The sequence below is a fragment of the Pseudomonas sp. NPDC089918 genome (assembly GCF_050280605.1).
GTDB lineage: Bacteria > Pseudomonadota > Gammaproteobacteria > Pseudomonadales > Pseudomonadaceae > Aquipseudomonas.
On the sequence record NZ_JBNNVP010000004.1, the window covers coordinates 171,424 to 225,219 of the forward strand.

At 58.6% G+C, this 53,796-nt stretch carries 40 protein-coding genes, 1 tRNA gene and 1 pseudogene (1 of these 42 only partly in view); 22 read left to right on the plus strand and 20 right to left on the minus strand.

Translation table 11 applies throughout. The features are described from left to right. Positions 1-118 carry the beginning of an ATP-binding protein gene (locus ACQKPC_RS04935; protein WP_007901384.1) on the minus strand. It extends 1,145 nt beyond the left edge of the window, so the window shows 118 of its 1,263 coding nt (coding positions 1-118); its start codon is at positions 116-118; the stop codon falls past the left edge of the window. Positions 119-505: 387 nt separating this feature from the next. Here ACQKPC_RS04935 and ACQKPC_RS04940 point away from each other — a divergent pair, with 387 nt between their 5' ends. Beyond that, positions 506-1,225: an SIMPL domain-containing protein gene (locus ACQKPC_RS04940; RefSeq protein WP_427623379.1), complete on the plus strand. Its 720-nt coding sequence runs from the start codon at positions 506-508 to the stop codon at positions 1,223-1,225. 207 nt (positions 1,226-1,432) lie between these two features. On the opposite strand, the gene ACQKPC_RS04945 is transcribed toward ACQKPC_RS04940, so the two are convergent. Beyond that, a complete protein-coding gene (locus ACQKPC_RS04945) occupies positions 1,433-1,801 on the minus strand; it encodes a DUF6124 family protein (protein WP_427623381.1) in 369 nt (122 codons plus the stop codon). A 479-nt stretch (positions 1,802-2,280) separates the two neighbouring features. On the opposite strand from ACQKPC_RS04945, the gene ACQKPC_RS04950 reads away from it, so the two are divergent. The 9 genes from ACQKPC_RS04950 (at position 2,281) to ACQKPC_RS04990 (ending at position 14,909) form a co-directional block, all read left to right on the plus strand. Then, positions 2,281-3,891 carry an ABC transporter substrate-binding protein gene (locus ACQKPC_RS04950; RefSeq protein ID WP_008067279.1) on the plus strand — a complete coding sequence of 537 codons (1,611 nt, stop codon included), beginning with the start codon at positions 2,281-2,283 and terminating at the stop codon, positions 3,889-3,891. A 258-nt stretch (positions 3,892-4,149) separates the two neighbouring features. Continuing rightward, positions 4,150-5,775 carry an ABC transporter substrate-binding protein gene (locus ACQKPC_RS04955; RefSeq protein WP_008067278.1) on the plus strand — a complete coding sequence of 542 codons (1,626 nt, stop codon included), beginning with the start codon at positions 4,150-4,152 and terminating at the stop codon, positions 5,773-5,775. A 295-nt stretch (positions 5,776-6,070) separates the two neighbouring features. Next, positions 6,071-7,672, plus strand: coding sequence for an ABC transporter substrate-binding protein (locus ACQKPC_RS04960; RefSeq protein WP_427623383.1), 1,602 nt, complete (start codon positions 6,071-6,073; stop codon positions 7,670-7,672). Between the two features lie 168 nt (positions 7,673-7,840). Beyond that, entirely contained in the window at positions 7,841-9,274 is a 1,434-nt protein-coding gene (locus tag ACQKPC_RS04965; RefSeq protein WP_218398665.1) for an OprD family porin, read from the plus strand. 74 nt (positions 9,275-9,348) lie between these two features. Further along, positions 9,349-10,944 carry an ABC transporter substrate-binding protein gene (locus ACQKPC_RS04970; protein ID WP_427623385.1) on the plus strand — a complete coding sequence of 532 codons (1,596 nt, stop codon included), beginning with the start codon at positions 9,349-9,351 and terminating at the stop codon, positions 10,942-10,944. A gap of 73 nt (positions 10,945-11,017) precedes the next feature. Continuing rightward, on the plus strand, positions 11,018-12,028 hold the full coding sequence (locus tag ACQKPC_RS04975; RefSeq protein WP_063341564.1) for an ABC transporter permease subunit: 1,011 nt from the start codon (positions 11,018-11,020) through the stop codon (positions 12,026-12,028). A gap of 10 nt (positions 12,029-12,038) precedes the next feature. Continuing rightward, positions 12,039-12,950: an ABC transporter permease subunit gene (locus tag ACQKPC_RS04980; protein WP_427623388.1), complete on the plus strand. Its 912-nt coding sequence runs from the start codon at positions 12,039-12,041 to the stop codon at positions 12,948-12,950. A 10-nt stretch (positions 12,951-12,960) separates the two neighbouring features. Beyond that, entirely contained in the window at positions 12,961-13,929 is a 969-nt protein-coding gene (locus tag ACQKPC_RS04985) for an ABC transporter ATP-binding protein (RefSeq protein ID WP_218398663.1), read from the plus strand. After that, on the plus strand, positions 13,929-14,909 hold the full coding sequence (locus tag ACQKPC_RS04990; RefSeq protein ID WP_427623390.1) for a peptide ABC transporter ATP-binding protein: 981 nt from the start codon (positions 13,929-13,931) through the stop codon (positions 14,907-14,909). Before ACQKPC_RS04985 ends, ACQKPC_RS04990 begins: the two co-directional genes overlap by 1 nt. A gap of 178 nt (positions 14,910-15,087) precedes the next feature. Here the strand turns inward: ACQKPC_RS04990 and ACQKPC_RS04995 are convergent, their stop codons facing one another. After that, entirely contained in the window at positions 15,088-15,303 is a 216-nt protein-coding gene (locus ACQKPC_RS04995; protein WP_123498924.1) for a hypothetical protein, read from the minus strand. A 351-nt stretch (positions 15,304-15,654) separates the two neighbouring features. Continuing rightward, on the minus strand, positions 15,655-17,238 hold the full coding sequence (locus ACQKPC_RS05000; protein WP_007900384.1) for a peptide chain release factor 3: 1,584 nt from the start codon (positions 17,236-17,238) through the stop codon (positions 15,655-15,657). A 443-nt stretch (positions 17,239-17,681) separates the two neighbouring features. Between ACQKPC_RS05000 and ACQKPC_RS05005 the strand changes: the two genes are divergently transcribed. The 5 genes from ACQKPC_RS05005 (at position 17,682) to ACQKPC_RS05025 (ending at position 22,770) form a co-directional block, all read left to right on the plus strand. After that, positions 17,682-18,398, plus strand: a complete 717-nt coding sequence (locus ACQKPC_RS05005) for an ABC transporter permease (RefSeq protein ID WP_007900385.1) — start codon at positions 17,682-17,684, stop codon at positions 18,396-18,398. Positions 18,399-18,418: 20 nt separating this feature from the next. Further along, on the plus strand, positions 18,419-19,312 hold the full coding sequence (locus ACQKPC_RS05010) for a glycine betaine ABC transporter substrate-binding protein (protein WP_427623392.1): 894 nt from the start codon (positions 18,419-18,421) through the stop codon (positions 19,310-19,312). Between the two features lie 12 nt (positions 19,313-19,324). Further along, positions 19,325-19,978 (plus strand): ABC transporter permease, encoded by a 654-nt coding sequence (locus tag ACQKPC_RS05015; protein WP_063341568.1) that lies wholly within the window; start codon positions 19,325-19,327, stop codon positions 19,976-19,978. Further along, positions 19,975-21,132 (plus strand): betaine/proline/choline family ABC transporter ATP-binding protein, encoded by a 1,158-nt coding sequence (locus ACQKPC_RS05020; RefSeq protein ID WP_427623394.1) that lies wholly within the window; start codon positions 19,975-19,977, stop codon positions 21,130-21,132. The genes ACQKPC_RS05015 and ACQKPC_RS05020 overlap by 4 nt, the downstream gene beginning before the upstream one ends. Before the next feature lie 474 nt (positions 21,133-21,606). Next, a complete protein-coding gene (locus tag ACQKPC_RS05025) occupies positions 21,607-22,770 on the plus strand; it encodes a type III PLP-dependent enzyme (RefSeq protein WP_008067252.1) in 1,164 nt (387 codons plus the stop codon). 44 nt (positions 22,771-22,814) lie between these two features. Here ACQKPC_RS05025 and ACQKPC_RS05030 read toward each other — a convergent pair whose 3' ends face one another. Next, positions 22,815-23,693, minus strand: coding sequence for a hypothetical protein (locus ACQKPC_RS05030; protein WP_427623395.1), 879 nt, complete (start codon positions 23,691-23,693; stop codon positions 22,815-22,817). Between the two features lie 49 nt (positions 23,694-23,742). Then, entirely contained in the window at positions 23,743-25,959 is a 2,217-nt protein-coding gene (locus ACQKPC_RS05035; protein ID WP_427623396.1) for an alpha-xenorhabdolysin family binary toxin subunit A, read from the minus strand. Positions 25,960-26,306: 347 nt separating this feature from the next. Between ACQKPC_RS05035 and ACQKPC_RS05040 the strand changes: the two genes are divergently transcribed. Next, positions 26,307-27,160 (plus strand): IS5 family transposase gene (locus ACQKPC_RS05040; RefSeq protein ID WP_123498784.1). Its coding sequence is split into 2 segments (ribosomal slippage): positions 26,307-26,648 and positions 26,651-27,160, totalling 852 coding nucleotides; the frame shifts between segments, so codons are not numbered across the junction. 28 nt (positions 27,161-27,188) lie between these two features. Here ACQKPC_RS05040 and ACQKPC_RS05045 read toward each other — a convergent pair. Then, positions 27,189-27,890, minus strand: a complete 702-nt coding sequence (locus ACQKPC_RS05045; RefSeq protein WP_427623423.1) for a tetratricopeptide repeat protein — start codon at positions 27,888-27,890, stop codon at positions 27,189-27,191. 57 nt (positions 27,891-27,947) lie between these two features. Beyond that, complete coding sequence (locus tag ACQKPC_RS05050; RefSeq protein ID WP_123721297.1) at positions 27,948-28,628, minus strand: Fe2+-dependent dioxygenase; 681 nt, start codon at positions 28,626-28,628, stop codon at positions 27,948-27,950. Between the two features lie 206 nt (positions 28,629-28,834). Here ACQKPC_RS05050 and ACQKPC_RS05055 point away from each other — a divergent pair, with 206 nt between their 5' ends. Both ACQKPC_RS05055 and ACQKPC_RS05060 read left to right on the plus strand, forming a co-directional pair. Continuing rightward, on the plus strand, positions 28,835-31,099 hold the full coding sequence (locus tag ACQKPC_RS05055; RefSeq protein WP_427623398.1) for a TonB-dependent receptor: 2,265 nt from the start codon (positions 28,835-28,837) through the stop codon (positions 31,097-31,099). A 307-nt stretch (positions 31,100-31,406) separates the two neighbouring features. Beyond that, on the plus strand, positions 31,407-33,935 hold the full coding sequence (locus tag ACQKPC_RS05060) for a PepSY domain-containing protein (RefSeq protein WP_427623400.1): 2,529 nt from the start codon (positions 31,407-31,409) through the stop codon (positions 33,933-33,935). Positions 33,936-34,114: 179 nt separating this feature from the next. Here the strand turns inward: ACQKPC_RS05060 and ACQKPC_RS05065 are convergent, their stop codons facing one another. The 4 genes from ACQKPC_RS05065 to ptsP all read right to left on the minus strand — a co-directional run bounded on the left by ACQKPC_RS05065 (position 34,115) and on the right by ptsP (position 41,402). Continuing rightward, entirely contained in the window at positions 34,115-35,656 is a 1,542-nt protein-coding gene (locus ACQKPC_RS05065) for an alkaline phosphatase D family protein (protein WP_427623402.1), read from the minus strand. Between the two features lie 192 nt (positions 35,657-35,848). Continuing rightward, positions 35,849-37,588: a PTS fructose-like transporter subunit IIB gene (locus ACQKPC_RS05070; RefSeq protein ID WP_427623403.1), complete on the minus strand. Its 1,740-nt coding sequence runs from the start codon at positions 37,586-37,588 to the stop codon at positions 35,849-35,851. 11 nt (positions 37,589-37,599) lie between these two features. Then, the gene (pfkB, locus tag ACQKPC_RS05075) at positions 37,600-38,541 is read right to left on the minus strand and encodes a 1-phosphofructokinase (protein ID WP_427623405.1); all 942 of its coding nucleotides are present in this window, start codon (positions 38,539-38,541) and stop codon (positions 37,600-37,602) included. Next, the gene (ptsP, locus tag ACQKPC_RS05080; protein WP_427623406.1) at positions 38,541-41,402 is read right to left on the minus strand and encodes a phosphoenolpyruvate--protein phosphotransferase; all 2,862 of its coding nucleotides are present in this window, start codon (positions 41,400-41,402) and stop codon (positions 38,541-38,543) included. Before ptsP ends, pfkB begins: the two co-directional genes overlap by 1 nt. A gap of 301 nt (positions 41,403-41,703) precedes the next feature. On the opposite strand from ptsP, the gene cra reads away from it, so the two are divergent. Both cra and ACQKPC_RS05090 read left to right on the plus strand, forming a co-directional pair. Then, positions 41,704-42,699 carry a catabolite repressor/activator gene (cra, locus tag ACQKPC_RS05085; protein WP_007900424.1) on the plus strand — a complete coding sequence of 332 codons (996 nt, stop codon included), beginning with the start codon at positions 41,704-41,706 and terminating at the stop codon, positions 42,697-42,699. Between the two features lie 3 nt (positions 42,700-42,702). Continuing rightward, positions 42,703-43,479, plus strand: coding sequence for a TatD family hydrolase (locus ACQKPC_RS05090; protein WP_427623407.1), 777 nt, complete (start codon positions 42,703-42,705; stop codon positions 43,477-43,479). Positions 43,480-43,667: 188 nt separating this feature from the next. Here ACQKPC_RS05090 and ACQKPC_RS05095 read toward each other — a convergent pair whose 3' ends face one another. The 5 genes and pseudogenes from ACQKPC_RS05095 to ACQKPC_RS05115 form a co-directional block, all read right to left on the minus strand. Further along, complete coding sequence (locus tag ACQKPC_RS05095) at positions 43,668-44,381, minus strand: methyl-accepting chemotaxis protein (protein WP_370694719.1); 714 nt, start codon at positions 44,379-44,381, stop codon at positions 43,668-43,670. 144 nt (positions 44,382-44,525) lie between these two features. Continuing rightward, positions 44,526-45,665 (minus strand): annotated as a pseudogene (locus ACQKPC_RS05100) (HAMP domain-containing protein); the annotation flags it as partial. A 375-nt stretch (positions 45,666-46,040) separates the two neighbouring features. Beyond that, positions 46,041-46,877 (minus strand): regulatory signaling modulator protein AmpE, encoded by an 837-nt coding sequence (gene ampE, locus ACQKPC_RS05105; RefSeq protein ID WP_427623409.1) that lies wholly within the window; start codon positions 46,875-46,877, stop codon positions 46,041-46,043. Between the two features lie 2 nt (positions 46,878-46,879). Next, entirely contained in the window at positions 46,880-47,449 is a 570-nt protein-coding gene (gene ampD, locus ACQKPC_RS05110) for a 1,6-anhydro-N-acetylmuramyl-L-alanine amidase AmpD (RefSeq protein WP_427623410.1), read from the minus strand. Between the two features lie 64 nt (positions 47,450-47,513). After that, entirely contained in the window at positions 47,514-49,721 is a 2,208-nt protein-coding gene (locus tag ACQKPC_RS05115) for a DUF1631 domain-containing protein (RefSeq protein WP_427623412.1), read from the minus strand. Between the two features lie 363 nt (positions 49,722-50,084). On the opposite strand from ACQKPC_RS05115, the gene nadC reads away from it, so the two are divergent. Beyond that, on the plus strand, positions 50,085-50,933 hold the full coding sequence (nadC, locus tag ACQKPC_RS05120) for a carboxylating nicotinate-nucleotide diphosphorylase (protein WP_427623414.1): 849 nt from the start codon (positions 50,085-50,087) through the stop codon (positions 50,931-50,933). Positions 50,934-50,983: 50 nt separating this feature from the next. Here the strand turns inward: nadC and ACQKPC_RS05125 are convergent, their stop codons facing one another. Beyond that, positions 50,984-51,289, minus strand: coding sequence for a DUF6388 family protein (locus ACQKPC_RS05125; RefSeq protein WP_008009657.1), 306 nt, complete (start codon positions 51,287-51,289; stop codon positions 50,984-50,986). 302 nt (positions 51,290-51,591) lie between these two features. On the opposite strand from ACQKPC_RS05125, the gene ACQKPC_RS05130 reads away from it, so the two are divergent. Further along, positions 51,592-52,137 carry a hypothetical protein gene (locus tag ACQKPC_RS05130; RefSeq protein WP_427623416.1) on the plus strand — a complete coding sequence of 182 codons (546 nt, stop codon included), beginning with the start codon at positions 51,592-51,594 and terminating at the stop codon, positions 52,135-52,137. An 8-nt stretch (positions 52,138-52,145) separates the two neighbouring features. On the opposite strand, the gene ACQKPC_RS05135 is transcribed toward ACQKPC_RS05130, so the two are convergent. Together ACQKPC_RS05135 and pnp are read right to left on the minus strand one after the other, a co-directional pair. Beyond that, positions 52,146-52,221: transfer RNA gene (locus ACQKPC_RS05135), tRNA-Thr, on the minus strand. Positions 52,222-52,460: 239 nt separating this feature from the next. Further along, positions 52,461-53,796, minus strand: a 1,336-nt coding sequence (gene pnp / locus ACQKPC_RS05140) for a polyribonucleotide nucleotidyltransferase (protein WP_427623417.1), incomplete at its 5' end; no start/stop codon positions are given.

A 53,796-nucleotide genomic window follows, 5' to 3' on the forward strand; every position in this document is an offset into this window, starting at 1 on the left:
CGAACCAGTAAGCCAGGCCTACGGAACCGGCCTGAGCGGCCAGCACCAACGTACGGATGAACGTAAGCCGCCAGAGGTTCTGACGAGTGGCGGAAGTAATTTGAACGGGGGCGAGCATGAGCTCTCCTGATGAGCGCTCCAGGCGGATCGCACGGAGTATAACCAAGCCGCGGGCCTGAGAGGCAAAAGTGCGGCAAACGACCACAGTGACCAGCGATCTATCTGCGACGAATCCCCCTGTGGCGAGGGAGCTTGCTCCCGCTGGACTGCGAAGCAGGCCCAAACCAGTCAGCCGGGGCATCCGGCAAACGGTGCACTCAGGTTTTACGACTGCTGCGCAGCCGAGCGGGAGCAAGCTCCCTCGCCACAAAAGCCCTTCAGCAACTCACCAGCATTCCATCTGTATAGAAGTTGTAACTGTGCGAACCGGACCATTGAAGCTAGAGTCTGATGGTTTCACGCAGGTTCGGACCTTAACCCCTGCGCATCGTCCAAGGAGCTTTTCATGCACACATTGCGCCGCAGCGCCGCCCTTCTTGCCTTAAGCGTTGGCACCGTCGCCAGCCTTCCGGCCCTGGCCGTCGACGAACTGCATTACAACCAGATCTCCCTGCGCGCCGAAGTCAGCCAGGAAGTGGCCCGCGACCTGATGATCGTGACCCTCTACACCGAAGAGCAAAACAGCGACCCGGCCAAACTCGCCGCCGACGTCAGCACCACCATGAACAAGGCGCTGGCACAGGCTAAAGAAGTCAAAGACATCACCCTGCGCCAGGGCAGCCGCAACAGCTACCCGATCTACGACACCAAAGGCCAGAAAATCATCGGTTGGCGTGAACGCGCCGAACTGCGCCTGGAAAGCTCGGATTTCGCCGCCCTCTCCAAACTCACCGGTGAACTGCTCACCGACCTGAAAATGGGCGGCATGGACTTCGCCATCGCCACCCCGACCCGCAAAGCCAGCGAAGATGCCCTGCTCAAGGAAGCCGTGACCGCCTTCAAGTCCCGCGCCCAACTGGCCACCGACGCCCTGGGCGGCAAGAGCTACAAAATCGTCAACCTGAACCTCAACAGCAACGGTTATCCACAACCGTACATGCGTGGGCCGATGATGATGAAAGCCGCGGCCGGCATGGATTCGGCACCGGTGACGCCAGAAGTTGAAGCCGGGACCAGCCAGGTCAGCATGACGGCGGATGGGGCGATTGAAGTGTTGATGCCTTGATTCGATAACACGTACAAAAAAACGGCGACCACCGAAGTGATCGCCGTTTTTTATTGCCCGTCGTGGGCCAGTCGGCTTTTTTGGCGAACAATCTGCCGCCATCGCGAGCAGGCTCGCTCCCACATTTGATCTGTGTCGTACATAAAATCCATGTACACCCTCAATCCCTGTGGGAGCGAGCCTGCTCGCGATGAACGATAACGCGGTCTACGCCGGATCGACGTTATCCAACGCCCGGTTCACCGCCAGCTCCGCCAGCATGATGATCTGTTGAATCGCCAACACTGTATTGCGCTGCGGGCCGATCAGGTGGGTGGCGAAATCACTGGCCAGGACACTGGCCGAGGCCAATGACTCGCAGGCTTGTGCCAACAGGCTTTCGGTATCCATGTTGGGGGCGATCATATACATCGTGCTGGGACGACGGGGTGTCGGGGCGTATGGGGCGGGTGGATCGAGGTAGTAATCGAGGGCGCGTTTTATGGCTTCGCGGTCTTTGAGTAATTCTTCGGTGCGCAAGGCTTCGGCGTTGGGGGTGGTGGTGTTGAAGGGTGGGTCCGGGATTAACTTATCCATATAAAAACTCCTACTTGCGAGTGGGAGCCATCCATTTATCGTTTCCACACGACAAAAAGTGGCAGCTGTACGCAGGGTGGAAAACCGGTAAGTAGGCACCCGGCCAGACCGAAGTCTGCCCACGCACAGCTGCCATGACGCAGTTTGCAGACGAAAGAAGACGTCGGCAATGATTACGATGGTCCAGCTATGCGGCTACTAAGAGTTCCAGGTTTCCACGCCTGGCCGCTGAAATCGCAGCGACAGCCAAAGATTAGAGGCACTGCTTCCTACCCGACAACCTGAAAAATGCGTGGGAAAGCTCTGTGTTTCTTACACATCGTTCAACAAAAAAATGGAATGCAGAGCAGGCCGCCAAGCCAACAACCCGCTTGAATATGCCGAGATAGAGGGGTTCCCCTTACAAACGGATATTTCCGCCAATCTCACCAACAACGCTACCCTCAGGAAAACACCGCCGCCAAACCCACGGGGACTCCATGGAAAGAACCACCGTCAAACCACTTCTGCTTGCTCTCGCCCTCGCTACAACCGCATCACTCGCACAAACCGCCCAAGCCGCCACCACCCTGGTCTACTGCTCCGAAGCCAGCCCCGCCGGCTTCGACCCCAGCCAATACACCAGCGGCACCGACTTCGACGCCTCAGCCGAAACCGTCTTCAACCGCCTCACCCAATTCAAACGCGGTGGCACCGAAGTCGAACCCGGCCTGGCCACAAGCTGGGATGTCTCCCAGGACGGCCTCAGCTACACCTTCCACCTGCGCGACGGCGTGAAATTCCACACCACCGACTACTTCACCCCGACCCGCGACTTCAACGCCGATGACGTCCTGTTCACCTTCCAGCGCCTGCTCGACCCGCAGAATGCCTTCCGTAAAGCCTACCCCGCCGAGTCGCCGTACTTCACCGACATGGGCCTGAACACCACGATCAAAAGCATCGACAAGATCGACGACCACACCGTGCGCTTCAGCCTGAACAACATCGACGCCGCATTCGTGCAGAACCTCGCCATGAGCTTCGCCTCGGTGCAGTCCGCCGAATACGCCGCCCAACTGTTAAAGGAAGGCAAAGCCGCCGACCTCAACCAGAAACCGGTCGGCACCGGCCCGTTCGTGTTCAAGCGCTATCAAAAGGACTCGCAGATCCGCTACGCCGCCAACAAGGCCTACTGGAAACCCGAGGACGTGAAACTCGATAACCTGATTTTCTCGATCACACCCGATGCCGCCGTGCGCTTGCAGAAGCTCAAGGCCGGCGAGTGTCAGGTCAGCGGCTACCCGCGCCCGGCAGACATCGAAGTCATGGAGAAAGACCCGAACCTGACCGTGCTCAAACAGGCCGGTTTCAACCTCGGCTTCCTCGCCTACAACGTAACCCATCCGCCGCTGGACCAGCTCAAGGTCCGTCAGGCGCTGGACATGGCTATCGATAAACCGGCGATCATCAAAGCGGTCTACCAGAGTGCCGGGCAGCTGGCGCAGAACGCCCTGCCCCCGGCGCAATGGTCCTATGACCCGACCATCAAGGATGCACCGCACGACCCGATCAAAGCCCGCGCGCTACTAAAAGAAGCAGGGGTTGCGCCCGGTACGACTATTAATTTGTGGGCCATGACGGTGCAGCGTGCCTCCAACCCGAATGCGCGGATGTCGGCGCAGATGATCCAGCAGGATTGGGAGAAAGTCGGGATCAAGGCCAACATCGTCAGCTATGAGTGGGGCGAGTACATCAAGCGCGCCAAGAACGGCGAGCACGACGCGATGATCTACGGCTGGACCGGCGATAACGGTGACCCGGACAACTGGCTCGGCGTGCTCTACAGCTGCGCTGCGGTGAAAGGTAGCAATTACGCCAAATGGTGCGACCCGGCCTACGACAAGCTGGTGCAGCAAGCGAAGGTGTCCACGGACAAACAGCAGCGGGTCAAACTGTACCAACAGGCACAGCAAATCCTTAAGCAACAAGTACCTATCACACCTGTTGCCAACTCGACCGTGTTCCAGCCACTGCGCAAGGAAGTCACCGACTTCAAGATCAGCCCTTTCGGCCTTACACCCTTCTATGGCGTGAGTATAAATAAGTAACACCAGGCGCCAACCGGGTGCACCAGACGCCCCGGTTGCCCCTTGTCGGTGCGCGTTTTGCACCGTAAAAAACCTGCGCAAACGGTCAAATGTGCGGGAATTTATACATATGCGACATTAAGGTACGTTCGTGCCACTGTTTAAGGTTTGGAGCCATTCAGGATCTTGCATTGGGTATGGCCCCTGCATAAGTATCCGCAGGTCGACTCACGAGGTCGTCCTCTAATTCCAAAAATGACAACAAATCATGAGGCCACCATGCTTAAACACGCGGTCATTCCGTTTTTAGTCGGCGCAAGCTTATTAGCCAGCGCACCTTTCGCCCAAGCGGCGACTAACCTGGTGTTTTGCTCCGAAGGGAGCCCGGCCGGTTTCGATCCTGGTCAGTACACCACCGGAACCGACTTCGACGCCTCTGCAGAAACCATGTTCAACCGCCTGACCCAGTTCGAGCGCGGCGGCACCGCCGTTATTCCTGGCCTGGCGACCAAGTGGGACATTTCCGATGACGGCCTGACTTACACCTTCCACCTGCGCGAAGGCGTCAAGTTCCACACCACCCCGTACTTCAAGCCAACTCGTGAGTTCAACGCCGACGACGTGCTGTTCACCTTTAATCGCATGATTAACAAGGATGATCCGTTCCGTAAGGCGTACCCGACTGAATTCCCGTACTTCACCGACATGGGGATGGACACCAACATCACCAAGATCGATAAAGTCGACGACCACACCGTCAAGTTCACGCTCAAAGAAGTGGATGCCGCGTTCATTCAGAACATGGCCATGAGTTTCGCCTCGGTCCAGTCCGCCGAGTACGCTGCCCAGCTGCTCAAGGAAGGCAAAGCCGCCGACATCAACCAGAAGCCGGTCGGTACTGGCCCGTTCGTGTTCAAGAGCTACCAGAAAGACTCCAACATCCGCTACACCGGGAACAAGGACTACTGGAAGCCTGACGACGTGAAGATCGATAACCTGATCTTCGCCATCACCACCGACCCGTCTGTACGCATCCAGAAGCTGAAAAAGAACGAGTGTCAGATCACCCTGTTCCCTCGTCCGGCCGATCTGAAAGCGTTGAAGGAAGACAAAACCCTGAAGGTGCCTGACCAGGCCGGTTTCAACCTGGGTTATATCGCCTACAACGTGATGGACAAGATCAAGGGCAGCGATCAGCCAAACCCGATGGCTCAGTTGAAAGTGCGTCAGGCATTGGACATGGCCGTCAACAAGCAGCAGATCATCGATTCGGTTTACCAGGGCGCCGGCCAACTGGCCGTCAACGCCATGCCTCCGACCCAATGGTCTTATGACACCACCATCAAGGACGCGCCATACAACCCTGAGAAAGCCAAAGAGCTGCTCAAGGAAGCCGGCATCAAGGAAGGCACCGAGATCAACCTGTGGGCGATGCCGGTGCAACGTCCCTATAACCCCAACGCCAAGCTGATGGCCGAAATGCTCCAGTCCGACTGGGCCAAGATCGGTATCAAGGCCAAGATCGTCACCTACGAATGGGGCGAGTACATCAAGCGCTCCAAGGGCGGCGAAAACGGCGCGATGCTGATTGGCTGGAGCGGCGACAACGGTGACCCGGACAACTGGCTGAACGTGCTGTTCGGCTGCGATTCGCTGCAAGGCAACAACTTCTCCAAGTGGTGCGACAAGAAGTTCGACGGCATCGTCAAAGAAGCCAAGCGCACCACCGATCAAGCCAAGCGCACCGAACTGTACAAACAGGCGCAACACGTCCTCAAAGATGCTGTTCCAATGACACCTATCGCTCACTCGACGGTGTTCCAACCCATGCGCGACAACGTGCAGGACTTCAAGATCAGCCCGTTTGGCTTGAACTCCTTCTACGGCGTTAGCGTCAGCAAATAAGAAAAGGCAGCGGCGACGTTTTCAGCGACGCCGCTGCTTTTTTCTGCCGAGAAGATAGGAATTTGCCTACATCCTAATCCGCTGTCTGACGCAGCCAGGGGTTAGGACGCGTTGCCTTTTCCTACGAGTCTTTAGGACTCAGCGCATTTACTGCCAGACCCACGGCACCTACCGTCGGGATCTGACCAGCGATTGCGTGGCTATCGGTTTGCTGCCCGTATTGGTTTGAGCTCAATGCAGCCCCCCACTCGGGGTCGCGGCGCATTGAATAAACACTACAAAAAGAGGGAGCGTCATGCGCCATACCTTGGTTTTATCCGCATTGCTGGGCACCGGCCTGCTGGCCGTCACTTCCGTTAGCCAGGCCGCCAATAACAGCCTGGTGTTCTGCTCCGAAGGCAGCCCGGCGGGCTTCGACACCGCGCAATACACCACGGCGACCGATAACGACGCCGCCGAGCCGCTGTACAACCGATTGGCAGAGTTTGAAAAAGGCGCCACCAACGTCGTACCGGGCCTGGCAACGAGCTGGGATATTTCCGAGGACGGCCTCAAGTACTCCTTTCATCTGCGCGAAGGGGTGAAATTTCACACCACCAAATACTTCACACCGACCCGCGATTTCAACGCCGATGACGTGCTGTTTACCTTTAATCGCATGCTCGATCCGCAGCAACCCTTCCGTAAGGCTTATCCAACCGAATTCCCGTATTTCAACGGGATGAGCCTGAACAAGAACATCGCCAAGGTCGAGAAGACCGGGCCGCTGACCGTGGTGATGACGCTCAACAGTGTCGACGCCGCGTTCATCCAGAACATCGCCATGAGCTTCGCCGCGATCCTGTCCGCCGAATACGCCGATCAGCTGCTGGCCTCCGGCAAGCCGAGCGACATCAACCAGAAGCCGATCGGCACTGGCCCGTTCGTGTTCAAGAGCTACCAGAAAGATTCCAACATCCGTTACAGCGGCAACAAGCAGTACTGGGACCCGAGCCGGGTCAAGCTCGACAACCTGATTTTCGCCATCAACACCGACGCCTCGGTGCGCGTGCAGAAGCTCAAGGCCAACGAATGCCAGATCACCCTGCACCCACGCCCCGCCGACGTGACCGCGCTGAAAAACGATCCGAAACTGCAATTGATCGAAAAGCCCGGGTTCAACCTTGGTTACATCGCCTATAACGTGCGGCACAAACCGTTCGATCAGCTCGAAGTGCGCCAGGCGCTGGACATGGCGGTTAACAAGCAAGGCATTCTCAACGCCGTCTATCAAGGCGCCGGTCAACTGGCAATGAACGCCATGCCACCGACTCAATGGTCCTACGACGAGACGATTAAAGACGCCGCCTACAACCCGGAAAAGGCCAAGGAATTGCTCAGGGCCGCCGGCGTCAAGGAAGGCACCGAAATCACTCTCTGGGCCATGCCCGTTCAGCGTCCGTACAACCCCAACGCCAAGTTGATGGCCGAAATGCTCCAGGCGGATTGGGCGAAGATCGGCCTCAAGGTCAAGATCGTCAGCTACGAATGGGGCGAGTACATCAAGCGCACCAAGAACGGCGAGCACGACATCAGCCTGATCGGCTGGACCGGTGACAATGGCGACCCGGACAACTGGCTCGGCACGCTGTACAGCTGCGATGCCATTGGCGGCAACAACTACTCCATGTGGTGTGATCCGGCTTACGACAAGCTGATCAAGCAGGCCAAAGTCGTCACTGACCGTGACCAGCGCACGGTGCTCTACAAGCAGGCGCAGCAGTACCTCAAGCAGCAGGTGCCCATCACGCCGGTCGCCCACTCGACGGTCAACCAGCCGTTGAGCGCCAAAGTCGAAGGATTCAAGGTGAGTCCTTTCGGTCGTAACGTGTTCTCGGGCGTCAGTATCGACCAATAACCGATTAGTCAGAACGCTGGGGGCGGATTCCGCCCTCACGCAAGCGTATTGCCGTAATTCGCCAATCAGGCCTATAGCAAACGTTTGCTTTGCGTGAAATGAGTTCAAACCAAATAGCCGTTCACCAAAAAAAGACCGGCATAAAAAAGAAAACAAGGAGCTTCACCCATGAAACTGAGCAGCACCGCGTTATTGGCCTTGGCCATCAGCAGCGTGACCGCCACGGCGTACGCAGAATCCCAGAGCCAGGCGTTCACGCCGGTTACCGTTAAAGAGAAAAGTGCCCAGAGTGAAGCCACAGGCTTTGTCGAAGGCCAATCGATCACCGGCAGCACGCGTAACTGGTATGCCAATGAGCAACTGAAGCGCGGCGCCACGTTCAGCTACAAGAAGAATGGTGTATCGACCCCGACTGATCGTCGTATCAACTGGGTTCAGGGCACTATCCTCAAGTACAACTCCGGCTTCACCGAAGGCACCGTAGGTTTCAGCACCGAAGTGGCGGCCTACAACGCTATTGCTCTGGATCGTGATCGCAAGGATCTGGCGTCCAATAATGGTGGCGCACCGGGTACCCGTTCTGGCGCGGGCAACAACCGCACACTGACCGAGGAAGGTGGCGACGCTGTCGGCCAGTGGAGCAAGCTGGGCCTGGCCAACGTCAAGGCCCGCGTGTCCAACACCACCCTCACTGCCGGCCGCCAGAACTTCAGCAGCCCGATGGTCGATGTCATCGGTAACCGTGCGTTGCCTTCGAGCTTCCAGGGTGTGAGCCTGCACAGTGAAGAGCTGGAAAACCTGAGCTTCGACGTCGGCACGTTCGATCGCAACTCTCCACGAACCGAACAAAGCCAGCGCAAGTTCCGCACCGAATACGCCAACGGCATCGTTGAAACCGATCACGTCCACACGGCCGGTATCACTTACACGCCATTTGCCAGCCTGACCACCAGTCTGTGGGGTACCCAGGCTGAAGACCTGTGGAACCAGTACTACTTCGGCGCCAGCCATGTGCTGGGCGACAGCTCGATCCTGAGCCTGACCACTGGCCTGAACTACTACAAAACCCAGGAAGAAGGTAAAGCCCTTATCGGCAAGATCGATAACGACACCTACTCCCTGTCGTTCGGCCTGACCCACCAGGCTCACAGCCTTACCTTCTCTTACCAGGAAATTAACGGTAACGAGTACTTCGACTACCTGCACGAAACCAACGGCATCTACCTGGCCAACTCCCTGCTGTCGGACTTCAACGGCCCGAACGAGAAGTCCTTCCAGATTGCCTACGGTCTGAACATGGCTGAATACGGCGTACCGGGCCTGAAGTTCAACATCTATCAGGCTCGCGGCTGGGGCATCGACGGCACTCACTACACCGGCAACGGCGGTGTGGCGGACAAGGGTTACGACGGTATCCAGAACCAGGATGGCGAACACCACTATGAATACGGCATCGGTGCTTCGTACGCCGTGCAGAGCGGTCCACTCAAGGCCACCGCTATCCGCGCGACCTACACCGCTCATCGCGCCAGCGAAAACCAGGTGGATGGCAGCATCAACGAGTTCCGTCTCGTGACCACCATCCCGTTCAATATTTTGTAAAACCCATGCCGGCGGCTGACTCATGATGAGTCGGCCGTCTGGTTTTTCTGTTCACCGATTGCAGAGGGCTCTAGATGAAAATGCTTCCCCTACGAGCGGCCATCGCTGCCGCGTTGCTGAGTGTCGCCGTCGGCGTCTCGGCCAAACCCTTGGTGGTCTGTACCGAAGCCAGCCCGGAAGGCTTCGATATGGTCCAGTACACGACTGCAGTCACAGCCGATGCGGTGGCCGAAACCATCTTCAATCGTCTGGCGGACTTCAAGCCCGGCACCACTGAAGTGATCCCGGCACTGGCCGAGTCGTGGGACATCAGCGACGACGGTCTGACCTACACGTTCCACCTGCGCAAAGGCGTCAAGTTTCACACCACCGATTACTTCAAGCCGACCCGCGACATGAATGCCGACGACGTGGTCTGGAGCTTCCAGCGTCAGCTGGACCCGAAACACCCATGGCACAAACTGTCGAGCGTGGGCTTCCCGTACTTTGAAAGCATGGGCTTCAAAGAGCTGCTCAAAAGCGTCGAGAAAGTCGACGACAACACGGTCAAATTCACCCTGACCCGCCGTGAAGCGCCGTTCCTGGCCGACATCGCCATGGCCTTCTCCTCGATTTACTCCGCCGAGTACGCCGATCAGTTGCTCAAGGCCAACAAGGCCGGCGACCTGAACAACAAGCCGATCGGCACCGGACCGTTCGTCTTCCAGCGTTACGCCAAGGATGCTCAGGTTCGCTTCAAGGCCAATCCGGACTACTTCCGTGGCAAGCCACCGGCTGAAGCGCTGGTCCTGGCGATTGCCACCGACAACAACGTGCGCCTGCAAAAGCTCAAGGCCAACGAGTGCCAGATCGCGCTGTATCCGAAACCGGATGACATCCCGAGCATCAAGAAAGACGCCAACCTGAAGGTTGATGAGCTGAACGCGATGACCGTGTCCTATGTCGCCATGAACACCGCCCGCCCGTACATCAGCGATGTGCGCGTGCGTAAAGCCATCGACATGGCCTTCGACAAGGCTGCGTACGTCAACGCGTTGTTCGGCAAGGGCAATGCGACCGTGGCGGTCAACCCGTACCCGGACACCCTGCTGGGCTACAACCACAAACTGACCAACCCGCCACGTGATCTGGACAAGGCTCGCGCCTTGCTCAAGGAAGCCGGCGTACCGGAAGGCACCACGTTTACCCTGTTCACCCGTAACGGCGGCGGCCCGACCAACCCGAACCCGATGCTCGGCGCGCAGATGATGCAGGCCGATCTGGCCAAAGTCGGGATCAAGGTCGATATTCGAGTCATGGAATGGGGCGAAATGCTCAAGCGCGCGAAAAACGGCGAGCACGACATGGTGTCTGCCGGCTGGGCGGGCGACAACGGTGACCCGGATAACTTCCTGACGCCTATGCTCAGTTGCGAAGCGGCCAAGAACGGCGAAAACTACGCTCGCTGGTGCAATGAAAAGTTCCAGGCGCTGATCGACGAAGCACGGGCCAAAGTGAACCCGGACGAACGCACGGCGCTCTACGAACAGGCCCAGGCCATTTTCAATCAGGACCAGCCGTGGATCAGCATGGCGCACACCCGTATGTTCACTGCAATGCGCACCAACGTAGAGGGCTATCACATTAGCCCCCTCACCACTAATAACTTCGCCACCACCCAGGTGAAGTAGATAAGAAACGCCCGGCATCGCTGACCCCAGCGCTGCCGGGCACGCCTAACCGGCTGATGAGGTACACCACACGATGTTTAGTTTTATTGCCCGCCGATTGGGGTTATTGATCCCCACGTTCTTCGGCATCACCTTGCTGACTTTCGCGTTGATTCGCATGATTCCAGGCGACCCCGTGGAAGTAATGATGGGCGAACGTAGAGTCGACCCCGAAATGCATGCTCAGGCAATGGAACGCCTAGGTCTGAACAAACCCCTGTATGCCCAATACCTGGATTACATCGGCAAGTTGGCCCACGGCGATCTCGGCGAATCCCTGCGTACCCGTGAAAGCGTCTGGACCGAGTTCAGCTCTCTATTCCCCGCGACCCTGGAACTGTCCATGGCCGCCCTGTTATTCGCCGGCATCCTGGGCCTTCTGGCCGGGGTGATCGCGGCACTCAAGCGAGGATCCCTGTTCGACCATGGGGTGATGGGCGTCTCCCTGGCGGGATACTCGATGCCGATCTTCTGGTGGGGCCTGATCCTGATCATGTTCTTCTCGGTGAGCCTGGGCTGGACCCCGGTGTCCGGGCGGATCGACCTGCTCTACGACATCGAGCCGCGCACCGGCTTCATGCTGATCGATACGCTGCTGGCCGACGACGTCGGGGCGTTCTTCGATGCCCTGCATCACCTGATCCTGCCGGCCATCGTGCTCGGTACTATCCCGCTGGCGGTGATCGCGCGGATGACCCGTTCGTCGATGCTCGAAGTGCTGCGTGAAGACTACATCCGTACCGCCCGCGCCAAAGGCCTGTCGCCATCGCGCGTGGTGTTCGTTCACGGCTTGCGTAACGCACTGATTCCGGTACTGACCGTGGTCGGCCTGCAAGTCGGCACTCTGTTGGCCGGTGCGGTCCTGACCGAAACCATTTTCTCCTGGCCCGGCATCGGCAAATGGCTGATCGAAGCCATTGGCGCACGGGACTATCCCGTGGTGCAGAACGGCATCCTGTTAATCGCCTGCCTGGTGATCCTGGTCAACTTCGTGGTGGACATCCTCTACGGCTTTGCCAACCCACGCATCCGTCATCAGCGCTGAGATCAAGACCATGACCACTCTCACTACACCGGTAGCAGTCGATCAAAGTCTGCTGTATCCGTCCCCGTATAAAGAATTCTGGCAAGCATTCTCGAAAAACAAAGGTGCCGTCGCCGGCCTGATGTTCATGCTGCTGGTGATTTTCTGCGCGATCTTCGCCCCATGGGTCGCACCGCATAACCCAAGCGAGCAGTACCGCGACTTCCTGCTGACCCCGCCGTCCTGGCTGGAAGGCGGGCAAATCCAGTTCCTGCTCGGCACAGATGAACTGGGTCGCGACCTGCTGTCGCGGCTGATCAACGGTTCGCGCCTGTCCTTGCTGATCGGTTTGTCGTCGGTGGTGATGTCGCTGATTCCGGGCATCCTGTTGGGTCTGTTCGCCGGGTTCTTCCCGCGCGTGCTCGGCCCGACCATCATGCGTCTGATGGACATCATGCTGGCCCTGCCGTCCCTGCTGCTGGCCGTGGCGATTGTCGCCATCCTCGGCCCTGGCCTGATCAACACCATTATTGCCATCGCCGTGGTTTCGTTGCCGTCCTATGTTCGTCTGACCCGCGCCGCGGTGATGGGCGAATTGAACCGCGACTACGTGACCGCCGCACGCCTGGCCGGTGCCGGTCTGCCACGCCTGATGTTCGTGACCGTGCTGCCCAACTGCATGGCGCCGCTGATCGTGCAGGCCACCTTGAGTTTCTCCTCGGCAATTCTCGATGCCGCGGCACTGGGCTTCCTCGGCCTTGGCGTACAACCGCCAACGCCTGAGTGGGGCACCATGCTGGCTTCGGCTCGTGACTACATCGAACGTGCCTGGTGGGTGGTGAGCTTGCCTGGTTTGACCATTTTGCTCAGCGTGCTGGCAATCAACTTGATGGGCGACGGCCTGCGCGATGCGCTGGACCCGAAACTCAAGAACGCCGCCTGAGGAGATTCAAATGTCACTGTTAGAAATCAAGAATCTCAACGTTCGCTTCGGCGACGCCAACGCCGTTCCGGTGGTCGACGGTCTCGACATTACCGTGGACAAGGGCGAAGTGCTGGCTATCGTTGGCGAATCGGGTTCCGGCAAGTCCGTGACCATGATGGCGCTGATGGGCCTGATCGAGCATCCGGGGATCGTCACCGCCGATGCCCTGAATTTCGACGGCAAGAACATGCTCAAGCTCAGCAACCGTCAGCGTCGGCAAATCGTCGGCAAAGACCTGGCCATGGTTTTCCAGGACCCGATGACCGCGCTGAACCCGAGCTACACCGTCGGTTTCCAGATCGAAGAAGTGCTGCGCCTGCACCTGAAAATGTCCCGCAAGGACGCCCGCAAGCGTGCCATCGAACTGCTGGAAAAAGTGGAAATCCCGGGCGCCGCCAGCCGTATGGACGCCTATCCGCATCAACTCTCCGGCGGCATGAGCCAGCGTGTTGCAATCGCCATGGCGATTGCCGGCGAACCGAAACTGCTGATCGCCGACGAACCGACCACCGCGCTGGACGTAACGATTCAGGCGCAGATCATGGACCTGCTGCTGGCCTTGCAAAAAGAGCAGAACATGGGCCTGGTGCTGATCACCCACGACCTCGCGGTCGTGGCCGAAACCGCCCAGCGCGTGTGCGTGATGTACGCCGGCCAAGCGGTTGAAGTCGGTCAGGTGCCACAACTGTTCGACATTCCGGCGCACCCGTACAGCGAAGCACTGCTCAAGGCGATTCCGGAACACAGCCTGGGCGCCGCGCGCCTGTCGACATTGCCGGGCATCGTTCCCGGTCGTTACGACCGCCCGCAAGGCTGCCTGCTGTCGCCACGCTGCCCGTACGTGCAAGACAACTGCCGCACCCAGCGTCCGGCCCTTGACCAGAAAAGCAACAGCCTCGCCCGCTGCTTCTACCCGCTGAATCAGGAGGTGGCGTAATGGCCGTCGTACTAACCGCCCGCAACCTGACCCGTCACTACGAAGTGTCCCGTGGCCTGTTCAAGGGTCATGCGACCGTGCGCGCCCTCAACGGTGTGTCGTTCGAACTGGAAGCCGGCAAGACCCTCGCCGTTGTGGGCGAATCGGGTTGTGGCAAATCCACCTTGGCCCGGGCCCTGACGCTGATTGAAGAACCGTCCTCCGGCTCCTTGAAAATCGCCGGGCAGGAAGTCGCGGGTGCCGACAAGGCTCAGCGCAAGCAACTGCGCAAAGATGTGCAGATGGTGTTCCAGAGCCCGTACGCGTCGCTGAACCCACGACAGAAAGTCGGTGATCAGCTCGCCGAACCGCTGCTGATCAACACCAACCTGAGCGCCTCGGAACGTCGCGAGAAAGTCCAGGCGATGATGAAACAGGTGGGCTTGCGGCCTGAGCATTACCAGCGCTACCCGCACATGTTCTCCGGCGGTCAGCGTCAGCGGATTGCCCTGGCCCGCGCGATGATGCTGCAACCGAAAGTGCTGGTCGCGGATGAACCGACCTCGGCGCTGGACGTATCGATTCAGGCGCAGGTACTGAACCTGTTCATGGATTTGCAGCAAGAGTTCAACACCGCCTACGTGTTCATCTCCCACAACCTGGCGGTGGTGCGCCACGTCGCCGATCACGTGATGGTGATGTACCTCGGCCGTCCGGTGGAAATGGGCCCGAAAGAGGACATCTACACTCGCCCTCTGCACCCCTACACCCAGGCGCTGTTGTCGGCCACTCCGACCATCCACCCGGACCCGGACAAGCCGAAAATCAAGATCGTCGGCGAACTGCCAAACCCGCTGAACCCGCCGTCCGGCTGCGCTTTCCATAAGCGCTGCCCGTATGCGACCGAGCGCTGCACCACAGAAGAACCGCTCCTGCGCCTGGTCGACACCCGTCAGGTGGCTTGCCACTACGCCGAGCAATTCCTCGACGGCGCGGCGTAAAAACGGCCTGAAAAAAATGAGAGCGAGCTTGCTCGCGAAGTCGGTGTTTCAGTCACCATCTCTGTCGACTGACAGATTGCTTTCGCGAGCAAGCCCGCTCCCACAGGGACCGAGTTGACCAGACCCCTTCCGCCAGATTGCGTATCAGTCCGGCGAGGGGTTTTCTTTTGTCCGTCATTTACGTTTGCGTGTCTTCCTCATCCTCTTCCTCATCGGCGTCTGGATCATCATCGCCTGATTCGGTCGCAGCGATCATCTGCTCGCTGTGCACGCCTTGCCCGTTCAAGGCCTGTGTTTCGTGGTTCTCACATTCCGCCCACGCCACCGCCGATGTGCCAAGGGACAGCAGCACCAAAACCTTAAGCAACAACACAATGCGTTGGTAAATACTCATAGTCGATTCCATCCTTTGTGGGGTGAAGCACGGATGCCTGACAGGTAATGAATGAAATTTAGTTCCGATTGACCGGGTTCTCCAGAGAGGACGCTACCGGGTAGCAGAAAATGCCGCTGGCGGGGAGATTTGTTTGGAATAGGGGTTATATCCAAACCCACTAACAACAATGGTCCAATGTGGGAGCGGGCTTGCTCGCGAAAGGGCCCTTTCATTCAACATTGATGTCGACTGACCCGACGCTTTCGCGAGCAAGTCGGATCGCCGCACCGCCGCTCCCACAGTTGACCGAGGCGACACAAAAAAGCCCCGAGGCTTACGCATCGGGGCTTTGGTGTTACGACTCAGCGCTTAATGATGCTCACGCGTCGCACGGAATTTCACATCCGGCCAACGCTCTTCCATCAGAGCCAAGTTAACCCGCGTCGGAGCCAGGTAGGTCAGGTGACCACCGCCGTCGACCGCAAGGTTTTCCACGGCCTTGACCCGGAACTCCTCGAACTTCTTCTTATCGTCGCAATCAATCCAGCGCGCGGAATAAACAGTGATCGGCTCATACGAGCACTCGACCTTGTATTCCTCTTTCAAACGGCTGGCGACCACGTCGAACTGCAGCACACCGACGGCACCCAGGATGATGTCGTTGCTGCGCTCGGGGAAGAACACCTGAGTGGCGCCTTCTTCGGCCAGTTGCTGCAGGCCCTGACGCAGTTGCTTGGATTTCAGCGGATCACGCAGACGCACGCGACGGAACAGTTCCGGGGCGAAGTGCGGGATGCCGGTGAAGCCCAGGACTTCGCCTTCGGTGAAGGTGTCGCCGATCTGGATGGTGCCGTGGTTGTGCAAGCCGATGATGTCGCCGGCAAACGCTTCTTCCAGTTGCTCACGCTCGGAGGAGAAGAAGGTCAGCGCATCGCCGATCCGTACGTCTTTGCCGGTACGCACGTGGCGCATTTTCATGCCTTTTTCGTACTTGCCAGAGCAGATACGCATGAAGGCGATGCGGTCGCGGTGTTTCGGGTCCATGTTCGCCTGGATCTTGAACACGAAGCCGGCGAACTTCTCTTCAACCGGCTCCACGGTGCGCTCATTGGCGACACGGGCCAGCGGTTTCGGCGCCCAGTTGACCACGGCGTCGAGCACGTGATCGACACCGAAGTTGCCCAATGCAGTACCGAAGAATACCGGCGTCAGTTGGCCGTCGAGGAATTCCTGTTGATTGAATTCGTGACAGGCGCCCTGCACCAGTTCCAGCTGATCGACGAAGCGATCGTATTCGTCGCCCAAGTGCGCACGGGCTTCATCGGAGTCGAGCTTCTCGATGATTTTCACATCGGTGCGTTCGTGGCCGTGGCCAGCGGTGTAAACGATGATGTAGTCGTCGGCGAGGTGATACACGCCCTTGAAGTCGCGGTAGCAGCCGATCGGCCAGGTGATCGGCGCCGCCTTGATCTTCAGGACCGCTTCGATTTCGTCGAGCAGTTCAATCGGGTCGCGAATGTCACGGTCGAGTTTGTTGATGAAGCTGACGATCGGCGTGTCACGCAGACGGCAGACGTCCATCAGCGCGATGGTCCGAGGCTCTACACCCTTACCGCCGTCGAGAACCATCAATGCCGAGTCCACCGCTGTCAGGGTGCGGTAGGTATCTTCGGAGAAGTCTTCGTGGCCCGGGGTGTCGAGCAGGTTGATCATGTGATCGCGATACGGGAACTGCATGACCGACGTGGTAATGGAAATACCCCGTTGTTTTTCCATTTCCATCCAGTCGGAGGTGGCATGGCGGTCGGATTTTCGAGATTTCACCGTGCCCGCAATCGCAATCGCCTTGCCCATCAGCAAGAGCTTCTCGGTGATGGTGGTTTTACCGGCATCGGGGTGGGAAATAATGGCGAAAGTGCGGCGTTTCGCGACTTCGGCGGCCTGTTTGGTCATGGGAAATCGCCTGGCAGGTGATTCAAAAAAGGGCGGCGAGTATAGCTCAAAACGACATCTACGGACCACCGTCCGTAGGGCTTCCCGAACACCGCATCCCTGTAGGAGCTGCCGAAGGCTGCGATCTTTTGATCTTGTTTTTTCAAGACCACCGAAGATCAAGATCAAAAGATCGCAGCCTTCGGCAGCTCCTACGCGGTGGCTAAATGCTGTTAATTATGGAACCTTTTAAAAGGTGGAGGCGTCCACTCCCCTGTTACGACCCGTCGTCAGGGGCTGAAAAATCAGCAAGTTAGTCTGACGAGGCTGCGCTTATGGCTCGATTTCATGCCGTTTACCGGCACTGATAGAGCTGCTTCTCGCGAACGTTGTTTTCCCGGCAGCCAGGAATGGCATTGCCACACGGGACTGCGTTTGCCGACAAAGAAAAAAGGAGTCCGCCTGTGGCTATTCGCTATGGCAAAGGGCTGATAGGAGGTGCGGTTGTCGTCGCCCTTCTGGCCCTGCTGGTCCACTGGATTGGCATCAACACGATCGAACAGTACCGCGACGATTTGTTGTTTTACCTGCAAGCTCATCTGATTCTCGTCCTCGTTTCCATGCTGGCCGCCCTTGTAGTGGGCATACCCGCCGGTATCTTCCTCAGCCGCCCGACCATGGTTGGCCGCGCCGAACGCTTCATGCAGATCTTCAACATCGGCAACACCGTGCCGCCACTCGCCGTACTGGCCATCGCCCTGGGGATTCTCGGCATCGGCAGTGGCCCGGCGATCTTCGCCTTGTTCCTCGCCTCACTGTTGCCGATTGTGCGCAACACCTATGAAGGCCTGAAAAACGTTCAGGGATCACTCAAGGAAGCGGCCGTCGGCATCGGCATGACACCGACTCAGGTGCTATGGCGGGTCGAACTGCCGAACGCCGTGCCGATCATCATCGGTGGTGTGCGCGTGGCACTGGCGATCAACGTCGGTACGGCACCGCTGGCGTTCCTGATTGGCGCCAACAGCCTGGGCAGCCTGATTTTCCCCGGCATCGCCCTGAACAATCAGCCGCAACTGCTGCTAGGCGCGGCCTGCACCGCCCTGCTGGCCTTGCTGCTCGACGGACTGGTGACACTCGCCAGCCGCCTCTGGCTCGAACGCGGCTTGCGCCCGTCTTAAGCCTCGGCAAAGGAATCAACATGAAAAAAATAAGCTTAATACTAGGCTGCGCCCTGCTGTTCGCAGGATTTGCCCAAGCCGCTGAAAAACCCGTTATCCGCATCGGCGCCCGGGTGTTCACCGAACAAACCCTGCTGGCGGAAATCACTTCCCAATACCTGCGCGCCAAGGGTTACGACACCCAGGTGACCGGCGGTCTGGGCAGCAACCTGGCTCGCAGCGCCCACGAAAGTGGCCAGCTGGATTTGATGTGGGAATACACCGGCGTGTCGCTGGTGGCTTACAACCACGTCACCGACAAGCTCGACAGCGCTCAGTCCTACGCCCGGGTGAAAGAACTCGACGCGAAAAAAGGCCTGGTCTGGCTCACCCCGTCGAAATTCAGCAATACCTACGCCCTGGCACTGCCGGAAAACACCGCAAAAGCGTATCCGCAGATCAACACCATCAGCGAGCTGAACACAGTGCTGCAGGCTGAGGTGAAGACCAATCACCTCGTCGCCCTGGACACCGAGTTCGCCAACCGTTCCGACGGTCTGGACGGCATGGTCGACCTCTACGGCATGAACCTGACCCGCAAAAACATCCGGCAGATGGATGCTGGTTTGGTCTACACCGCCCTGCGCAATGGTCAGGTGTTCGCCGGTCTGGTCTACACCACCGACGGTCGTTTGAACGCCTTCAAGCTGAAGCTGCTGGAAGACGACAAGCACTACTTCCCGGACTACACCGCCGCGCCGGTGGTGCGTCAGGTTTACCTCGACGCCCACCCGAAACTCGCCGAAGAGCTCAAGCCGCTGGCCGAACTGTTCGACGACGCCACCATGCGTCAGCTCAACGCGCGGGTCGATGTCGATCACGAAAGCCCTTCATCCGTTGCCGCCGATTTCCTGCGCCAACATCCATTGAACTAAGGAGGAAAAGACATGGAATTTCTCAACGCCTTTTCCCATCTCGATTGGCCGCAGGTTTTACACCTGACCTGGCAGCACATCACCCTGGTTGGCATCGCCGTGACCCTGGCGATTGTGGTCGGCGTGCCATTGGGCATCCTGATGACCCGCTTCCCGACACTGGCCGGCCCGTTGCAAGCCAGCGCTACGGTGTTGCTGACCGTGCCATCGATTGCGCTGTTCGGCCTGCTGCTGCCGTTCTATTCCAAATTCGGCCAGGGCCTCGGCCCGATGCCGGCGATCACCGCAGTGTTTCTGTACTCCCTGCTGCCGATCATGCGTAACACCTATTTGGCCCTGACCGGCGTGGAGCCTGGCATTCGCGAAGCAGCGCGCGGTATTGGCATGACCTTCGGCCAGCGCCTGCGCATGGTCGAACTGCCGATTGCCGTGCCGGTGATCCTCGCCGGCGTGCGCACCGCCGTGGTGATGAACATCGGTGTGATGACCATCGCCGCGACCATCGGCGCCGGTGGCCTCGGTGTACTCATTCTCGCTTCCATCAGCCGCAGCGACATGTCGATGCTGATCGTCGGCGCCGTGCTGGTCAGTCTCCTGGCCATCTTCGCCGACCTGCTTCTGCAATGGCTGCAACGCACGCTGACTCCAAAAGGACTCCTGAAATGATCGAACTTCAAAACCTCAGCAAGACCTTCCAAAGCAACGGCAAAGATGTGAAAGCCGTGGACTCGGTGAGCCTGACCGTCAATGAAGGCGAAATCTGTGTGTTCCTCGGGCCATCGGGTTGCGGTAAAAGCACCACGCTGAAGATGATCAACCGCCTGATCAAGCCAACCTCGGGCAAGATCCTGATCAACGGCGAAGACACCACCGACCTCGACGCCGTCACCCTGCGTCGCAACATCGGTTATGTGATCCAGCAGATCGGTCTGTTCCCGAACATGACCATCGAGGAAAACATCACCATCGTTCCGCGCCTGCTGGGCTGGGACAAACAGAAATGCCACGACCGCGCCCGCGAGTTGATGAGCATGATCAAGCTCGAACCCAAGCAGTATCTGACTCGCTACCCGCGTGAGTTGTCCGGTGGCCAGCAGCAGCGGATCGGCGTGATTCGCGCGCTGGCAGCGGATGCGCCGCTGTTGTTGATGGACGAACCATTCGGCGCGGTCGACCCGATCAACCGCGAGATGATTCAGAACGAGTTCTTCGAGATGCAACGGGCTTTGAACAAGACCGTGATCATGGTCAGCCACGACATCGATGAAGCCATCAAGCTCGGCGACAAGATCGCGATTTTCCGCGCGGGCAAACTGCTGCAGATCGACCATCCGGATACACTGCTCGCGCACCCGGCGGATGACTTTGTCAGCAACTTCGTCGGCCAGGACAGCACCCTCAAGCGTCTGCTGCTGGTGAAAGCCGAAGACGCGGCCGACAACGCGCCATCGGTGAGCCCGGAAACGCCAGTGGCCGAAGCGCTGGAGTTGATGGACGAACTGGACCGTCGCTACGTGGTGGTCACCTGTGCCGAGAACAAGGCCTTGGGCTACGTGCGCCGTCGCGACCTGCACCGTCAGACCGGCACCTGCGCGCAATACCTGCGCGAGTTCAACGCCACCGCGGCGTACGACGAGCATTTGCGCATCCTGCTATCGCGCATGTACGAGTTCAACCGCTCGTGGCTGCCGGTGATGGATGCCGAGCGGGTGTTCCTGGGGGAAGTGACTCAGGAATCGATTGCCGAGTATCTGAGCTCCGGTAAGTCTCGTGGGGGTAAGACCAGTATTGTTTCGCCAGCGGAAGCTGCGTTGGCCTGATCCCTTTCTACTGATCGTTCCCACGCTCCGCGTGGGAATGCATCCAGAGACGCTCTGCGTCTCAACGGCTGGACGCAGAGCGTCCCGGGCGGCATTCCCACGCGGAGCGTGGGAACGATCAGGCAATGCAAATCCCTCCAAAATCCCTCATTCGGGGAACATCACACTGTCATGCAGGTCGGTTACATCAGTAGCTGTCCGGGACCGCACGACGGAAGCGTGCAAAAACGCGACATTTTTTGTTGATCTCAAGCTCCTCACGCCCTAAAGTTCGCGCCGAACGTCCATGCTGGAAACGATCCATCCGGCTCAAGTACTGACGACGAGACAGCAAGGCCAAGGGAAAGCACCGCCTCCCATGGCCTTTTTGCTTTCGGCGACATGCCTTGGGAAGTAGGCGAACCAAAGTGGGGATACGGAGGGCGTTCATTTGCACCCATTGATAATTTCAGTTTGCCAGTAGGAGTTCCCAGCATGTCGATCAACGTCGAAGACTATTTCGCGCGCGATACCTTCCAGAAAATGAAGGCCTTCGCCGACAAACAAGAAACCCCGTTCGTGGTGATCGACACCGCGATGATCAGCCAGGCCTACGACGACCTGCGCGCCGGTTTCGAATTCGCCAAGGTCTACTACGCAGTCAAGGCCAACCCGGCCGTTGAAATCATCGACCTGCTCAAAGAGAAAGGCTCGAACTTCGACATCGCCTCGATCTACGAGCTCGACAAAGTGATGAACCAGGGCGTCGGCCCGGATCGCATCAGCTACGGCAACACCATCAAGAAATCCAAAGACATTCGCTACTTCTACGACAAGGGCGTGCGTCTGTACGCCACCGACTCCGAAGCTGACCTGCGCAACATCGCCAAGGCAGCTCCAGGCTCGAAAGTCTACGTGCGCATCCTGACTGAAGGCTCGACCACCGCTGACTGGCCACTGTCGCGTAAATTCGGCTGCCAGACCGACATGGCCATGGACCTGCTGATCCTCGCTCGTGACCTGGGCCTGGTGCCGTACGGCATCTCGTTCCACGTCGGTTCGCAGCAGCGCGACATCAGCGTCTGGGACGCGGCGATCGCCAAGGTCAAAGTGATCTTCGAACGCCTGAAAGAAGAAGACGGTATCCACCTGAAGCTGATCAACATGGGCGGCGGTTTCCCGGCCAACTACATCACCCGCACCAACAGCCTTGAAACCTACGCTGAAGAAATCATCCGCTTCCTCAAGGAAGACTTCGGCGACGAGTTGCCTGAAATCATCCTGGAGCCGGGCCGTTCGCTGATCGCCAACGCCGGCATTCTGGTCAGTGAAGTAGTGCTGGTGGCGCGTAAATCCCGTACCGCCGTCGAGCGCTGGGTGTACACGGATGTGGGCAAATTCTCTGGCCTGATCGAAACCATGGACGAAGCCATCAAGTTCCCGATCTGGACCGAGAAGAAAGGCGAGATGGAAGAAGTGGTCATCGCCGGTCCAACCTGCGACAGCGCCGACATCATGTACGAAAACTACAAGTACGGCCTGCCGCTGAACCTGGCGATCGGTGACCGTTTGTACTGGTTGTCGACCGGTGCGTACACCACCAGCTACAGCGCTGTTGAGTTCAATGGCTTCCCGCCGCTGAAGTCATTTTACGTGTAATAAGCATCCAATCAAAAAAAGGCCCATGAAAACATGGGCTTTTTTTATTTACGAAGCCATACCTCAAAGTGGTTCATCAGCGCCACACACTCACTAGCGCCCTCCAGGGTGGCGGCCAGCTTGAAGTTTAACTCCCCGAGTCTAGACGCCCCCTTTGCCTGGAGGAGTTCGTTGCACACACCATCGATACGTTGATAAAGCTCCTCAATGAACAACCCCATCTGCGAGTTCACGGCAGCGAACCCACTGAATAGCGCTGCGATATCCGCCTTATATTCTGCAGCCTTGACTGAAGGGTCCCTCGAAGAGTAATTGAAGTCCCAGACCGGAGTAGTCGCAGGCTCGCCGAACAACTCCTGTGCAACCGTTGGCTCTATATGGCAATTACAGGACCGATGATCCATGGCACTGCGGAATACCGACTTCAGCCCAAACGACTCCTCATACACTTCTACGACCGTATATTTCAATTGTCGTACCACGGCTCTTAGCTCATAGAATCGAAGCGCCAACTCATGAATCAAATCCGGTACATTCGTTGGCGGAAATAACTTCCAGATCGGGGATCTGGATAGACTGTACTGCCTGAAATCCACCTGACCAATGGGTTCGTTCCTGGAGGTTTTCCCGGTTATTTCCAAAGACTCCCCAGTGAACGTTTCGAGATCTTCAAAATAGGCTCCGCATAGAAGCAGGGCTTCTCCAGTACGCCCCCAAAACTCTTGTAGATATCGCTCATTGAATCTGGCATTTTCCAGGCGCGAGTCCCTGGACAGAACCGCAAGTTGATGTCCGTTTTTTCTACGGCGCTCAAACACAAGCGGTATTCCGTTGAATGTCGGATGTAACGAGCCGAGAAAAGTGACGTATCGATCTAAAACGCGCCGTTGCGCTGACGTAAACTCATAGGCAAGTGAATTCATACTTTATATTTGAGGGGGCGGGCATGTGACCAGCCCCCTCAACCCCTAATTATTGATAAATAGGTTTCAAGTATTTAATAACATCTACGATTTTGGCAATCGCATTATCCGCTCGCACCTCGACGGACAGCGAAGCATCTTGCCTAAACTCACGAGAAAACTTTTCAATGTCACCAATCAGATTCGAAAACTCATTCACGTATTTCGAACGACCGTCATCCAACTCATTTAATGCCTTGACCAGATTAATTTTCCCATCAATGCAGACAATATCCTTAGCGTACTTTTGCGACTGTACTCGCAAATCACCTGCCTTCTCCTTGAGTCGGTTATATGCGGCCAACATATTGAGAAAAGAAATAGCCTCACCAATACCCGAGATCATTTTTTTAAGCATATCAATAGCCAATAACGCGACTTCAACCTGCGGTGGCGCCAAGCCTAGCGTTTTCAAACTTTCAAGCGACAACTGAGCCTCTTCGCCGATTTTTTCGACTCCAGCTTTTGCGATCAAGTCGATCGCTTCGGACACCGACTTCATCTGCTCGCTCAGTTCTGTCAGCTTTTCATCGGTTTTACTCTTGAGGTCTTCCGCGAATGTGCGATCCTGCGTGAGAGTAACAATCCATTCTTCCGAAGCCCCCCTGTCATATGGGGTGCTAACACCCTTATGCATACTTTTTAAATCTTCAGTATGTGCGGAGACTTTATTGGACAGATTCTTGAGCTCCACCTCCATGTCCTCACGAACCTCGTCCGCATCGTCTGGATAAACCAGTTCTGCCTGGTAGCCTTTCAGCTTTTTCTCGGCACGCTCCAGATAAAGAGTGAGTGACTGAGCCTGAATGCGCAGATCAAATGTTGCCTTGTTGATAGCGAGCGCCAGATTATTCATTGCACCAACGGTACCCGGCAAGTAATCGAATTGCTCGAAAAGCATTTGCGCAGAGGTATTCGATCCTTGTACCGCAGCATTATGGCCGCGCAGATTTGCCACATTAAAAGTTGGAAAATCCAAATTATAATTTAACGAACGCATAGCCATTCCACCCCAAAAAGTCAAACGATTGCTCTCATAATCTTTCTCAGCCTCTGCAAACACGCTGAGCAACTGATCCGAACTTACTTTTATCTGTTCCCAAGGTTCCACGATACTGAGCATCTGATTTTTGAATCGTCTCAAGGAGGTTGCTTCCTCCAGCATATCGACGTCTTTTATAGAACCCTCAATGTAGGTACTCAATGCATTCCATACCAGCATAATATTTTGAGTCGCTACTTCAGCTTCAATCGCTACGTAACTCAGGTTTTGGAGATCATCACGCACTTTGTTCAAGGAACTCAGTGTCTGGCTTTTGCTGGCCATCAAATGATTGGCGGCTTTTTGTAACTCTTTAAGCTTATTACGCTGACTGCGTATCTGTTCAGCTTTGACACCCTGATAGATGCCGAGAATTAACCCGCCAATATTAAGGGTTGCTGCAGCTTTGATCGCTTCCTGAACCAGCTGATCATATTGTTTATTAAGGTCATCAATCTCTTTCGAACGCTGGTCAATTTCACCTTGAAGAACCTTAATATCTGCCTGATATGTATTCCTCGAAACAAACTCCAGCCGCAACTTAATTTCCGGTAGCACTTGCGCACGCATATCAGTGCCAAAACTGTCCAGCTCGGCTCGCACCCGCTCGGCTTTCTGATGACATTGCTTGACCTTGGACAGCAGGTCATTGAGATAGGCTTTGATATCCGGAACATCTTCCGGAGACAGCTCAAGATCGGGAAGACCTGGAATCTGTAGTTTCAGTTTCAGATATTCTTCCGGCGTATTGATATTGTGCTCTTCCAGGTATTTCGATGCCTTGAGGTCCTCATACACATCTACAATTCCGTTACCTGTCCTGATAATGCTGCCGGCAAAAATCTTCAGGTCGGTGCCTGTCAGCATTATTTGCTCGCGCAATGGTGACCAGCGCTTGGCATGATCATAGGTCATGGTGAATGTACGTAGAAAGTCACCGGCGGTCAGCCCCACGCCGCCCTGATCACCCGAGCCGTAATTCAAGTATGCAATTACATCTTGTAGCCGAACAGGAAGAGACAGCCCCAAAGTTTCATATTTCTTCAGACTGATAATCTGATCCTTGGTTAACTGTATCCCCGTTCCGCGATTATATTCTTCACCCTCACCCAGCGATGCACTCACAAATACCCGGGGTGCTTTTGCGGCGGCTTCGACCACCTTGTTATCCACCTTCAATTCCATCAGAGACTCCTTGTCTTTTTCAAATCTTAAGAAAAATTAATTCAACAACAATACTGAATAGCCGCTTCCGGCGACACTTACTAATATTGCGACAACAACCTTAAGGCGATACGACACAGATCAACAAGTCTTTAAATATTAAAATTCAAGACAGCAGATATTAAAACCTATTAGTCAGAGCAGAGTTCAGACCCAACAAATATCACGCACACCCACTTTTACAGTACGACATTTTTAATATGGAAATTTTACTATTAGGTTCTGTACGAAATCAGATGAAACTCATTTGAACCCAGCAATCGTCGGGACTCAGTAAAGTCCGCGTCCATCAAAGGCAGGAGCCCACGATGGCCAAACGTTACGAACTTCCCGACGCAGCCTGGGATTTGGTTGCAGACATTTTCAGTGAACCCCGCCGGAACGGACGCCCACGAGCAGATGATCGGCTGATGCTCAACGGCGTGCTCTGGGTGCTCTGCTCGGGCGCTGCCTGGCGCGACATGCCCGAGCGCTTCGGCCCATGGTCGACGGTGTATCAGCGCTTTCGTGACTGGCGCAATCGCGGGACATTCGACCAGATGCTTAAGCGGCTTCACATTAGATTGAACGAGCAAGGGTTAATTGATCTGGAGACCTGGATGATCGATTCCACGGCGGTACGCGCAACCCGGGCCTCTTCTGGTGCTGGGAAAAAAGGGGGCCTGAAGAACCGCAAGACCATGCCCTCGGACGAAGCCGGGGCGGCCTGACGACGAAGATTCACATGCTGTGCGATGCCAATGGCGTACCGCTGAACTTTCTACTGTCCGGCGGGCAAGCTAGCGACATTGCCTATGCACAGCCGCTGCTGGATAACGCTTACATCCCAAGTTCGCGAGGGCGCCCTCGCAAGCGCTGCCGATGGTTGCTGGCCGACAAAGGCTACGACGCCGAAGCGTTGCGGCGCTACTGCGACCGCTATCGGATGCAGCCGGTTATCCCGCTGCGCACGATGAAGCGCAAACCCAAGCCAGGATTACCTAGACTGTTTGATCGCCCCAAATACCGACAGCGCAACATTATTGAGCGCATGTTCGGCTGGCTAAAGGAGAACCGCCGCATCGTCACGCGCTTCGACAAGCTCGCGAAAAGTTATGCGGCGATGGTCTCACTGGCTTGCGCCATGCGGTGTTTGAGACAGTATTTTTCGTACAGTGCCTAGGTGATCACTGACAGGAATATTGAACCCGTTACAATGCGACCCATTGAGATAATCGCTGTTGATAAACTTCAGCCATCCCACGAATCTGTGGATGATTTGCGCTTGACAATGCTTCAACGCTCACCCGCAAAAAATTTACGTTTCCTCCGGCCAGTGCCTTGTGCAGCCAACCCAGCGCCTCGTCGATCTTGCCTTCATCCGCCAACACCGCTGCATAACTGAACTGCCCACGAAAATCCCCGCCGACCGCCGAGCGTCGATACCAGTCACGGGCTGCTTGCGGATCTGCCGGGCAAACCCGGCCTTCTTCCAGATAACGCCCCAGCAGGTTCATCGACTTCGCGTGGCCCAATTCAGCTGCTTGCCGATACAGATTCAGCGCTTGCACCTGATCCCCGATCACTCCACGACCAGTAGCCAGCAGATTGGCGTAGTTGTACATCGCCCAATCCAGTCCGGCTTTTGCGGCAACACGATAATGCCCCGCAGCTATCGAAGCATCGGCGGTGCAACCCCAGCCATGTTCATGACAACGGCCGAGCATGTTGCGCGCCATCAAGTGTCCGCCTTGGGCGGCGATCTCGAACCAGCGCAGCGCCAGCGGCTGATCCTGAGCGATGCCACGGCCGTCGAGCAGGATCTGCCCGAGCAACGCCTGAGCATCGAGCACGCCTTCACGGGCGGCGATCAGGATCGCCTGAGCCGCTCGCGCCGGGCTTTCTTCGAGCATCGACTTGAGGCGGTCGCCGTCGAGGATTTCCTCGCGGTGCAACCGAAAGTCCGTCACTTACACCTCGACCCAGCGACGCAACAGGTTGTGGTAGGTGCCGGTCAGGCGGATCAATGAAGGATGGTCGGGCATGTCCTGGGTCAACTGTTGAATCGCCCCATCCATCTCGAACAGCAAGGCGCGCTGGCTGTCTTCACGTACCAGGCTTTGCGTCCAGAAAAAAGAGGCGTAACGGGTGCCGCGAGTGACGGCGTTGACCTTATGCAGGCTGGTGCCGGGATACAGGACCATGTCGCCTGCCGGCAATTTCACGCGCTGGGTGCCGAAGGTGTCCTGGATTTCCAGTTCGCCGCCGTCGTAGTCCTCCGGTTCACTGAAGAACAGCGTCGCCGACAAATCGGTGCGCACCCGCTCGATGCTGCCCTTGGGCTGACGCACGGCGTTGTCGATGTGGAAGTCGAAACTGCCACCAGCCGTGTAGCAGTTCAGTAACGGAGGGAAGACCTTGTGCGGTAACGCCGCCGACATGAACTGTGGATTTTTCCACAACCGCTCGAGCATCGCCGCACCGATTTCCTTGGCCAACGGATGCCCTTCCGGCAGTTGCAGATTGTGCTTGGCCTTGGCCGACTGGTAACCGGCGGTGATTTTGCCATCGGCCCAATCCGCCTGCGTCAGGGCCTCGCGAATACGCTGCACTTCTTCTTTCGCGAACACGCCGGGAATGTGCAGCAACATGGAAAGACACCTGAAGGCAAAGGGGCGCTAATGGTATTGATTCTTATTGCCCGTGTAAAACCCGCGTGACGAATGAAACGGCAAAAACCGTAAAGGTAAATTGTAAAGAATGTAAATTTGTCGCGAATAGCAACGTTTCGCAATTGATACAAATACGTATTTACTCTACATTCCGCGGCCTCAAATCCTTGGGGAGGGGAATTCACATGTCACGCCAACAACCACAATCAACGGTCAGTTCACCACGCTTGCTCGCGTCTGCAATTGGCGTGGCGATCACCGCCGGCTCTGCGGGTCACATGGTTTTCGCGGCCGAGAAGACCGACGAAAAAGCACCGAACAATGCGATTTCCCTGGACGCGACCAGCGTTGTGGGCGAGCAGAACGACACCTCCTACAAGACCGATACTTCGGCCTCCAAGAAGTACACCGCGCCACTGCGCGAGACGCCGAAAAGCGTCACCGTGATTCCGCAACAAGTGATTCGCGACACCGGCGCTACCAGTCTGGTCGACGCCCTGCGCACCACCCCGGGGATCACCTTTGGTGCCGGCGAAGGCGGCAACCCGGCCGGCGATCGTCCGATCATTCGCGGCTTCAACGCCGAAAGCGACACGTTCGTCGACGGCATGCGCGACCCTGCGTCCCAGAGCCGCGAAATCTTCAACGTTGAATCGATCGAAGTCAGCAAGGGCCCGGGTTCAGCCTTCACCGGCGCCGGCTCCACCGGTGGCAGCCTGAACCTGGTGAGCAAGACCCCCAAGCTGGGCAATTCCTACAACGGCGGCTTCACTTGGGGCTCGGATCAAACCCAGCGCACCACCCTTGATCTGAACCAGCAGATGACCGACACCTCGGCCTTACGCTTGAACCTGATGAAGCACGAAGCTAACGTCGCCGGCCGTGATACCGTGGATGTCAGTCGCTGGGGTGTGGCGCCGTCCTTCGCCTTCGGCCTGGGCACCGATACCCGCTTGACCGTCGGCTACTACCACGTCGAGACCGACGACATGCCCGACTACGGCATCCCGTTGACGTTGAGCCCCAACCGCAGCAAGCACAACGTCGACAAGCCGGCCAACGTTGACCGCGACAACTTCTACGGCCTCACCGGTCGCGACTTTCGCCAGACCACCAATGACAGCGGCACCCTCAAGATCGAACACGATCTGAATGAAGACCTGACCGTATCGAACAGCTTCCGCATGTCCCGTTCGACCCTGGACTACATCGTCACCAACCCGGACGACAGCAAGGGCAACGTGGTCAATGGCAACGTGTACCGGGGTGCGAAGAGCCGTAACTCGACGTCCAGCGGCTGGATCAACCAGACCGACCTGAGCGCCAGGTTCAACACCGGCGCCATCGAGCACAGTCTGGTGACCGGTCTGGAGTTTTCCCACCAGGACACCCACAACCGTCCGTACCTCCTGACCTCCAGCGCCAGCGCCAGCGGCACGCGATGCAACAGCGCCCTGTTCACTTCCGGCGACTGCACCAGCCTGTACAACCCGACGCCAGGGGATAACTGGAACGGCAGGATCACCGACAGCAAAGCCTTCACCGATACCAACGTCAAGACCGCCGCGGCCTACGTGTTCGACACCCTGAAGTTCAACGAGCAATGGTCCCTGAACCTGGGCCTGCGTTATGACAACTACCAGGTCGAATCCAGTGGCTTCGCCAACGCCAGCAGCACAGCGCCAGCGGGCAGTTTCTCCCGTGAGAACACCAGCGACCTGGTGAACTACCAGATCGGCGTGGTCTACAACCCGTTGCCTAACGGCAGCATTTACGCGGCCTACTCGACCTCCAGCAACCCGGCCGGCGAAACCAGCGGCAACGGTGGCCTGGAACTGGCAGCGAACAACAGCCGTCTGGATCCGGAAAAGAACCGCAACTACGAAATCGGCACCAAGTGGGACTTCTTCGGTGACGATCTGTCGCTGACCGCCGCGCTGTTCCGCACCGAGAAAACCAACGCGCGGATCAACGATCCGGACGGCGGCACCACGCAAGTATTGGACGGCGAACAGCAGGTCAATGGCCTGGAACTGAGCTACGCCGGCAAGCTGACCCGTAACTGGAGAGTCTTCGGCGGCTACACCTACATGGACAGCGAAGTGGTCAAAACCACCCTCGCCGCCGATGAAGGCAACCACATGCCAAGCACGCCACAGAACAACTTCACGTTCTGGTCGACCTACGACCTGGTGCCGGACAAGTTGACCGTCGGTGCCGGTGCGACCTACGTCGATTCCCAGTTCGGCAACGTCGCCAACTCGGTGGAGATCCCGTCTTACTGGCGTTACGACGCGATGGCCAGCTACCGCCTGACCAAGAACGTCGACCTGCAACTCAACGTGCAGAACCTGACCGACGAGCGTTACTTCGATCAGATACTCCAGAACCACTACGCCCATGTGGCGGCGGGCCGTACCGCCCTGCTGAGTGCCAACTTCCACTTCTGATAACAGAAACATGAAGGCCAAAAGCCCAATGCCAGTCAGTTAAACGAGAATCCCTGTGGGAGCGGGCTTGCCCGCGAAAGCAGTGTATGGAGCGACATCAAAGGTGACTGTACCGCCGTCTTCGCGGGCAAGTCGGATCGCCGCACCGCCGCTCCCACAAGTTCCGCGGCGTAACTGACTGGCATTAGGCCAAAGCCCCGTTCATCGAAGTGAACGGGGCTTTTGTGTGTAAAAAAGAATGCTTCTCGACAACTCACGGCATAATGCGCGCCGTGATGATGACTTTTGAACGAACAAGGCGAGCGACGTGTTGAAGAAATCCCTGTTCCAGTTGCACTGGTTTTTCGGCATCAGCGCCGGACTGGTCCTGGCCCTGATGGGCATCACCGGGGCGGCGGTATCGTTCCAGGATGAAATCCTGCGGGCGTTGAACCCCTCTGTGCTGCACGTCGAAAAGCAGATTGCCGGTGTACTGCCACCTGCCGAGCTGGTAGAAAAAATCGAAGGCGCTTCGGGCAAGAAAGTCTCGATGCTCTGGGTCGAGACCGACAGCGGCAACGCCGCGCGGGTGATCTTCACGGCGCCACCCGGTGAACGTCGCGGGCCGATGCGTTACTTCGACCCGTACACCGGCGAGTTCATGGGCGACGTCACCGGCCAGGATTTCTTTGGCCTGATGCTGCAACTGCACCGGGTCCTGGCCATGGGCGATATCGGCCGGCAGATCACCGGCGCCTGTACCCTGATTCTGGTGTTCTTCTGCCTGTCCGGCCTGTACTTGCGTTGGCCACGTCAGTGGAAAAGCTGGCGCGCCTGGCTGACCCTGGACTGGAATAAAAAGGGTCGCAGCTTCAACTGGGATTTGCACTCAGTGGCCGGCACCTGGTGCCTGGTGTTCTATCTTTTGGCAGCGCTGACCGGGCTATCCTGGTCGTACGAGTGGTACAACAAAGGCCTGACCCGGCTGCTTTCCGATTCGCCGCAGAACGAGCGGGTGCGCAGTGGTCGCGGTCCTGCGCCAAGCGGCCCGGCCCCGACTGCCGATTACGCTGCGATATGGAGCAGCATCTACAGCGCCGCCGGCCCTGGGCTTGCGTCCTACAACGTGCGTATGCCGCCCGTGGCCGGGCAACCGGCAACGGTGTTCTACCTGCTGAGGAACTCCCCCCACGACCAGGCACGGAACCAGCTCACTCTCGATCCGGCGACCGGCATCGTCAGCCGTCATGACCGCTACAGCGACAAGAGCCTCAAGGCGCAGCTGCTGACCAGTATCTATGCGCTGCACGTTGGCAGTTATTTCGGGATGATCGGGCGGATTATCCTGACCATCGCCGCGCTGACCATGCCGCTGTTTTTCATCACTGGCTGGTTGCTGTACCTGGACCGTCGACGCAAGAAACGCCAGATCAAGGACGCCCGCAAAGGCCTCGCACAACCGGGCGGTGATGCACCGGCATGGCTGATCGGCTTCGCCAGTCAGAGCGGGTTTGCCGAACAGCTCGCCTGGCAGACCGCCGGACAATTGCAGGCCGCCGGGTTGCCGGTGAAGGTTCAACCGTTGGCCAATGTCAGCGAACAGGACCTGCAGGATTCCAGCAACGCGCTGTTTGTGGTCAGCACCTTCGGCGACGGTGAAGCGCCGGACAGCGCCCGAGGATTCGAACGCAAAGTGCTGGGTCGGGCGTTGAGCTTCGACAGCCTTAACTATGCCGTGCTCGGTCTCGGTGACCGCCAGTATCAACACTTCTGCGGCTTCGCCCGCCGCTTGCACACCTGGCTGGGTGAGCACGGCGGCAAGACCTTGTTCGCCCCGGTGGAGGTCGACAGCGGCGACCCCTACGCCCTGCGTCACTGGCAACAGCAACTCGGCCTGCTGACGGGCCAGGCGCCGGTGGATACCTGGCAAGCGCCGAGCTACGACAACTGGACCCTGACCCGCCGCGAATTGATGAACCCGGACAGCAGCGGTTCGCCCGTGTATTTGCTTGGCCTCAGCGCCCCCACTACCAGCAGTTGGCTGGCCGGGGATCTGGTGGAAGTGCTGCCGCGCAATTGTCCGTGGGCCATCGAGCATTTCCTCGACGGCCTGGGGATCGACGGTCGGGCCACGGTGGAGTTCGATGGCCTGTCGCAAACGCTGGAACAAGCCCTGGCCAGCCGCCAACTGCCCGAGAACCGCGCGCATCTGGTCGGTCTGCATGCACAAGCGCTGGCAGACGCCTTGGTGCCGTTGGCCATGCGCGAATACTCCATCGCCTCGATCGCCGCCGACGGTGTGCTGGAGTTGATCGTGCGTCAGGAATTGCATGCCGACGGCAGCCTGGGCGTCGGTTCCGGCTGGTTGACCGAACACGCTCCCGTGGGCAGCAGCATCAGCCTGCGGGTACGACGCAACAGTGGTTTCCATCTACCGAACGAACCAGTGCCGATGATTCTGCTGGGCAACGGCACCGGGCTGGCCGGGTTGCGCAGTTTGCTCAAGGCGCGGATTGCCGACGGGCAGCAGCGTCACTGGCTGCTGTTCGGTGAGCGTCATCGCGAGCACGACTACCTGTGCCGCGCGGAACTGGAAGAGTGGTTGATCAACGGTGATCTGACGCGACTGGATCTGGCGTTCTCGCGAGATCAGCCAGAGAAGATCTATGTGCAGGATCGCTTGCGCGAATCTGCCAACGAGTTGAAAAAATGGCTGGCCGATGGCGCTGTGATTTACATCTGCGGCAGTTTGCAGGGGATGGCTTCAGGGGTGGATCACGCGCTCAACGAATTGCTCGGCATTGAAGAAGTCGACCGCCTGATCGAACAAGGCCGCTACCGCCGCGACGTCTACTGACACCGCACCATTAAATGTGGGAGCGACCTGTGGCGAGGGGGCTTGCCCCCGTTGGGCTGCGAAGCGGCCCCAAAATCTCTGATGTACCAAAGGTTTTGTGAGTGCTATGCACTCAAACGGGGGCAAGCCCCCTCGCCACAGGTCGCTCCCACATTGATCGAGTGTCGGCTTACTTCTTCTCACACCGGCGCCAACGTGCGCTCAAACACCCCCACCCCATCCAGATCCCGCAACACCACACTCATCTCCCCCGTCTGCCCGTCGATATTCACCTCGCCAAAAAACTGAAACCCGGCAAACGGCGAGGTGTTTTGCGCCGGTGGTGCTTTCTCGAACACCACTTCGGGGCCGAAGGTTTTATCCAGCGCATTCGGCCCGAAGCTCCCCGCATTCAACGGTCCCGCGACAAATTCCCAGAACGGTTCGAAGTCCTGAAACGCCGCGCGGTCCGGGTGGTAATGGTGCGCCGCGCAATAATGCACATCCGCCGTGAGGAACACGAAATTACGTACCTGCTGCGCCCGCAGAAAACCGAGTAATTCAGCAATTTCCACTTCACGGCCCTGCGCCGGGCCAGGGTCACCATTGGCCACCGCTTCCCATCGCGCCACACCGGGGCTGACTTCACCGTCGGGTACGCCGAGGCCGATGGGCATGTCGGCGGCGATGACTTTCCATTGGGCCTGGGAGCCTTTCAATTCGCGTTTGAGCCAATCCAATTGTTCTCGACCGAGAAACGGTTTGGCGGCACCGAGGTTGTCGTCATTGGCTTCGCGATAACTGCGCATGTCGAGCACGAACACATCAAGCATCGGCCCATAACTCAGCTTGCGATAAATCCGCCCGCCGTCATCGGCACTCTGCAAGCGCATCGGCGCGTATTCCAGCCAGGCCTGGCGCGCGCGCCCCACCAGGCTGTGGATATCTTTGCTTTTGTAACGCTCATCCAGTTGCTTGCCCGGCGACCAGTTGTTCACCACTTCGTGGTCGTCCCACTGCCAGATTTGCGGGATCTCGGCATTGAAGCGGCGGATGTTTTCATCCATCAGGTTGTAGCGGTAATTGCCGCGATAGTCGTCGAGGGTTTCGGCGACTTTGCTCTTGGCTTCGCTGGTGAGGTTGCGCCACACCCGGCCACTTTCGGTGGTCAGTTGCGCCGGCACCGGGCCGTCGGCGTAGATGGTGTCGCCGCTGTGGATAAAAAAATCCGGCAGGCGCAGACGCATGGCTTCGTAGATGCGCATGCCGCCGATGTCCGGGTTGATGCCGAAGCCCTGGCCGACCGTGTCACCACTCCAGACAAACCGAATATCCCGCCGGGCGGTTGGCACACTGCGCAGATGGCCAAACCAGGGTTCACTGGCGACACCGCTTTGGGCGTCTTCAAACGTCACGCGGTAGAAAATCGCCTGATCGGCCGGCAGGCCCGTGAGTTCGACCCGGGCGGTAAAGTCAGTGCGGGCATCGGCCAATGGCGAGACGAATCGACGAGGATGACTGAACAGGCTCCGTGTGTCCCATTCCACCACCATCCGCGCCGCACGGTCGCAACGGCTCCAGATCATCGCCCGGTCGCCCAACAGGTCGCCGGACTGCACGCCATCGGTGAGTTGCGGCCGATCCTTGACCGAAGCAATCACCGCCGGGGCCAGGCCGGGCAGCAACAGCCCGGCGCCAACGGCTTGCATGACGCGACGACGGCCGAGGTCGAATTCGCTCATGGTGTTCTCCCTGAAAAAGGAAAACTAAAACATGGCCGCATGAATCAGGTATGACACAACAATCAGGCAACACCACAAATCCTTGTGGGAGCGAGCCTGCTCGCGATGCGGTCTGACAGCCAACATCAATGTTGAATGTGCTGACCTCATCGCGAGCAGGCTCGCTCCCACAGGGTTTGGCGTCTTTTGCTTTTAAGCGTTGGCCGGTTCCAGCGCCAGCTCCACCGCTTCCGGCCGCTTGAGCAGCGCATACGTCACCGCCGTCAGCAAACTCCCGGCCACGATCGCCAGCAGATACAACAGCGCATGGTTGATCGCATTCGGAATCAGCATCACGAACAACCCACCGTGGGGTGCCATGAGCTTGCAGCCGAAATACATCGACAGCGCGCCGGTCAGCGCACCGCCGGCGATGCTCGCCGGAATCACCCGCAACGGGTCTTTCGCCGCAAACGGAATCGCCCCTTCGGAGATAAAGCACAGCCCCAACACCAGCGCCGCTTTACCGGCCTCGCGTTCAGTCTGGGCGAACTTGCGCCGGGCGATGAATGTGGCGATGCCCAGGCCAATCGGCGGCACCATACCAGCCGCCATGGTCGCGGCCATCGGTGCATAACTTTGCGACGCCAGCAGCCCCACCGAAAACGCGTAAGCGGCTTTGTTGATCGGCCCGCCGAGGTCGACGCACATCATGCCACCCAGCAGCACACCCAGCAGAATGGCGTTGGTGGTGCCCATGCTGTCGAGGAAGTGCGTGAGCCCTGCAAGCATCCCGGCCACCGGTTTGCCGACCACATAGATCATCACCAAACCGGTGAACAGGCTCGCCAGCAACGGAATGATCAGGATCGGTTTCAGCGCCTCAAGACTTTGCGGCAAACGCGCATAACGGTTGATCGCCTGGGCTGCATAACCGGCGATGAAACCGGCAATGATCCCGCCGATGAAACCGGCACCCAGGGTGCTCGCCAGCAAACCACCGATCATCCCCGGCGCCAGGCCCGGGCGGTCGGCGATCGAGTAGGCGATATAGCCCGCCAGCAACGGCACCATCAGTTTGAACGCGGTGTCGCCGCCGATCTGCATCAGCGCCGCCGCGAGCGTGCCTTCCTCCTTGAACGCGGTGATACCGAACACGAAGGACAAGGCGATCATCAGACCGCCCGCCACCACCATCGGCAACATGTACGAGACACCGGTCAGCAGGTGTTTGTAGATGCCGGTCTTCTCTTGCTTGGCCGGGCCTTTGGCGCCGGTCGAAGCGCTTTCCTGCTTGCCTTCGGCCAAGGCTTTGTTCAGCGTTGCTTCGGCCTGTTTCAGCGCAATGCCGGTGCCGCAACGGTAGATTTTCTTGCCAGCGAAACGCTCGGTGGCAACGTCAATATCTGCCGCCAACAGCACCACGTCAGCATCGGCAATCGCCTCTGCGCTGAGTGGATTACGCGCGCCGACCGAACCCTGGGTTTCCACTTGCAGATCGTAGCCCAGACGCTTGGCCGCTTGCTGCAAGGCTTCGGCGGCCATGAAGGTGTGGGCGACGCCGGTCGGGCACGCGGTGACAGCTACCAGGCGTGGCGCGCTTTTAACGGCGGCGGCAGGCTCGGCGGCGACTTCGGGCGCGACATAAACCTCAGCCTCCTCCACCCCACGACGCAGCACCGCTTCGACATCTTGCAGGGCCTGGGCCGGGGTACTCTGGAATACGCGTTTGCCGACGAATCGCGACATATCCACTGGCGCACTGGTGACCAGCAACACCCACTCGGCGGCCTCGATGGTCGCGGCCGACAGTTGGCGTTCCGGATGGGCCGCATCAACGACTTCGACACTGGTGCTCCAGCCCTGACGCTGGGCCGCTGCATCAAGCAGACGAGCGCACAGCACACTGGTGACCATGCCGTTCGGGCAGGCCGTAACAATGGCTAACTTCATTGCAAACCCTCTTATTGTTCTGTCAGGGGGCGCAGGCGCACGCCCTGTTCGAGGTGCGCCAGTTGCGCGGTGTCGCCGATACCAAAACCGATCTGGGTAACGGCCATGGCAGCAATCGCGGTGGCGGTGCGCAAGGTTTGTTCGGGCGTATCGGCACTGAGCAAACCGTGCAGCATGCCCGCCAGCAACGAATCCCCTGCCCCAACGGTGCTGATCACGCTGACCTTGGGCGGCGTGGCGTGCATGGCCGAGCCGACACTGAACCAGTTCACCCCGTCGGCACCGTCGGAAATCACCACGTGCTCGATACCATGTGCATGCAAACGGCTCGCCGCCTCGGCTTGGGCCCCCACGGAAACCACCTCGCAACCCAGCGCTTGCGCCAATTCTTCGGTGTTGGGTTTGATCAGCCAGGGGCCGGCCACCAGACCTGCGCGCAAGGCTTCACCGCTGGTGTCGAGCGCCACTTTCAAACCGCGCTTTTTCAAACGCTGGATCAGTTCCCGCAACCACTGAGGATTCACGCCACGGGGCAGACTCCCGGCCACGACGACCGCGTCATGCCCAGGAGCAATCTGATCGAGTCGATCGAGCAAGGCCTGCTGCGCCGCTTCACTGACCCTCGGCCCCGGGCCGTTGATGTCGGTGATGCGCCCATCGCTTTCCGCCAGTTTGATGTTGCTGCGGGTCTCGCCGGGGACACGGACAAACGCGTCGGTAAAACCGCGTTTGGCAAACAGGGTTTCGAACGCCTGAAGGTTGTCTTCCCCGAGAAAACCGCTGACGGTCAGCTGATGCCCGAGGTCGGCCAGCACCTGCGCCACGTTCACCCCTTTGCCGGCGGCGTGGGTGTGCATTTCGTCGCTGCGATTGACCTGACCGGCGGTAAGCATCGGCAATTGAACGGTGAGGTCCAGTGCCGGGTTAAGGGTCAGGGTTAAGATCTTGGCCATTACAGGGCCTCCACTAATGCACGGACTTCGTTCGCGCTGCCCACGGCCAGGGCCTGTTGGGCAAGGGTTTGAGTCTGGGTCAGGCTGAGTTCACGAATGCGCGCCTTGACCTCGGCAATGCTGCGGCCCGACACGCTCAACTCATCCACACCCAGGCCCACCAGCACCGGTACCGCCAGCGGATCGGCCGCCAGTTCACCGCACACGCCGACCCATTTGCCATGAGCATGAGCCGCACGCACGGTGATGTCGATCAGTTGCAGCACCGCCGGATGCAAGCCGTCAGCCTGGGCCGACAAGGTCGGATGACCACGGTCGATGGCCAGGGTGTATTGCGTCAGGTCGTTGGTGCCAACGCTGAAGAAATCCACTTCCTTGGCCAGCACCGGCGCCAGCAAAGCAGCCGACGGCACTTCGATCATGATCCCCAGTTGCAGGTCCGCAACCGGGATTTCCAGGCGCAGACGTTCGGTCATGTCCCGAGCCTGACGCCACTCATCGACGCTGCCGACCATCGGGAACATGATCCGCAATGGGCGGTTGTCCGCCGCACGCAGCAAGGCGCGCAACTGCGCTTCCATGACCTGTGGACGTTGCAGGGTCAAGCGAATGCCACGCACGCCGAGGAACGGGTTCTCTTCTTTCGCGATCGGCCAGTACGGCAGCGGTTTGTCACCACCGACGTCGAGGGTGCGCACCACCAGCGGTCGACCGGCCAGGCCATCGAGCACACGACGGTATTCGACTTCCTGAGTCGCCTCGTCCGGCGCTTGCGAGTGGGCCATGAAAATCAGCTCGGTGCGCAGCAGGCCAATCCCTTCGGCGCCCTGCTCCACCGCACTGGTGACGCCGGCGCTTTCACCGATATTGGCGAATACTTCCACCGCGTGACCATCGGTGGTCAGCGCCGGTTGATGGCGTTGTTCGGCGGCGGCTTTCAAGCGCAGTTCGCGGGTGTCGCGCTCTTCGGTGGCGCGCTGCAAGGTGGCGGCATCGGCGTCCACGTGCAGGCGACCACGTTGGCCATCGATCAACAGCGGTGTGCCCGGTTTCAACAGCAACACCGCGGCACCGGCGCCCACCAACGCCGGAATACCCAGGGCACGAGCGACGATGGCGCTGTGGGCCGTGGCGCCACCGCGAGCGGTGAGGATGCCGGCCACGCGCGTCGGATCAAGACGCGCCACGTCGGACGGGCCGACTTCGTCCATCACCAGAATGTACGGCTGCTCCGGCTCGGCCGGGGTTTCGACACCACTCAATTGCGCCAGCACCCGACGACCAATGTCGCGCAAGTCGGCGGCACGTTCGGCGAGCAAAGCGTCCTGCAGCGACTCCTGTTGTTTGGCAGCGGCTTCAATCACCGTCATCCACGCCGCTTCGGCGCTTTCGCCTTGCTTGAGACGGGTGTCGACTTCGTCGGTCAGTTCCGGGTCGTCGAGCATTTCCTGGTGAGTGATGAAAATCTCGCGAATCGCTTTGGCCTTGCTGCGCTCGATCAGGCCTTCGATGTCGCGACGCACATCCGCCAGCGCTTGCTTGAGACGTTCGCGCTCGATGGCGGCGGACTCACCGCGCAGCGGGTAATCGATAACTTGCAGCACTTGAATATGCGCCGGGCCGATGGCGATACCCGGCGCGGCAGCAATCGCCTGAATCAAACTGCCGGAGGCCGGTGCAAGCAGCACTTCGGCAACATCGGCAATCACTTCGCGATGTTGGCTCACTGCCGGCAGCGGCTCGACTTCTTCACCGAGGCCTTCTTCAATGGCTGCCAGCAAGGCGGGCAAGGCGTCGGCAGCGATTGTTGGTTCGGCGATGAATTCCAGCACCTGACCGCGACGGGCGCCGAGGCTGAGCAGCTTGCTCAAACTCTTCACCGACACCGCACTGTCGTGGCCATCGACGATGCGCACGCGGATTTCGCCTTCAAAACTTTTCGCCAGTTGCGCGAGAATCTTCGCCGGGCGCGCATGCAAACCGTGGGCGTTGGCCAGGGCAATGCGTGCGCTCGGCCAATCCGCCGGCACTTCACCGCCGAGGACTTCCAGCACCGCGCGGCTGCTGGTGGCACGGCCCAGCTCATGACCACGGCCTTCGATCAGCAACGCGCAAAGGCGTTCGAGCAATGCCTGATGGGCTTCACCGAGGCTGGCCAGGCAGAACAGACCGCTCAACGGCTGACCGAGGTAGCGCATGGGTTTGTCCGGGGTAACGAACGCCAGGCCCGGACGCTTCACCGTTTGTTCGCTGTGCAGCCACCACAGACCATCGCCCAGCGGCAGCGCGTCGACCTGCTGCAAGACGCCGGCAAAACCGTTGCTCACGCAATCGGCCTGACGCAGCAAGCGGGCGCCGCGCCAGACCAGTTCCTCGAAGTCATCGGCGGAGACTCCGAGGCCGATCATCTGTGCGTCCAGCGCCAATTCTTGCGGCGCGCCTTGCAGCAGTTTCAGCAAGGCTTCGGCGGAGCTGGCGCGACGCAGGGCCTGGCCCAGATCGGTTTCACCGAGGGCGCGGGTCAGCAGTTGCAGCAGGCGCAGGTGTTCATCGGATTTGGCGGCGATACCGATGGCCAGATAAACGATCTGGCCATCTCCCCAGTCCACGCCGTCAGGAAACTGCATCAGCCGCACGCCGGTGGAAAACACCAGATCACGGGTTTGCGGGGTGCCGTGGGGGATGGCAATACCTTGACCGAGAAAGGTCGAGCCCTGGGCTTCCCGGGCCTGCAAGCCCGCAAGGTAACCATCCGCCACCAGGCCATCGGTCACGAGTCGGTCAGCGAGTAATTGCAGGGCGGTGGCTTTATCCACAGCCGACTGGCCCATGGATATCTGCTCTATGGTGAGCTCGAGCATGCTTTCTCCTTTTTGGCGCCATGTGACGCCAGGTATTGTTTTGATTGATTCAGCTTAGGCCCTTTGGGAGCGCCTTTTCAGGGGCAGTTTTGGCGGTTTCGCGGCAGAACCGACCAAAGCGACCTGGAACGTAGAAAATACGCTTGCTGAAACGTTTAATCTAGAATGTTAGGCACGTTACTCGATAATGTCTCATCCTTGAAGTCCAATTGTCGGATGTGCTGCCACAATGATCGCCTGCCGAATCGGGTAGGATTGGCGAAAATGCCGGGCACGCTCGAATAAACAAGGAAATACCGGGTTGAAACTCAGTGATATTGCACAGTTGGCCGGCGTCTCCGTGACCACCGCCAGTTATGTCATCAACGGCAAGGCCGAACAGCAACGTATCAGCAGCGCCACTGTCGAGCGCGTGCGAGCAGTTGTCGAACAACATGGCTTCACACCCAACCCTCAGGCCGCCGGACTGCGCAGTCGGCACACCCGCACCTTGGGGTTCATTCTGCCGGACCTGGAAAACCCCAGTTACGCGCGAATCGCCAAACTGCTGGAACAAGGCGCCCGGGCTCGCGGCTATCAGCTGCTGATCGCCAGCTCCGACGATGCGCCAGACAGCGAACGGCAATTGCTGCAACTGTTCCGCGCCCGCCGCTGCGATGCACTGATCGTCGCCAGTTGCCTGCCGGCCGGCGATGACAGTTACCGCCAGTTGCAGGCCAAAGGCATTCCGATCATCGCCATCGACCGGGTGATGGAGCCTGAGCACTTTTGCTCGGTGATCAGTGACGACCGCGAAGCCAGTCTGCAGCTTACCCGCAGCCTGCTGGACCCGTTGCCCAAGCAGATCGCACTGATCGGTGCCCGTCCTGAATTGAGTATCAGCCAGGAGCGGGCCGCAGGTTTCAAGGAAGCGCTGAACGGCTTCAAAGGCGAGGCGCTGATCGAGCACGGCGAGTCGTTCAGCCGTGAATGCGGCAAACAATTGATGGAAGAATTGCTTCAGCGCCTGGGCCATTTGCCGGATGCGTTGGTAACCACCTCCTACGTGCTGCTTCAGGGCGTGTTCGATGCCTTGCATGACTTCCCGCTGAAAACCCGCCCGCTACGCCTGGGCACCTTCGGTGATACGCAGTTGCTGGACTTCCTGCCGCTGCCGGTCAACGCCATGTCCCAGCAGCATCAGCTGATCGCCGACAAGGCGCTGCAACTGGCGCTGGCGGCCATTGAACAAGCTGATTACCAGCCCGGCGTGCAGGCCATCGCTCGGACCTTCAAGCAGCGAATTCATCAGGACTGAGCCGTGGAACTGATCGACACCCACACTCATCTGGATTTCCCGGATTTCGACGTGGATCGTCAGGCGCTGCTGGCCGAGAGCCGCGCCCTCGGCGTGCGGCGGATGGTGGTGCTGGGGGTTTATCAGGCCAATTGGCAGCGGGTCTGGGATCTGGTGCAAAGCGATCCCGATCTGCATGCGGCGTTCGGTTTGCACCCGGTGTATCTGGATGACCATCGCCCTGAGGATTTGACCGAACTCGGTGATTGGCTGACGCGTCTGGCGGGCCATCGACAGCTATGCGCGGTGGGCGAAATCGGTCTGGACTACTTCATCGAAACCCTGGATCGTGAACGCCAGCAAGCGCTGTTCGACGCCCAACTGCAACTGGCGGCAGACTTCAATCTGCCGGCGCTGATTCACGTGCGACGCAGCCATGCGGCGGTGATTGCCACGCTCAAACGGTTTCGCTTGAAGCGCGCGGGAATCATTCACGCCTTCGCCGGTAGCCAGGAAGAGGCTCGCGAATACATCAAGCTGGGTTTCAAACTCGGCCTCGGCGGCGCCGCGACCTGGCCGCAGGCCCTGCGCATGCACCGCGTGCTCGCCGGTTTGCCCGTTGAATCGGTGGTACTGGAAACCGACTCACCAGACATGGCCCCCGCCATGTTCCCCGGCCAACGTAATAGCCCGGCTCATTTGCCAGCGATCTGCGAGGCACTGGCTGCCATCATGGCAGTCAGCCCCGAACGACTGGCGTCCGCCAGCACGGCTAACGCCTGCGAGTTGTTCAACTGGTGATCCGTTGATTCACGCAATACCTGTGGGCTTTTGTGGCGAGGGGGCTTGCCCCCGTTCGGCTGCGAAGCAGTCGTATATCCGGACAACTTGGTCTGTCTGGATGGGCGCCGGGGGCCGCTTCGCGACCCAACGGGGGCAAGCCCCCTCGCCACAAAAGCCCGCTCCCACAGTAAATCAACTCCGTGGCATCAAACCCGGAACGCGCTGATCAATTGCTTGAGTTCCACCACCTGCGCCGACAACGCTCGGCTGGCATTTTCGGTCTGGTGTGCGCCGTCAGCGGTGCGCTCACCGGCACGGTTGATCTCGACGATGTTCTGGTCAATGTCGTGAGCCACGGCAGTCTGTTGCTCAACGGCGGCGGCAATCTGCTGGTTCTGGTCGACGATCATGCCGACGGCGCCGAGGATGTTTTCCAGCGCCTGCTGAACCTTTTCCGACTGCCCGACCGTGCCGTTGGCCATCTGATGGCTGGTGCCCATCGCCTTGACCGCCGCCCCGACACCACTGTGCAGCTTGGCAATCATCTGCTCGATTTCTTCGGTCGATTGCTGGGTACGTTTGGCCAGGGTCCGGACCTCGTCCGCCACCACCGCAAAACCACGGCCCTGCTCGCCTGCGCGCGCGGCTTCGATGGCCGCGTTGAGGGCCAGCAGGTTGGTCTGTTCGGCAATGCTTTTGATCACTTCCAGCACACGGCTGATGGATTGACTGTCGCTGGCCAGTTGATTGATCACCCGCACCGACTGATCGATCTCACTGGCCAGTGCAGCGATGCTGCCCTGCTGGGACTCCACCAGGCCGCGCCCGCTGATGGTCTCGTCATTGACGCTGTGGGCGCTGCTGACGGCCGCTGCGGCACTGCGCGCCACCTCCAGAGACGTGGCTGACATCTGGTTCATCGCGGTGGCGACCTGCTCGATCTGCGTACGCTGCCCCGCTACCGCCTGATTGCTCTGGGCGGACACGTTCTCGACCTGGCCGGCCTGACGCTCGACCTCACCAACGGTCTGGCCCACCCGCTCGATCAGATCATGGATCTTCTTCACGGTGCCGGTGAATACCTCACCCAACTCGCCCAGTTCATCGCGGCTGTTGGCGCTGAAGGTCACGGTCATGTCGCCGGCCGCCACTTTATCCATCACCGCGCCAAGCCGCTTGAGGGTGGTGCGGGTCGAGGCGTAGAAACCGCCATAGAGGTAAAAAATCAACACAAACACCACCGCCAATGCCACCACCTGCAAGATCATATGGGTGCGATGCTGCTCCAGCCGCTGCTGCAACTGGGTACCGAGAAACTTCAGGGTGGCTTCATTGAGTTGGTAAGTCTGGTCGATCAGGCCCGTGACCTGATCGTAAAAGGCCTGCCACGGTGCATCGAGGGTGTCAGCCATCACCACCTGTTCTTCGAACAGTTCACTGGCCTTTTTCAGAGAGGCCTTGCTGCTTTCAGCCTGAGCGGCCAGGGTTTCGTGCGCCGCTTTACTGGAGCCCAGAGCATCCTGCAATTTCAGACCGTATTCGGCCTGAAGCTTTTCGATCTGCGCCAGCAATTCATCGAAACGGGTGCTTGACGCCGAATTGAGAAAGCCCTGTCCCAACGAGTAAGAGCCCATCGCCCGGCCTTCGCCAAGCGTCTGGGTGACGGCTGGCGTGACGCTGGTAATGAGCTCGCTCAGCTGACGCATGTCGCTCTGACTGTCGCGGCTCAGGCCGGCCTGACTGGCAATGATCTGGCTGAAAATCTGCGCGTTGCCGAGCAACTTGCCGATCAGCGCACTTTTGCTTTGCAGGGAGGTTTCCGTTTGCTGGGCCTTGAACGCGGCGATCATTTCATCGCGTTTGCCATCGAAAAAGGTGATTTGTTCCGGGTCAGTGGTCATCGCCGCCAGCCCTTGCAAACGGCTCAGAACACTTTGCTCCAGGGCGCTGATGTTCGACTCGACATGACCGGCCTTGCCGGACTGGCCAAGGGTGACGTTGATCTGCACCAGGTTATTCAGGGTTTCCAGATCCCGGCGCAGGCTCAGGCCGCTACCCAGCAGGTCGAGGCTCTGCAGCTCGACCCGTGTGCCCTGGAATTCGCGATAGGAATCGCGCACCAGATAGAAGTTGGTCACCAGCATCGGCACGAGGAACAGCACGCTGATCAGGCTGAACTTCATGCCGAAGCTCAGGCGGTTCATCAGCGCGACGGCGGGATAGAGCAAGCTCTTCACTGTGAAGTCTCCCTTTGAATTCTTATTTTTATGGCAGGCGCGCAGAGACAGCAGATAGCCACTATTGGCGCTATCTCTGTATAGCCTAAATCGGAGGAAGGTTTTGTAACTTAAGGTTAACGGCGGGGAACCGTTGTTGGAGCGGATGAGCCCCCTGTGGCGAGGGGGCTTGCCCCCGTTCGGCTGCGCAGCAGTCGTAAATCCGGACAACTCGATCTGTCTGAACGGACGCTGGGGGCCGCTTCGCGACCCAACGGGGGCAAGCCCCCTCGCCACAGGCAAGCCCCTTCACCACAGGCAAGCCCCAGGCCACAATGAAGTTCGCTTCAGATACGTTGTGGCTTAGGACAAAACAGTCCACAACGCAAACCCGGCATACCAAAGCACCGCCGCGCGCAGCAGCAGTTCCCAGATCCGGTCCAGGCTGTTGATGCCGTCCGGCCCGACCACCGGCGCCGGAATTTCACCGGCCACCAACCCGACTTTCTCGATCAGTTGGGCGGCGCTAATGTTCCAGTTCAGCAGCTCGTGCAGCATCACCCGGCCGACCGCGACAAAGTTGCCGACCAGCGCAAAACTCGCCGCTAGCAGTCGCACCGGTACCCAATCGAATGCATGACGCAGCTGTGCCGCTCGCTCGACCACGGCCGGGTTCTGCCCGTGCTCCTCGGCCAGCGCCAGCAGTCGATAGCTCAACGCGGCAACCGGGCCCAGCAGGAAGTACCAGAAGATCACCGCGAAAAAGCTCTGATAGGCCTGCCACAGCAGATGCCCTTCAACTCGCTCCAGCAGTTGCTCGCCGCTGTCGGCGCAGATATTCAGGTCGCGTTTGGCCACATGGGCGGCGGCTTGCAGGTCTTCCCGGCGCCAGGCATCGCGGAACGGCCCGAGGTCGGCCAGCAAATCACCACGACCCAGACTGTAGATGACCACCAGCAGGTGCACCGGTAACGCCAGCAAACCGTAGGCTACCGGCTCCAGCACCACCAACAGCAAACCCAGCAGCGCCACCGGCAACAACACCAGCACCACCAGTATCAGCCACGGACGGTTTGTCATGCGCGGGTTGACTTCAAGCTTGTGCAGCTCGCGCACCCAACCCCCATCACGTTGAACCCGATGGCGCAGGGCCGAGAACTTCTCGATCCACACCGCCAACAGCAGCACCAGAAAACTCATTGTCACTCCTTTTTTTCCAGAGCAGCTTTTGCCAGAGACTCGCGATAGCGTGCCCAGTCAAACGCCGGTCCCGGATCAGTCTTGCGCCCGGGTGCGATGTCGCTATGCCCGCAGATGCGTTGTGCGGTGATACCCGTGAAGGCGCTTTGCAGCTGTCGGGTCAGGGCCGTCAACGCTTGATATTGGGCGTCGGTGAACGGCAGATCATCCGTGCCTTCGAGCTCAATGCCCACGGAAAAATCGTTACAGGTATCCCGTCCTTCGAAACACGAGACGCCAGCGTGCCAGGCGCGCTCAAGACAAGAGACAAACTGAGTGACGGTGCCGTCACGTTCAATCAGAAAGTGCGCAGACACCCGCAGGTCGGCGATTCCTGCAAAGTAGGGATGTTCCGTGACATCCAGACGATTCTGGAAAAATTCCTGCACCTTGCCGGTCAGAAACTGCGCTGGCGGCAGACTGATGTTGTGGATCACCAGCAGGGAGATTTCGCCCTCAGGGCGCGCATTGAAGTTGGGCGAGGGGCATATGCGCACGCCCTGACACCAACCGCTCGCGGGGTCCAACTGCATACAGGTTCCTTCAACGACGACTGTGTTGGTGCCCAGTATGCCGCGATAGACCCTCGGCGCGCGATCACTTGCCGCGATTGAGACGCCGCAGGTTGCCCAACACCGATTCCAGCGCCCGGTCGAACAACAAGGTGTCGTCCAGCGTTCGCACCGCACCACGCCGGAACTCCAGGGCCAGACCGGTGCGACTGTGCTCCTGCACTTTCATCCCGGTACGGTTGACGAAGATGTACTTGCCGGTGGCTTCAATGATCGCCGCCAGCTTGCAGCGCAGGGTGTTTTCCTCATCTTCCTGAAACTCGACCCAGCAGCCCAGGCGCAACTGATCGACTTGAAGCAAAGCGACATCGTCCTCCGGCAAACACATCGATGCGGTCTCGACCGGGCCTTCGTCAGCGCTGCGAAGCACGATTTGCTGCTGCACTTGGACCATCATCAGCGCGTCAACGGCCATGCTTTTCTGGCCTGGACGTTCGAACAGCTGGACGTGCAAAGCTTCCAGCTTGCTGAAAAACTCGCCGGTGGCGAACGGATCGAATGCCGAGCTGTTCAAACCATCGCGCAACGATTTGAGCAACCCCGGCACCAGCGCCAACAAGCGCACGCTCGCGTCGAGTTCATCATGGCGCTGCACGCTCCAGATCAATTGCTCCATGGTCTGCACATCGGCGTGCCATTCGGCGGACTGATCACCGTGCTTGAGGCAGGTCAGCAACAGCACTTTGCTCCAGGCCTCCTGGACAAACGCCACCACACTGTGCGGCAGCACCTTGCCCACCAACGCCTGGTTCAGCGCTTGCTCGACGCGCTGACGCGCCAGTTCGGTCCTGGCGCGGCCCTCTTCGGCGTCACGGGTGCGCTGCTCGAGTAATTCGCTGCGACGGCGCTCGTCATTGGTGAAAGCGAGAAAATCCGCCAGCAATTCGGAAAAGATTGCAGGGTCATCGACAAAGTCGTTCAGCAAACGCTGCACCACTTGCTCGATGCGCAGGTACAGGCTGTCGCGCTCATGGTCATCGCACTCGCCCCAGCCCATGGCTGCAGCGGCGATTTCGTTGAGTAAACGCCGGGCCGGATGGCTGCTGCGGCTGAAGAAGCTCTTGTCGAGCACCGCGACTTTCAGCATCGGGATCTGCAAACGGCCGATCAGCGCCTTGAGCGAGTCCGGCAGGTTGCGGTCATCGAGGATGCATTCGAAGAGCATGGCGATCAGGTTGATCACATCTTCGTCGGCCACCCCCACCACACGCGATTTGCCGCTTTTGACGCTGCCCCGGGTCAGCAGTTGTTCGAGCTGGTTACGCAGATCGAAGTCGTCTGGAGCCGCCAGTGCCGGTACGTATTGCTGCAAATGCGAGAGCAGGCGCAGCAGGTCGCGGGTTGAGATGGGCTGGGTCTGGGCGCTGACCTCCAGGGTCGGCGCAACGCTGCCACGCACGTGGAACAGCAATTCCTGCAAGGCGGCGAAGACTTCCTGCACGCCTTCGTCAATCTGCGTATTGCCAGTTCGCACGCCTGTCTCGGCGGGATCAGCATGAACACTCGCAGCCGCCCGATCGGTGGCACGCCGCGCCGGGGCGGGCTTGAGGTCCGGCAGCACGCCGGTGGCGATCAGCAGTTGATTGGCTTCGGCGTAGAGCTGATCAGCATTGCTGAGCACATAGCGTTCGAACAGCTTGAGAATGATCAGCTTGACCTTGATCTCCATCCCCAGGTTGCGCCCGGCCTGCAAGAAATACTCGCAGAGCAGCGTCGGCCCCATGGGGTTTTGCCGTTCGATCAACGCCTTGCCCAGCAGCATGCTGAGCCGGGCTGTCAGTTGGTCGAGGGCGAAGCCGTCGCGGTTCAGCACTTTGCCGACCATGCCCTCCACCGCCACATTACGTTCCATGTCGTCATGGGGTAACGGCACCGCGGCATCGAAAACCAGTGCCGGGGGAAAGGCAGCCTGAGAGGTGTCGTGATGAATGAGGCCGACGAAAGCCTCGGAGAATTGCTCAAGAAAACCGCGTTCGATGCTTTTGCGCTTGAGGCGCAAATCGCGCATGGCTTCGAAGAAGATGTTTTGCTCGACGTCGTTGCGGGCGCGGTCGGCCATTTCGAACAGGGTGTCGTCGGCGTTATCGAACAGCGCCTGCAAACCCTCCTTGAGCTGTTGCGCGGCCTTGTCGCGAACCTGAAGCAGAATCACGGGCAGGCGGGCGAGCGGCGAGTGAGTCGCCTGGTCGGTAGCGGCCTTGTGCAAAGGCACTACATTCCCGTCGTTGTGCATCCAAGCCTCCTGAAACGGTGATTCTTCGGTTCGGTTCGTAAGAAAGATCGAGTACGCCGGCCATACAGCCGACACTCAACGGGGACAATCATCACCCGTAGTCATTCAATAATAAGGAATCCAAAGCTACGTCAAAGCTATGACGTCAAATGCAAGGCGAATTATCTGCAAAAGACTCTCCTTGTGCCAGCAGACTCTGCCCGCCCCAAAGAAATAGACGTTTATGAGAGACCCTTGCTTAACACCGACTGCTCGCACGAATCGACCAAATGCAGGTGGGCGAACGATGGAATGGGCGTTGATGCCTTGGGTTGCCTCGCACCATGGCCCTATAATCGGGCCACTTTGTTTGTGGAGCCCGTTATGCCGAATCTACGTCTCGCCGATTTGACCGCCGAAATCGAAGCCAACGTGCGCCGTGCGTTGCTCGAGGACATCGGCAGCGGCGACATCACCGCGCAACTGATCCCGGCCGAACGCCTGGCCAAAGCCACCATCATCACCCGCGATGAGGCTGTCATTGCTGGCACCGCGTGGGTGGATGCGGTTTTCCGGCAATTGGACCCTCGGGTTGCCGTTCATTGGCAAGTGCGCGACGGCGAACGGGTGAAACCCAATCAGGTGCTATTCCATCTCGAAGGGCCGGCGCGCTCGCTGCTGACGGGTGAGCGCAGTGCTCTTAATTTCCTGCAATTGCTGTCCGGCGTGGCCACTCGCGCGCAGTACCTGGCCAATTTCGTCGCCGAGACCCAGGTGAAGTTGCTCGACACCCGCAAAACCCTGCCGGGGCTGCGCCTGGCCCAGAAATACGCCGTGACCTGCGGCGGTTGCCACAATCACCGCATCGGCCTGTATGACGCCTTTCTGATCAAGGAAAACCATATCGCCGCCTGCGGTGGCATTCCTGAGGCTATCGCAGCCGCGCACAAGATCGCCCCGGGCAAACCGGTGGAGATCGAAGTGGAAAGCCTGGAGGAACTGAAGGAAGCACTGGCGGCCGGTGCCGACATCATCATGCTCGATGAGCTGAGCCTGGATGACATGCGCGAAGCTGTGCGCTTGAACGCCGGCAAGGCAAAACTGGAGGCTAGCGGCGGTATCAACGAAAGCACGTTGCTGCCAATTGCCGAAACCGGGGTGGATTATATTTCGATTGGTGCGATGACCAAGGATGTGAAGGCTGTGGACCTGTCGATGCGACTGAGTCTCTGATCACGCCTTTGATATAAAGAATGCCAGCCTGATGAAGGCTGGCATTTTTTTTAGACCACCAGATTGTTCATCTCGCAGTACTCTTCCCACTCGACGCCCAATACCTCAGCCGCCTCCTTGTGCAGCGCCAGGCGCGCCGCCTCGTACTCTTCCGGGCTTGAGGTGTACTTGAGCGTCAGCTCCCACGGCTGCAAGCCCTGAGCTTCCGCCTCATCCTCGAACGCCCACTGGATCTGGTCTTTCTGATCATCGGCGGGCAAGTCCTTGATCTCTTCCATCAACTCGTGCGCGTCTAGCGCGTACTTTTTCAGGGCTTCTTCGTGTCTGGCTTCTTGGGTCAATTCTTTAACGGTCATGGCGTTCTCGCTGATCTGGGGAATGGAAGATGGATCTGGATCATCAAGGATCTCTCTGACGCAAAAAACCGTTTGAAGCCCGGTTTGTCTGGCCTTCAGAACCATTCGGGATCATCTGAAAACTGCTGGGCGATGCTCATGCAGACAACGAATATAGGACGTTTTGTCGATGATTTACACGGGTCTTTGCATCTATCCCATAAAAAGCCACGCGCATAAGGTGCAGGAGGCTTTAGGAACATAAGTCGAAATCCAAAGTCATAGCGATGTGCCATATCGGCACTTCACAAGGAACCTCAGTGATGCGCAGTTTTTCGAAGCTTTTGCCTGCCCAGCTTGCCACCGCTACCCTGCTGCTTGGCAGCCTGACATTGGCCAGTACCGCTCAAGCGGCTGTCGAAGTCACCTCTGACCCTGCGTTGTACTCCGACAAAATCTCCGCCCTCCACAATTCATTCGGCAAGGACACACTCGTCAGAACCAGCGTCAGCATCGATGATCTGGAAAACCTGCAAAAAACCGTGAAGGCCAATGCCATGGAGCTGGAAAGCCAGAAGCGCACCCTCAGCGAGCAGGCCCGTCAGATCGAAGAGCTAAAGCGCAACAGCGGCTCCAGCTCAAGCTCCAGCAGCAAGGAGATTGACGATCTCAAGCGCACGGTCAATGAGCAGGAGCGCGATCTGAACAACCTTGGCAAGCAAGTAGAAGAGCTAAAGCGCAATAGCGGCTCCAGCTCAAGCTCGAACAACAGCGAAATCTCCAGTCTCAAACGGGAGATCAGCGATCAGGATCGCGCGATGGATCAGCTCAAACGCACCGTTGAGGATCTGAGCAGAAAGGTGAAATAAGCGAGAAGTGGTGCCCGAGACAGGAATCGAACCTGCGACCTTCGCGTTACGAGTGCGCTGCTCTACCGGCTGAGCTACACGGGCTGTGGGCTAAACCTAGCACCGGCTTCGGGGTCAGGCAACTTCACGCACCGCAAAAAGATCGCAGCCTTCGGCAGCTCCTACAGATTCGATGTACGCCGCCATATCGTGGTTGAACACAATCTCGTGTAGGAGCTGCCGCAGGCTGCGATCTTTTGATCTTCCTGCACACAAAAAAATGCCCCGCCGTTTTCACGGCGGGGCATTTTTTATAACGTTGAAGCGGTCAGGCGTGGGAGTGATTAAACACCCGAAGCCTTGGCTGCTGCTACGTCTTTGATGGACAGCTTGATACGGCCGCGGTTGTCCACGTCCAGTACCAGTACTTCCACTTCCTGGCCTTCTTTCAGGATGTCGGTCACTTTCTCAACGCGAGCATCGCTCAGCATCGAGATGTGAACCAGACCGTCCTTGCCCGGCAGGATGTTGACGAATGCGCCGAAATCGACGATGCGCTCAACCTTACCGACGTAGATCTTGCCGATCTCGGCTTCTGCGGTGATGCCCAGAACGCGCTGACGTGCAGCTTCTGCAGCTTCTTTGGTTTCGCCGAAGATCTTGATCGAACCGTCGTCTTCGATGTCGATCGAAGCCTTGGTTTCTTCACAGATCGCACGAATGGTCGCGCCGCCTTTACCGATGACATCACGGATTTTGTCGGTGTCGATTTTCATCGCGATCATGGTCGGAGCGTTTTCCGACAGCTCGGTACGCGACTGGCCAATGATCTGGTTCATCTGACCAAGGATATTCAGGCGCGCTTCCAGGGCTTGGCCCAGAGCGATTTCCATGATTTCTTCGGTGATGCCCTTGATCTTGATGTCCATCTGCAGCGCGGTAACACCTTTGGCGGTACCGGCTACTTTGAAGTCCATGTCGCCGAGGTGATCTTCGTCGCCCAGGATGTCGGTCAGGACGGCGAATTTCTCGCCTTCTTTAACCAGACCCATGGCGATACCGGCAACCGGTGCCTTCATCGGAACGCCGGCATCCATCAGAGCCAGGGAAGCACCGCAGACCGAAGCCATGGAGCTCGAACCGTTGGACTCGGTGATTTCCGACACCACACGAATGGTGTACGGGAACACGTCGGCAGCAGGCAGCATCGCCTGAACCGAACGACGGGCCAGACGGCCGTGACCGATTTCGCGACGACCAGCGCCACCCATGCGGCCACACTCACCTACCGAGAACGGAGGGAAGTTGTAGTGCAGCATGAACGGGTCTTTTTTCTCGCCTTCCAGGGTGTCCAGCAGTTGTGCGTCACGGGCAGTACCCAGAGTCGCGACTACCAGGGCCTGGGTTTCGCCACGGGTGAACAGTGCCGAACCGTGGGTCTTCGGCAGAACGCCGACTTCGATGTTCAGCGGACGTACAGTCTTGGTGTCGCGACCGTCGATACGTGGCTTGCCGTTAACGATGTTTTCGCGAACGGTGCGGTATTCGATTTCACCGAAAGCCGCTTTGACTTCAGCGGAGGTCGCCCAGACGGGATCCTGTCCCAGCGTTGCCATGACTTGAGGGAAAGCAACCAGCGCCTGCACGCTCGGATCCCAGGGCTGGTTGGCCACTTGTTTG

Bases quoted from the DNA above. Each gene is read 5' to 3' on its own strand.
- ACQKPC_RS04960 (WP_427623383.1), top strand. From the start codon at position 6,071: ATGCGCCATACCTTGGTTTTATCCGCATTGCTGGGCACCGGCCTGCTG.
- ACQKPC_RS05130 (WP_427623416.1), top strand. From the start codon at position 51,592: ATGCGCAGTTTTTCGAAGCTTTTGCCTGCCCAGCTTGCCACCGCTACC.
- ACQKPC_RS04990 (WP_427623390.1), top strand. From the start codon at position 13,929: ATGGCCGTCGTACTAACCGCCCGCAACCTGACCCGTCACTACGAAGTG.
- ACQKPC_RS05015 (WP_063341568.1), top strand. From the start codon at position 19,325: ATGGAATTTCTCAACGCCTTTTCCCATCTCGATTGGCCGCAGGTTTTA.
- ACQKPC_RS04970 (WP_427623385.1), top strand. From the start codon at position 9,349: ATGAAAATGCTTCCCCTACGAGCGGCCATCGCTGCCGCGTTGCTGAGT.
- ACQKPC_RS04985 (WP_218398663.1), top strand. From the start codon at position 12,961: ATGTCACTGTTAGAAATCAAGAATCTCAACGTTCGCTTCGGCGACGCC.
- ACQKPC_RS05065 (WP_427623402.1), bottom strand. From the start codon at position 35,656: ATGAGCGAATTCGACCTCGGCCGTCGTCGCGTCATGCAAGCCGTTGGC.
- ACQKPC_RS04965 (WP_218398665.1), top strand. From the start codon at position 7,841: ATGAAACTGAGCAGCACCGCGTTATTGGCCTTGGCCATCAGCAGCGTG.
- ACQKPC_RS05000 (WP_007900384.1), bottom strand. From the start codon at position 17,238: ATGACCAAACAGGCCGCCGAAGTCGCGAAACGCCGCACTTTCGCCATT.
- ACQKPC_RS05050 (WP_123721297.1), bottom strand. From the start codon at position 28,628: ATGTTGCTGCACATTCCCGGCGTGTTCGCGAAAGAAGAAGTGCAGCGT.
- ACQKPC_RS04945 (WP_427623381.1), bottom strand. From the start codon at position 1,801: ATGGATAAGTTAATCCCGGACCCACCCTTCAACACCACCACCCCCAAC.
- ACQKPC_RS05045 (WP_427623423.1), bottom strand. From the start codon at position 27,890: ATGCTCGAAGAAAGCCCGGCGCGAGCGGCTCAGGCGATCCTGATCGCC.
- pfkB (WP_427623405.1), bottom strand. From the start codon at position 38,541: ATGGCCAAGATCTTAACCCTGACCCTTAACCCGGCACTGGACCTCACC.
- ACQKPC_RS04955 (WP_008067278.1), top strand. From the start codon at position 4,150: ATGCTTAAACACGCGGTCATTCCGTTTTTAGTCGGCGCAAGCTTATTA.
- ACQKPC_RS05030 (WP_427623395.1), bottom strand. From the start codon at position 23,693: ATGAATTCACTTGCCTATGAGTTTACGTCAGCGCAACGGCGCGTTTTA.
- ACQKPC_RS05125 (WP_008009657.1), bottom strand. From the start codon at position 51,289: ATGACCGTTAAAGAATTGACCCAAGAAGCCAGACACGAAGAAGCCCTG.
- ampD (WP_427623410.1), bottom strand. From the start codon at position 47,449: ATGCAGTTGGACCCCGCGAGCGGTTGGTGTCAGGGCGTGCGCATATGC.
- ACQKPC_RS05025 (WP_008067252.1), top strand. From the start codon at position 21,607: ATGTCGATCAACGTCGAAGACTATTTCGCGCGCGATACCTTCCAGAAA.
- ACQKPC_RS04980 (WP_427623388.1), top strand. From the start codon at position 12,039: ATGACCACTCTCACTACACCGGTAGCAGTCGATCAAAGTCTGCTGTAT.
- nadC (WP_427623414.1), top strand. From the start codon at position 50,085: ATGCCGAATCTACGTCTCGCCGATTTGACCGCCGAAATCGAAGCCAAC.
- ACQKPC_RS05055 (WP_427623398.1), top strand. From the start codon at position 28,835: ATGTCACGCCAACAACCACAATCAACGGTCAGTTCACCACGCTTGCTC.
- ACQKPC_RS05095 (WP_370694719.1), bottom strand. From the start codon at position 44,381: ATGAACCAGATGTCAGCCACGTCTCTGGAGGTGGCGCGCAGTGCCGCA.
- ACQKPC_RS05020 (WP_427623394.1), top strand. From the start codon at position 19,975: ATGATCGAACTTCAAAACCTCAGCAAGACCTTCCAAAGCAACGGCAAA.
- ACQKPC_RS04975 (WP_063341564.1), top strand. From the start codon at position 11,018: ATGTTTAGTTTTATTGCCCGCCGATTGGGGTTATTGATCCCCACGTTC.
- ACQKPC_RS05035 (WP_427623396.1), bottom strand. From the start codon at position 25,959: ATGGAATTGAAGGTGGATAACAAGGTGGTCGAAGCCGCCGCAAAAGCA.
- ACQKPC_RS05070 (WP_427623403.1), bottom strand. From the start codon at position 37,588: ATGAAGTTAGCCATTGTTACGGCCTGCCCGAACGGCATGGTCACCAGT.
- ACQKPC_RS04995 (WP_123498924.1), bottom strand. From the start codon at position 15,303: ATGAGTATTTACCAACGCATTGTGTTGTTGCTTAAGGTTTTGGTGCTG.
- ACQKPC_RS05010 (WP_427623392.1), top strand. From the start codon at position 18,419: ATGAAAAAAATAAGCTTAATACTAGGCTGCGCCCTGCTGTTCGCAGGA.
- ACQKPC_RS05115 (WP_427623412.1), bottom strand. From the start codon at position 49,721: ATGCACAACGACGGGAATGTAGTGCCTTTGCACAAGGCCGCTACCGAC.
- ampE (WP_427623409.1), bottom strand. From the start codon at position 46,877: ATGAGTTTTCTGGTGCTGCTGTTGGCGGTGTGGATCGAGAAGTTCTCG.
- ACQKPC_RS04950 (WP_008067279.1), top strand. From the start codon at position 2,281: ATGGAAAGAACCACCGTCAAACCACTTCTGCTTGCTCTCGCCCTCGCT.
- ACQKPC_RS04940 (WP_427623379.1), top strand. From the start codon at position 506: ATGCACACATTGCGCCGCAGCGCCGCCCTTCTTGCCTTAAGCGTTGGC.
- ptsP (WP_427623406.1), bottom strand. From the start codon at position 41,402: ATGCTCGAGCTCACCATAGAGCAGATATCCATGGGCCAGTCGGCTGTG.